Here is a 56519-nt window from a genome sequence, read left to right as displayed (position 1 = left end):
CAAGATCCCCGTTCCGGTCCCGGCCGGCGTGGACGTCACCGTCAGCGGCGCGCTCGTGACCGTGAAGGGCCCCAAAGGCTCTCTCGAGCACACGATCCCCGCCCCCATCAAGGTCGAGCAGTCGGACGGCACCCTCGTGGTGACGCGTCCGGACGACGAGCGTGCCTCGCGCGCCCTGCACGGCCTGACCCGCACCCTGCTCGCGAACCTCGTCACCGGTGTGACCGAGGGCTACGAGAAGAAGCTCGAGATCGTCGGTACCGGTTACCGCGTGACGGCGAAGGGCTCGGACCTCGAGTTCGCGCTCGGCTTCTCGCACCCGGTGGTCGTCAAGGCCCCCGCCGGCATCACGTTCGCGGTCGAGAGCCCCACCAAGTTCTCGGTGAGCGGCATCGACAAGCAGCAGGTCGGCGAGGTCGCAGCGAACATCCGCAAGATCCGCAAGCCCGAGCCGTACAAGGGCAAGGGCGTGCGCTACGCCGGCGAGGTCGTCCGCCGCAAGGTCGGAAAGGCTGGTAAGTGATCATGGCTGTCACGGTCAAGGGCAAGGGCAAGCAGATCGCGCGCACGCGCCGTCACCTGCGCCTGCGCAAGAAGATCTCCGGCACCCCCGCCCGTCCGCGCCTCGTGGTGACGCGCTCGTCGCGTCACATCACGGCCCAGGTCGTCGACGACACCGTGGGGCACACCGTCGCGTCTGCCTCGTCGCTCGAGGCGGACCTGCGTGCGCTCGACGGCGACAAGTCCGCCAAGGCGCGCAAGGTCGGCGAGCTCGTCGCCCAGCGCGCGAAGGCGGCCGGTGTCGAGGCCGTCGTGTTCGACCGCGGCGGGAACAAGTACCACGGCCGGGTCGCGGCGGTGGCAGACGGCGCCCGTGAGGGTGGTCTGTCGCTGTGACGACGTACGCACGGAAGCAGAGGATTTTCTGATGGCTGCAGGGCAGCGCAACACCGGCGCCCCGGGCGCCGCTACCGAGGAGCGCTCGAACGAGCGCTCGAACGACCGGGGTGGCCGCCGCGGCGGCGACCGTCGGGACAACCGTCGTCAGGACGCCGAGAAGAACGCCTTCGTCGAGCGCGTCGTGACCATCAACCGCGTCTCCAAGGTCGTCAAGGGCGGCCGTCGCTTCAGCTTCACCGCGCTCGTCGTGGTGGGCGACGGTGACGGTACCGTCGGCGTCGGCTACGGGAAGGCCAAGGAGGTGCCCGCGGCGATCGCCAAGGGTGTCGAGGAGGCGAAGAAGAGCTTCTTCCGCGTCCCCCGCATCCAGGGCACCATCCCGCACCCCGTCCAGGGTGAGGCCGCGGCCGGCGTCGTGTTCCTCCGTCCGGCCGCTCCGGGTACCGGTGTCATCGCCGGCGGTCCGGTGCGCGCCGTGCTGGAGTGCGCGGGCATCCACGACGTCCTGAGCAAGTCGCTCGGCTCGTCGAACTCGATCAACATCGTGCACGCGACGGTCGCGGCGCTCCGTGGGCTCGAGGAGCCCGCTGCGGTCGCCGCCCGCCGTGGTCTGCCGCTCGAGGACGTGGCCCCGGCCGCGCTCCTGCGCTCGCAGGCCGCTGGTCGCGCCGACGCCGCGGCGAAGGTGGGTGCGTGATGGCTCGTCTCAAGGTGACCCAGACCAAGTCCGCCATCGGCGGCAAGCAGAATCAGCGTGACACGCTGCGGACCCTGGGCCTCAAGCGGATCGGCGACACCGCCGTGAAGGAGGACCGCCCGGAGATCCGCGGCATGGTCAAGACGGTGGCGCACCTCGTCGCCGTCGAGGAGGTCGAGTGATCATGGCCGAGAACAAGAACGACGACGTGACGCCGGAGACGGCCGAGGCGCCGAAGAAGCCGGCCCGCAAGGCCCCGGCGAAGAAGGCCGAGGCTTCGGCCGAGGCGACCCCGCCAAGAAGGCGCCGGCCCGCAAGCCGGCCGCCACGAAGGCGGAGGCCGCTGCTGAGGCGGAGGCGCCCAAGAAGCCCGCCGCCAAGGCGACCAAGGCCGCGGCGAAGCCCGAGCCCGAGGTCGGCGCCGGTGGCACCCTCAAGGTGCACCACCTTCGTCCGGCCCCCGGCGCCAAGACCGCCAAGACCCGCGTGGGTCGTGGTGAGGCGTCGAAGGGCAAGACGGCCGGCCGTGGTACCAAGGGCACGAAGGCCCGCTACCAGGTTCCGGAGCGCTTCGAGGGTGGGCAGATGCCCCTCCACATGCGCCTCCCGAAGCTGCGCGGCTTCAAGAACCCGTTCCGCGTCGAGTACCAGGTCGTGAACCTGGACAAGCTCGCGTCGCTGTACCCCGAGGGTGGCTCGGTCACCGTCGAGGACCTCGTCGCGAAGGGCGCGGTCCGCAAGGGCCAGCTCGTCAAGGTGCTCGGCACCGGCGAGCTCTCGGTGAAGCTCGACGTCGCGGTGGACGCGCTGTCGGGCTCGGCGAAGGACAAGATCCTCGCCGCCGGCGGTTCGGTCTCCGAGGACTGAGAGAATGACGGCCAGGGCCGGCGGTGCGCATGCGCCGTCGGCCCTGGTGTCTCTCCTGACCGGTGATCTGCCGGTCGACGCACCGGGCCCTAGGCTTCCGAGACGGATTGCGGGATCCTGGGCCAGAGCGGCTAAGGTGCCGACGGTGCGACGCACGCCACAGCGTGCCGCGTGACGGCCGACGACCTCGTCGGTCGCTGATGAACCCGCCCACGGCGGACCAGGAGGATAGGTGCTCAGCGCATTCGGCCGGGCTTTCCGGACGCCCGATCTGCGGCGCAAGCTGCTGTTCACGATCGCGATCATGGCGATCTTCCGGCTGGGCTCGTTCATCCCCACCCCGGGGTGAGCTACCCGAACGTCCAGCAGTGCATCGACGAGACGGCGGGCAACAGCGACCTGCTCGGCCTCGTCAACCTGTTCAGCGGCGGGGCGCTCCTCAAGCTGTCGGTGTTCGCGCTCGGGATCATGCCGTACATCACGGCGAGCATCATCGTGCAGCTCCTGCGCGTCGTGATCCCCGGTTCGAGGCCCTGCACAAGGAGGGCCAGTCCGGTACCGCGAAGCTCACGCAGTACACCCGCTACCTCACCATCGCGCTCGCGATCCTGCAGTCGACGACGATCATCACGACCGCGCGCACCGGTGTCCTCTTCCAGGGTTGCTCCCAGTCCGTCATCCCCGACGACTCGGTGGTCAACCTCGCGATCATGGTCATCACGATGACCGCCGGTACCGGCCTGATCATGTGGCTCGGTGAGCTCATCACCGAGCGCGGCGTGGGCAACGGCATGTCCCTGCTGATCTTCACCTCGATCGCCGCGAGCTTCCCGAGCGCGCTGTGGTCGATCGCCGGTGGCAACGGCGGAGTCGGCAAGTTCATCATCGTGATCGCGCTCTGCGTGGTCGTGGTCGGGCTCGTGGTCTTCGTCGAGCAGTCGCAGCGGCGGATCCCGGTGCAGTACGCCAAGCGCATGGTCGGACGGCGCATGTACGGCGGCTCGTCCACCTACATCCCGATCAAGATCAACATGGCGAACGTGATCCCGATCATCTTCGCGTCGTCGCTGCTGGCGATCCCGGGGCTGATCGCGCAGTTCGCCGACCAGTCCGCGGGCTGGGTCCAGTGGGTGACCCAGAACCTGGCGTCGACGAGCGCGCCGCTGCACCTCGTGCTCTACACGGTGCTGATCATCTTCTTCTGCTTCTTCTACACGGCGATCACGTTCAACCCGGACGAGGTCGCGGACAACATGAAGACGTACGGCGGCTTCATCCCCGGCATCCGCGCGGGCCGGCCGACCGCCGAGTACCTCGACTACGTGATCACGCGCATCACCACGGCCGGCTCGCTGTACCTGGCGATCGTGGCGCTGATCCCGACGATCGCGTTCGTGCTGCTGAACGTGACGACGAACATCCCGTTCGGCGGCAGCTCGATCATCATCGTCGTCGGCGTGGGCCTCGAGACCGTCAAGCAGATCGACAGCCAGCTGCAGCAGCGGCACTACGAAGGGTTCCTCCGTTGAGCACACGTCTCGTCATCATGGGTCCGCAGGGCGCGGGCAAGGGCACGCAGGCGGCACGCCTGGCGGAGCACCTCGCCGTCCCTGCCATCTCGACGGGCGACATCTTCCGCGCCAACATCAAGGGCGGCACGGAGCTCGGTGTGCTGGCGCAGTCGTACACGGCCAAGGGCGAGCTCGTGCCCGACTCGGTCACGAACGACATGGTCCGCGACCGGCTCGCCCAGGAGGACGCGGTCGACGGCTTCATCCTCGACGGGTACCCGCGCAACGCGGCCCAGGTGACCGAGCTCGACGCGATCCTCGGTGACGCCGGCGTCGCGCTCGACGGCGTGATCGAGCTCGTGGCGGACCGCGACGAGCTCCTCGCCCGCCTGCGCAAGCGCGCGGAGATCGAGGGCCGCGAGGACGACACCGAGGAGGCGATCGCGCGCCGCCTCGACATCTACGCGGAGCAGACGGCGCCGCTCACCGACGCGTACGCCGAGCGCGGGCTGCTGGTCCGCGTGGACGGCATCGGCGAGATCGACGAGGTCACGCAGCGTCTCGTCGCGGCCCTGGACGGCCGGGTCTCCTGACTCCGCCTCCCGCCCCGGCACGGTCCGGGCGCGGGTGAGCAGGGAGGTGGCGAGCATGTTCGGACGCGACCACATCGAGTACAAGACACCTGACCAGGTGCGGCTGATGCGACGGGCCGGGCTGGTGGTGGCCGACGTCCACGCCGCGGTGCGTGCCGCCGTGGCCGTGGGCGTCACGACGGCCGAGCTGGACGCCGTCGCCGCCGACGTGGTCCGCGCAGCGGGGGCGACGTCGTCGTTCCTGGGCTACGAGGGCTATCCCGCGACCATCTGCGTGTCCGTGAACGACGAGGTCATCCATGGCATCCCGGGGGAGCGCGTGCTGCGCCCGGGTGACGTGGTCTCGGTCGACGCGGGCGCCGTCGTCGGCGGGTGGCACGGTGACGCCGCGTTCTCGGTCGTCCTGCCCGGGCCCGACGGCGCCGCGGCAGACCCTGCGGACGTCGCGCTCGTGGACACGACCGAGCGTGCGATGTGGGCCGGGATCGCGGCCCTGGCCGTGGGAGGCCGGCTCGACGAGGTCGGGGCGGCGGTCGAGGACGTCGCCGAGGGCGCCGAGGGTGGCCCGTACGGGATCGTCGAGGACTACGTCGGGCACGGCATCGGTACGCAGATGCACCAGGACCCGGACGTCCCCAACTACCGGACCCGAGGGCGCGGCCCGCGCGTGCGACCCGGTCTGTGCGTTGCCGTGGAGCCGATGCTGACGCGAGGCGACGCGACGACCCAGCTCTGCGAGGACGAGTGGACGGTCGTCACGGACGACGGGTCCCGGGCCGCGCACTGCGAGCACACCGTGGCCGTCCTGGAAGAAGGCCTGTGGGTGCTGACGGCGCCCGACGGCGGGGCCGCGGGCCTCGCGCCGTTCGGCGTGACCGTCGCCCCGCTCGTCTGATCGCGTGACCCGTCGGGCGTGACGCGGCGCACCTCGGCCGTGTTTCCCTCGTGCTGCGCGATGCCGTAAGATGGATGGCTGGGTGTGGAGACGGCGCGTCCGGTCGAGATGTCAGCAATGACGGTCGACAGGCGTCGGGCCGCGGCCACGGACGTCCGGCTCGAGCCGCGCTTCCGGGGTCCGGCAGGATGCTCCACGCGCAGTCCACACTGGGTCGACGTCCGGCGCGCGTGCCGTGCCGTGACCCGCGTGGGTCCAGTCACACGAGAGTTAGCGGAGGACATGGCGAAGAAGGACGGCGTCATCGAGATCGAAGGCAGCGTGGTCGAAGCGCTGCCGAACGCGATGTTCCGCGTGGAGCTGACCAACGGCCACAAGGTGCTCGCGCACATCTCAGGCAAGATGCGACAGCACTACATCCGGATCCTCCCCGAGGACCGGGTGGTGGTCGAGCTGAGCCCGTACGACCTGTCCCGCGGTCGCATCGTCTACCGCTACAAGTAACCCGTCCGATCGAGGGCGCCGTCGTGACAGGCCCGGGCGCGCCCGGGCCGCGATGCGTACGGCGGCGGAGGAACACGATGAAGGTCAACCCGAGCGTCAAGAAGATCTGCGACAAGTGCAAGGTGATCCGCCGGCACGGAAACGTCATGGTCATCTGCGAGAACCCGCGTCACAAGCAGCGCCAGGGCTGAGCGCCGTGCCTCGCTCGACGAGGCGCGCTCGACCCACCCGGTGAGCGATCCGCTCACGACGTACCACCACGAACCCGTCCGGTCAGCCGGACGAGGGAACCCCGGTCGGAGGCCGGGGCCCGCAGCAGTGACGGCAGCGGGAGGGCGGTGCGGCAGACCTCCGACCGAAGTACAAGGAGCCGTCAGGCACATGGCACGTCTCGTCGGCGTCGACCTCCCGCGCGACAAGCGCCTCGAGGTTGCGCTCACCTACATCTACGGCGTCGGCCGTACCCGCGCCCAGCAGACGCTGGCCGCGACCGGGATCAGCCCGGATCTTCGCGTGAAGGACCTCGGCGACGCCGAGCTCGTCGCGCTCCGTGACTACCTCGAGGGCAACTACAAGCTCGAGGGTGACCTCCGCCGTGAGGTGGCCGCCGACATCCGCCGCAAGGTGGAGATCGGCACCTACCAGGGCTGCGCCACCGTCGTGGCCTTCCCGTCCGCGGTCAGCGCACCAAGACCAACGCGCGTACCCGCAAGGGTCCGAAGCGCACCGTGGCCGGCAAGAAGAAGGCCCGCTAACCAGCAGTCCGTGCCGGACCCGTCCGTCGCGCCGACGTCCACGTCGGCCCGCGCACGTCGACGGTCCGCCGGTCCGAACACCTCACCCCAGGAGAACCTCAGGACATGCCTCCCAAGACCCGCGCCGCCGCCGGCCGCAAGCCGCGCCGCAAGGACAAGAAGAACGTCCCGCTCGGCCAGGCGCACATCAAGAGCACCTTCAACAACACGATCGTCTCGATCACGGACCCGTCGGGCGCCGTGATCGCATGGGCCTCCGGCGGCGACGTCGGCTTCAAGGGCTCGCGCAAGTCGACCCCCTACGCGGCCGGTATGGCCGCCGAGGCCGCGGCCCGCAAGGCTGCCGAGCACGGCGTCAAGAAGGTCGACGTCTTCGTCAAGGGCCCGGGCTCGGGTCGTGAGACGGCGATCCGTTCGCTGCAGTCGGCCGGCCTCGAGGTCGGTTCGATCCAGGGCGTGACGCCGCAGGCGCACAACGGCTGCCGTCCGCCGAAGCGTCGCCGCGTCTGACCTCGCTCGTCGCCGCGGGGCGCTGACGCGCCCCGCGGCACCGCACGTCCGGACGTGGCCGGGCCGGAGCCCTCGGGCTCCGGCTCCCCGCGTCGGGCGTGCATCTGCACCCTCACCGTGATGCGTCATATGGCGGACGCACACCGAAAGGAACCCACCAGTGCTCATCGCACAGCGCCCCACCCTGACCGAAGAGGTCATCTCGGAGCACCGTTCCCGTTTCTCGATCGAGCCGCTCGAGCCCGGCTTCGGCTACACGCTCGGCAACTCGTTGCGTCGCACCCTGCTCTCGTCGATCCCCGGCGCGGCCGTCACCTCGATCCGTATCGAGGGCGTGCTGCACGAGTTCTCGACGATCCCCGGGGTCAAGGAGGACGTCACCGAGATCATCCTCAACATCAAGGGCCTGGTCGTGTCCTCGGACAACGACGAGCCGGTCGTCATGTACCTGCGCAAGCAGGGCGGCGGCGTGGTCACGGCGGCCGACATCGTCCCGCCGGCGGGCATCGAGGTGCACAACCCCGAGCTCCACATCGCGACGCTGAACGACTCCGCCAAGCTCGAGATCGAGCTCACGGTCGAGCGGGGCCGCGGCTACGTGTCGGCCGCGCAGAACAAGGCGTACGACTCGGAGATCGGCCGCATCCCGGTCGACTCGATCTACTCGCCGGTCCTCAAGGTCACGTACAAGGTCGAGGCCACCCGCGTCGAGCAGCGCACCGACTTCGACAAGCTCGTCGTCGACGTCGAGACGAAGCCGGCGATCTCGCCGCGCGACGCCCTCGCTTCGGCCGGCCGGACGCTCACCGAGCTGTTCGGTCTCGCCCGCGAGCTGAACGTCGAGGCCGAGGGCATCGAGATCGGCCCGTCGCCGACGGACGCGGCGCTCGCCGCCGACCTGGCGCTGCCGATCGAGGAGCTCAACCTCTCGATCCGGTCATACAACTGCCTCAAGCGCGAGGGCATCCACTCCGTGGGTGAGCTCGTGGCGCGCAGCGAGGCCGACCTTCTCGACATCCGGAATTTCGGCGCGAAGTCGATCACCGAGGTCACGGAGAAGCTCGCGAAGCTCGGCCTGTCGCTCAAGGACTCGCCGCTGGACTTCGACCCGACCGCCGCGCAGTACTACGGCGACGACGAGTACACGGACGACGAGCAGACCTTCTGACACGTCCACCGAGCAGTCGATGAGTCTGGCCTGCGGCGCCGCGGCGCCGCAGGCCACCATCCCGCACTGAGGACTGGCCGGCCAGGCCTCAGCCCACGAAGGAGCACAACCCAATGCCTACCCCCACCAAGGGCCCGCGGCTCGGCGGTGGCCCGGCTCACGAGCGCCTCATCCTCGCGAACCTCGCGACGAGCCTCTTCGAGCACGGCCGCATCACCACGACGGAGACGAAGGCCAAGCGCCTGCGTCCCCTCGCCGAGCGTCTCATCACCTTCGCGAAGCGTGGCGACCTCGCCGCGCGTCGTCGCGTCCTGACCGTTGTCCGTGACAAGAGCGTCGTGCACACGCTCTTCACGGAGATCGCGCCCACGATGGCGGAGCGCCAGGGCGGCTACACGCGCATCACGAAGGTCGGCAACCGCAAGGGCGACAACGCCCCCATGGCGGTCATCGAGCTCGTCCTCGAGCCCGTGAGCCCCAAGCAGGCCGTCGTCAAGGAGGCCGAGAAGGCCACCACGAAGGCTGCCAAGAAGCCGGCGGCGAAGAAGACCGCCAAGGCTGCCGACGAGAAGCCGGCCGCGGAGGAGACCCCTGCCGCCGAGTCGGCCGAGGAGACCCCGGCCGTCGAGGCCGAGGCCCCCGTCGCCGAGGCTGCGGCCGAGGAGAAGTCCGAGGCCTGAGCCTCCGCTCGTACGCCCGAAGGGGTCCGTTCCGCAGGTGCGGGACGGACCCCTTCGTCGTCCGCTCACGGGAGAGGGAGGGGCGTCCGAGGGCTCAGGAGAGATGGTGCTCGATCAGATGCTCCGCGATCGCCAGCGACGACGTCGCGGCGGGAGACGGCGCGTTCCGCAGCAGCGTCACGGGGCCGACCTGGTCGACGGCGAAGTCGTCGACCAGCGAGCCGTCGCGCGCCCACGCCTGAGCCCGGACCCCTGCGGGCGGGCGCTCGGCCAGGTCCGACGGTCGCAGCTCGGGCACGAACCGGCGCGCCCGCCGGTAGTACAGGGGCTTGAGCAGCGAGCCGCCGATCTCGTCCACGCCCATGCGCCAGTGCTGCCGCGCGAGGGCCCCGGCGCCGGGCCACCGCAGCGAGTCCCACGTGTCCCGCAGCGAGACCTGCGACCAGCCATAGCCCTCGCGGCGCAGGGCCGGGACGGCGTTGGGACCCACGTGGACGGCGTCGTACACGCCCCGGGTGAAGTGCACGCCGAGGAACGGGAAGCGGGGGTCCGGCACGGGGTAGACCATCCCGCGGACGAGCGAGGCGCGGTCGGGCGCGAGCGTCCAGTACTCGCCGCGGAACGGGAGGATGCGCGGTGAGGGGTCGGCGCCCACGAGGCGCGCGACGACGTCCGACTGGAGCCCGGCGCAGACCACGACCCGGTCGAACGTCTCGTCGAGGCCGGGGGTGATCACGCGGACGTGGTCGGCGGGACCCGCCACGGTCAGCCCGGTCACCTCGTGACCGAGCAGGACGCGCCCGCCCGCGGTGCGGACGTCCTGCGCCATCGCCTCGGTCACGGCCGCGTAGTCGACGACCGCCGTGCGCGGCGAGTGCACGGCCGCGACGCCGGTGACGTGCGGCTCGATCTCGCGGAGCGCGGACGCGCCGTCGAGACGGCGCAGGTCGGGAACGCCGTTGGCGCGCGCCCGCCGTTCGATCTCTGCGAGCGCGGGCAGCTCGCTCTCGTCGACGGCGACGACCAGCTTGCCGAGCTCGCGGTAGGGGAGGTCCTTCTCGAGGCAGTAGTCGTGCAGCGCGACGCGCCCCGCGGCGCAGAGCGTCGCCTTGAGCGAGCCGGGCGCATAGTAGAGGCCGGCGTGCACGACCCCCGAGTTGTGACCCGTCTGGTGGCGCGCGAGGCGGTCCTCCTTCTCGAGCACCGTCACGTCGTCCCCGCGCAGGGAGAGCGCGCGGGCGAGCGCGACCCCGACGATGCCGCCGCCGACGACGGCGATGCTCCTGGTCATCGTCCCAGCATCCCGGCCCGAGACCCTCCGCTCAAGCGCCGCGCCGCGCCGTGGTCGATGACGGATGTCATGCGGCCCCCGTGACGTCCGACCCTCCCGCAACGCGCCGCCGGCCGGAAGGCTGGAGCCATGATGAGTGCAGCCGACTCCAGCCTCGCCGTCAACGTGGTCCTCGGGCTCCTCGCCCTCGCCTGGATCCTGTCGCGCCAGGTGCAGAAGCGGCCCGCCAAGCCGTCCTCGCTCCGTGCGCCGGTGATCCTCGCGGCCGTCGGGCTCTACGAGACGGTGTCGTTCCTGCAGGACTCCGCGCCGGCCCAGGGCGTCCCGGTGACGGTTCTGGCGCTGCTCGTGCTGGGCGTCGTGATCGGCGGGGCGCTCGCCGCGTGGCGCGGATCGCAGGTCCGCGTGTGGCGTGACGCGGACGGCACGGTCGTCCGGCAGGGCCCCGCGCTCACCGTGCTGCTGTGGCTCGTGGCGGTCGGCGTGCACCTCGGGCTCGACGTGCTGATCGACCACGTGGACCACGGCCTGTCGGGACTGGGCTCGGCATCGCTGGTCCTGTACCTGGGCGTCGTCCTGGGGGTCCAGAGCCTCGTGGTACAGCGGCGCGCCCAGCTCCTCGCGGCCTGAGCCCGCCCGCCGTCAGCGGGGGAGCGACCAGGCCCGCGCGCCCCCGACGAGCGCCGCCGAGTTGGGCACGACCACCACGTCGTCGCCGAGCCGGTCGAGCACGCCGCGGGTGATCTGGCGGGCGTTGCCGCCGCCGAGGTAGAGGCGGTCCCACCAGAACACCGGCCGCAGCCCCTCGACGACCCGCAGGACGCGCCGCGACCAGAGGGCGTTGCCGAGGCGGCGCCGCTCGGGCTCACCGACGAACTCGTCGTAGGTGGTGCGGGGACGCACGGGGGCGTGCGACCACTCGAGGTGCGGCGCGAGCGACCCGCCGAGGAACAGCGCGGAGCCCAGGCCCGTGCCGAGCGTGAGGACGAGCTCGAGCCCGGACGCGGCGATCACCCCGGCGCCGTGCACCTCGGCGTCGTTGAGCACCAGCGCGGGCAGACCGAGGCGCTCGCCGACGGCCGCCTGCACGTCCATGCTGCGCCAGGCGTCCGCGAGCTCGGCCGAGATCGCGGTGCGCGGGCCGCGCGGGCGGATGTAGTGGGGCGTGTGCACGACGACGCCCCGGCGGATCATGCCCGGCAGCCCCACGGTCACGCGCTGGGCGGGGGCAGGGTGGCGGCGATCTCGGCGATGGTCTCGACGAGCCGCGAGGGCGGCAGCGGGTACGGGGTGGGCACGCGGACGGGCTCGGCGTGCGCCGTGCCGGCGGCGTCGAGGACGGCGGCCTTGATCCCGCTCCCGCCGCAGTCGACGGACAGCGTGATCGTGCCGGCGTCGTCGGGCGCGGGCGGGCGGCGCGTGGTCTGGCCCGGGTCGGGCGTGCGGGGCTCGGGCATGCGAGCACGGTAGGCCCCTCGGGGGCGAGTTGTCAGAACCTGGACCCCGTCGACGGGCGCGAGGTTCTGACAAGTCACGGGGCTCGCGGACAATGGGGCGGTGAGCGACACGCCTGCCCCGACGCCAGAGCAGCCCGGCCTGCGGGTGCGCCTCGACCTCGCGTACGACGGCGCGGGCTTCGCGGGGTGGGCGCGCCAGCCCGGCCTGCGCACGGTCCAGGGCCTGCTCGAGGAGGGCCTCGCGACCGTCCTGCGCGCCGAGGCGAACGGCGAGGCGACGCCGCGCGTCCAGGTCGCCGGGCGGACGGACTCCGGGGTGCACGCGCGGGGCCAGGTCGCGCACGTCGACCTCACGGCCCGGCAGTGGGCGAGCCTCCCGGGCCGGTCGGACCGGGCGCCCGGGGACGCGCTCGTCGCACGCCTGGGCGGCGTCCTCCCGCACGACGTCGTCGTGCGGGCGGCCGCGCCCGCCCCCGCGGGTTTCGACGCGCGGTTCTCCGCGCTGCACCGGAGCTACACCTACCGGGTGGCCGACCGGCCGGACCTGCGCGACCCGCTGCGGCGGGGCTGGGTCCTGTGGACCCGTCGGCCCCTCGACGTCGTGGCGATGGACGCCGCCGCGCGTCCGCTGCTCGGGGTGCGGGACTTCGCCGCCTTCTGCAAGCCCCGGCCCGGCGCGACGACGATCCGCGAGCTCCAGGAGCTGCGGTGGGAGCGGCCGGACGACGGGCCGGACGCGGGGCTCGTCGTCGCGCACGTCCGAGCCGACGCCTTCTGCCACAACATGGTGCGGGCGCTCGTCGGCGCGAGCCTGGCCGTGGGGGAGGGGCGGCGTCCCGTCACGTGGCTCGCGGAGGTCCTGGCTGCGCGCCGACGGGACGCGGCGGGCGGCGTCGTGCCGGCGCACGGCCTGGTGCTCGACGCGGTCGCCTACCCGCCCGACGCCGAGCTCGCGTCACGGGCCGAGCGCATCCGGGCGATGCGCATGGACGAGGACGTCTGGGAGGCCCCGGCGTCCTCCTGAGCCCAGCCCTCAGCCCTCGTCGTCCTCCACGTAGTGGACGGCTGCCTCCTCGGCGCTCGCGCCGGCGCCCGAGATGCCCTCGTCGACGCCGTAGACGTCGTTGTCGCGCCCGCCCGCGGCGTCGTCGTCCTCCGCGAGCCGGCCCGCCCGTCCCTCGTCCACCACGGGCTCCTCGTCCCACTCCTCGGGCTCCTCCTCTGCCAGCCGCTGGTCGAGGCTCTCGCCCTCGCGCTCCTCCTCCTCGGTCTCGCCGAAGTGGTTGGTGCGCGGGCGGTCGAGCGGGTCGTAGCCCTCGTCGAGGGGGTCCGCGAGGCCGCGGTCGATCAGCGTGTCCTCGGGGTCGAGCTGCTCCGTCTCGCTCTCGGACCAGTCGTCGCGGTCGTCCAGGCCCTCGGGCAGGCCGTCGGGGTAGTTCTCGCTCATGCGTCCAGCGTCGCACCCTCCGCCTGCCCGCGCACCGGCGGGCGCGGCGCAGCACAGGCTGCGGGCCTCATGGCCGGGCTGTCCGGTGGCGGGTAGGCTCGGGGCAGGTGCCGGACCGGCCGCTTTGACCCCGCCGCGGGCGCCACGGTACTCTTGACAGTCGTTGTGCTTCCTTGCCCGACCCCCTGTTCGAACCGCTGACGGAAACCGTGCGCCCACTCGCTGGCCCGTCACGTCCGGCTCATGGTCGGAGGCAGGCTTCTGGAGCGCTCAGACGAACACTCGTCGGTCGCAGCTCGCTGCGCCGAAGAAGACCGAACCGAAACGAAGGCTACGACCGTGCGTACGTACACCCCGAAGCCCGGCGACGTCCAGCGCGACTGGTACGTCATCGACGCGACCGACGTCGTCCTGGGCCGTCTGGCCAGCCACGTGGCGACCCTCCTGCGAGGCAAGCACAAGGCCACCTTCGCGCCCCACGTCGACGGCGGTGACTTCGTCATCGTCATCAACGCCGAGAAGGTCGCCCTGACCGGCAACAAGCGCGAGCAGAAGCTGGCGTACCGCCACTCCGGCTACCCGGGCGGCCTGCGCGCCACCCGTTACGCGGACCTGCTCGAGAAGCACCCCGAGCGGGCCGTCGAGAAGGCAGTCAAGGGCATGCTCCCGAAGACCAGCCTCGGCAGCGCGCAGTTCGGCAAGCTGAAGGTCTACGCGGGTTCTGAGCACCCGCACGCCGCTCAGCAGCCGAAGCCGTTCGAGATCACTCAGGTCGCCCAGTGAGCTCGGCTCGCTGACAGACAAGCACAAGGACGCGAGGACACCCACAGTGGCCGAGACCACCGTCGACACCGACACGCTGGACGAGAACGCTCCCAGCACCTACACCACCGAGACTGCCGCCGCCTCCACCGGCCGCGGCCAGTCCCTCACGGCGCCCGGGCAGGCCCTGGGTCGCCGCAAGGAGGCGATCGCCCGCGTTCGCCTCGTCCCCGGCTCCGGCCAGTGGAAGATCAACGGCCGCACCCTCGAGGACTACTTCCCGAACAAGGTGCACCAGCAGCTCGTGAGCTCGCCGTTCACGATCCTCGACATCGAGGGCCGCTTCGACGTCATCGCCCGCATCAGCGGCGGCGGCATCTCCGGCCAGGCCGGTGCGCTTCGCCTCGGCATCGCCCGCGCCCTGAACGCGATCGACGAGGACAGCAACCGCGCCACCCTCAAGAAGGCGGGCTTCCTGACCCGCGACGCCCGCGTCGTGGAGCGCAAGAAGGCCGGTCTCAAGAAGGCCCGCAAGGCGCCGCAGTACTCCAAGCGCTGATCCCAGCGCCGGCCGACGGCCCCGACGGACTCGTTCCGTCGGGGCCGTCGGTGTTTTCGGGGTTTGTCAGGACCGCTGCGGGTCACCGCGAGTCGTACGAGGGAGCAGGATCTAGCACATGGGTCGGTTGTTCGGCACGGACGGGGTGCGAGGCCTCGCCAACAAGGACGTCACGGCGGAGCTCGCCCTCGACCTCGGGGTCGCGGCGGCGCACGTGCTCGGCACCGCCGGGGAGTTCGAGGGACACCGGCCGCGGGCCGTCGTCGGACGGGACCCCCGCGCGTCGGGCGAGTTCCTCTCGGCCGCGGTCGCAGCGGGGCTGTCGAGCGCCGGGGTCGACGTCCTCGACGTCGGGGTCCTCCCGACGCCCGCGCTCGCGTTCCTGACCGACGCCCTGGGCGCCGACCTCGGCTGCATGCTCTCGGCGTCGCACAACCCCATGCCCGACAACGGCATCAAGTTCTTCACGCGGGGTGGCCTCAAGCTCGAGGACAGCGTCGAGGACGCGATCGAGCAGCGGCTCGAGGAGCCCTGGGACCGCCCGACGGGCGCCGACGTGGGCCGCATCCACCGCGACACCGGCCAGGCGGGGAGCCTCTACGTCGAGCATCTCACCAAGTCGATCGACGGGTCGCTCGAGGGCCTGCGGATCGCCGTCGACTGCGCCAACGGCGCCGCGAGCGAGGTCGGCCCGGAGGCGCTGCGCGCGGCCGGGGCGGACGTCGTCGTCATCAACGCGAGCCCCGACGGCCGCAACATCAACGAGAAGTGCGGCTCCACGCACCCCGAGCAGCTCCAGGCGGTCACGGTGGCGTCGGAGGCGGACTTCGGGGTCGCGTTCGACGGTGACGCCGACCGCTGCCTCGCCGTGGACCACACGGGCGCGCTCGTCGACGGCGACAAGATCATGGGCATCCTCGCGCTCGCGCGAGCCGCCGAGGACGCCTCGCGGGGGACACGCTCGTCGTGACCGTCATGAGCAACCTGGGCCTGATCCTCGCCATGCAGCGTGCCGGGATCAGCACCGTGCAGACGGGCGTGGGCGACCGCTACGTGCTCGAGGCGATGCGCGAGGGCGGGTTCTCGCTGGGCGGCGAGCAGTCCGGGCACATCATCGTGTCCGAGTTCGCGACCACGGGCGACGGGATCCTGACCGCGTTCCAGCTCGCCGCGCACGTCAAGCAGAGCGGACGGCGGCTCGTCGACCTCGCGGGCGAGATCGAGAAGCTCCCGCAGGCGCTCGTCAACGTGTCCGGCGTCGACAAGGCGCGCGCGGACGACGACGAGGAGCTCCGTGCCGAGATCGCGCGCGCCGAGGCCGTGCTGGGCGAGACCGGTCGTGTGGTCCTGCGCCCGTCGGGCACCGAGCCGCTCGTCCGCGTGATGGTCGAGGCGGCGACCCAGTCCGAGGCCGACGGCGTCGCGGCGCTCCTCGCCGGCACCGTGAAGGAGCGGCTCGCGCTCTGAGCGCCGGCCCTCGGGGCGTCGCTACGCTGACCGGGTGAGCACTCCCGAACCCCGCACCGCCGACCCGACCCGCACGGACGCCGGACCCTGGTCCGGCGGCGTCGACCACCGGCTGCGCGAGGACGTGCTCCGGCTGCTCGACACCGCGCAGGACGGCGTCCTGCCGATCGTCCAGCTCGGTCACCCCGTGTTGCGCCGCCCCGCCGTCCCCTACACGGGACAGCTCGGCGACGCGCTGCCGCTGCTGCTCGAGGTCATGCGGAGCACCATGGTCGCGGCGCCGGGGGTCGGGCTCGCCGCGCCGCAGATCGGGCTCGGGCTGCGGATCGCCGTCCTGCACGATCCCGGGTTCCCCGCCGGGTACGAGGAGGCGGCGGCCGAGCGCGAGCGCGCCCCGCTCCCGCACCGCACCCTCGTCAACCCGCGCTACGAGGGCGTGCCGACTCCCGGAGCGGTGCGCGACGACGGCTCCCGCCTCGGGGTCGAGCGGCGGTCGTTCGCCGAGGGCTGCCTCTCGTTCGAGGGATACCAGGGCGTGGTCGCACGGCTCCGGTCGGTCCGGCTCGTGGCGCAGGACGAGCGCGGCGCGGACGTCGACGAGATCGTCACTGGCTGGTCGGCCCGGATCGTCCAGCACGAGACCGACCACCTCGACGGCGTCGTCTACGTCGACCGGGTGGAGACGCGCTCGCTCATGACCAACGACAACGCCGCCCGCCTGTGGGGCGGGGTGCCGACCGGGCAGGTCGGCGAGCTGCTGGGCTTCCACGTCGAGTAGCGCGTCGGCCCTCGGGACGACGCCGTGCGGAACCCCTGTCCGACCCGGGTCGGGTCAGGGTCCGCCCCCGGGGTGATTCGGGGGCTTTCCCCATGCCGAGGCACCCTCCGCATCCCTACGCTGAGGGGGACGGGTCGCGCTCGCGGCTTTGTCGAGGGGACGACGAAGAGGGGAACCTGATGGGCGAGCTGCTCCAGCACCTGCAGGACGGGATCCTGGCGGCCTCAGGCCTCTGGTGGATCTACCCCGCGGTCGTGCTGTTCTGCCTCGTCGACGGGTTCTTCCCGCCGGTGCCGTCCGAGTCGGTCGTCATCGCGCTGGCCGTCGCGGCCACCACGGGCCACGACCCGAACCTCTGGCTCCTGCTGGCCGCGGCCGTCGTCGGGGCCTGGAGCGGCGACCAGGTCGCCTACCAGCTCGGCCGGTGGGTCGGGACGGACCGAGTCCGGCTCCTGCGCGGGCCACGCGGCCGGCGCGCCGTGGCGTGGGCGCGCTACGCGCTCGAGCGACGCGGCGCGACCTTCATCCTGGCCGCCCGGTACGTGCCCGTGGGCCGCGTGGCGGTCAACATGAGCGCCGGGGCGCTGCGCTACCCCCGTCGACGCTTCATGGCCGTCTCCGGCCTGGCCGCCGTGTTCTGGGGTGCGTGCTCCGTCCTCGTCGGGCTGGCGTCCGCCGCGTGGCTCGGGGAACGGCCGCTCCTCGCGATGGCCGCGGGCGTCGTCGTCGGGCTCGTGCTCGGGCTCGGCATCGACCGGGTCGTCACCGTCGTGTGGGCGCGTCGCGCCGCCCGGGCCGCCGTGTCCGAGGTCGCGGCCGACGGGGCCACGGCAGCGCCGGTCGGCGCGGTGGCCAACGGTGGCACACTCGTCCGGTGACCTTCGAACGCACCGGTTCCCGCCACGACCTGGCCGCCCGCCGCGCACGCGTGGCGCGCGTCGCACGACTCGCCCCGAGCGTCGTCCGCGTGACGTTCGCCGGGGACGAGCTCGCCGACCTGCCCGCCGAGGGGCCAGAGGACCACGTCAAGGTGTTCTTCCCCGACCCGGCGACGGGCGAGCTGCACGCCCCGCGCATGGTCGACGGCGCCCTGCAGCGTCCGACGTCGGGGGTGAGCATCTCCCGGGACTACACCCCGCGGGCGGTGCGTGCGACCGCGGACGGCACCGAGCTCGACCTCGAACTCGTCCTCCACGGCGTCGACGACGGCGCGCCCGCCGGTCCCGCGTCGTCCTGGGCGGCGTCGGCCGCGGAAGGCGACGAGCTCGTCGTCGCGGGGCCGCGCGGGTCCCGCGGCGTGCCCGCCGGCATCGACCGGCTCGTGCTCGTCGCCGACGAGACGGCGATGCCGGCCGCGGCCCGGTGGATCGAGCAGGTACCCGAGGGGGTCGGGGTCACCGTCATCCTCGACCTCGCGGACGAGGAGGCCGACGCGTACGTCGACGCGCCCGCCCCCGACGGCGGCCCGAGCCCGTTCGCGCGTGTGTCCGTCGAGCGGCTCTACCGGATCGACGGGCCCGGCCAGGTCGAGGAGGCGGTGCGCTCGCTCGATATCGACGCCACGACGTACGTCTGGGCGGCCGGCGAGGCGACGACCCTCGTTCCCGTGCGCCGCTACCTGCGCAGCGAGCTCGGTCTCGTCCACGACCAGGTCAAGGTCGACGGCTACTGGAAGCGTGGCGTCACCAACCGCGACCACCACGAGCCCCTCGACCCGACCGACCCGGACTGATCCCGCGCCGTTGGCCCCTGGGGGCCCCTTCGCGAAGTGGGCCCCAGGAGGGGTACTTCGTCGCGGTCAGAGCTTGCGGAGACGCACGCGCTGGACGGCGTGGTCCTGGCCCTTGGTGAGGACCAGCGTCGCGCGCCCGCGCGTCGGCAGGATGTTCTGCTCGAGGTTCGGGGCGTTGATCGAGTCCCAGATCTCCCGCGCGCGTTCGACGGCCTGCTCGTCGGTGAGCGACGCGTACCGGTGGAAGAACGACTCGGGCTTCGCGAACGCGGTCCGGCGCAGGGCGAGGAAGCGGTCGACGTACCACTGGCGGATGTTCCGCGTCCGGGCGTCGACGTAGATGGTGAAGTCGAAGAAGTCGCTCACGGCCGTCGCGGAGTCGTCCGCCATGCCCGACGGGATGGGGCGGGCGGGCTGCAGGACGTTCAACCCCTCGACGATGAGGACGTCGGGGCGACGGACGACCTTCTCCTGCCCGCGCACGATGTCGTACGTCAGGTGGTCGTAGACGGGCACCGTGACCTCGTCCCAGCCGGCCTTGACGCGCGACAGGAAGCGGAGGAGCCGGCGCCGGTCGTACGACTCGGGGAAGCCCTTGCGCTCCATGAGGCCACGGCGCTGCAGCTCGGCGTTCGGGTAGAGGAAGCCGTCGGTCGTGACGAGCTCCACGTGCGGCGTCTCGGGCCAGCGGGCCAGCATCTCCCGGAGCACGCGGGCCGTCGTCGACTTGCCGACCGCGACGGACCCGGCGATCCCGATCACGAAGGGCGTGCCCCCGGAGTCCTCGCGCAGGAAGGTGCTCGTGGCCTCGTGGAGCTGCGCCGTCGCCGCGATGTGCAGGTTGAGCAGCCGGGAGAGGGGTCGGTAGACGGCGTCCACCTCGGCCAGGTCGATCGGGTCCCCGAGCCCGCGCAGCCGCTCGACGTCCGCGTCGGTCAGCGGAAGAGGGGTGGACTCGGACAGCCGCGCCCAGGCCGCACGATCGAGGTCCACGTAGGGGAGGCGCTCCGCAGCGGGTCGGCCAGGGGTGCCGAGCGGGGCCCGGGGAGTCCAGCGTGTCGTCGAGGGGGTCGGTCACCCGCACGATTGTGCCAGTGCGGAGGCGGCGGTCCGCGCGGTCGTGCCCACCCTCGGGGGCCCGGGACCCGCGGAATTGCAGGGCCCATAACGAATTTCTGCCTTGTTACGCTCGGCGTCATGTGCGGAATCGTGGGCTACGTCGGCGCTGCCGACGCGCCGTCGCAGCGTCCTCTGGAGGTCGTCCTCGAGGGCCTGCGCCGGCTCGAGTACCGGGGCTACGACTCGGCGGGCGTGGCCCTCGTCGCGCCCGGCGCCGAGCGGGTCGCGAGCCGGAAGAAGGCGGGCAAGCTCGCGAACCTCGTCGAGGCGATCAGCCTCGACCCGCTCCCCGACGCGACCGCGGCGATCGGCCACACGCGCTGGGCCACCCACGGCGGCCCCACCGACGTCAACGCCCACCCGCACCTCGCCGACGACGGCCGCCTCGCCGTCATCCACAACGGCATCGTCGAGAACTTCGCGACCCTGCGCGACGAGCTCCTCGCCGACGGCGTCCAGTTCCTGTCCGAGACCGACACCGAGGTCGCCGGCCACCTCCTCGCCAAGGCGTACCGCGAGACCGGCGACCTCGCCGCCGCGATCCGCGACACCGCGCGCCGGCTCGAGGGCACGTTCACGCTGCTCGCCGTCCACGCGGACCAGCCGTCCACCGTCGTGGGCGCGCGGCACGACTCGCCGCTCGTCGTCGGGCTCGGCCAGGGCGAGAACTTCCTCGGGTCCGACGTCGCCGCGTTCGTCTCCCACACGCGCGAGGCGCTCGAGCTCGGCCAGGACGAGGTCGTCACCATCACGCCCGACGCGGTCGTCGTCACCGACTTCGCGGGGCGCGTCGTCGAGCCGAAGCGCTACACGGTCGACTGGGACGCGTCGTCGGCGGAGAAGGGCGGCTTCCGCACCTACATGGACAAGGAGATCCACGACCAGCCGCAGGCGGTCGCGGAGACCCTCCTCGGCCGCACCGACGCCGCCGGCCGTCTGCAGCTCGACGAGCTCCGCATCGACGAGTCCGTGCTCCGCGCGGTCGACAAGATCGTCGTCGTCGCGTGCGGCACCGCGGCCTACGCCGGGCACGTCGCCAAGTACGCCGTCGAGCACTGGTGCCGCATCCCCGTCGAGGTCGAGCTCGCGCACGAGTTCCGCTACCGCGACCCGGTGGTCAACGAGAAGACGCTCGTCGTCGCGATCACGCAGTCCGGCGAGACCATGGACACGCTCATGGCCGTCCGGCACGCGCAGGAGCAGGGCGCCAAGGTCCTGTCGATCGTGAACACCCACGGCTCGACCATCCCGCGCGAGTCCGACGCCGTGCTCTACACGCACGCCGGCCCCGAGATCGCGGTCGCCTCGACCAAGGCGTTCCTCGCGCAGATCACCGCCACCTACCTGCTCGGGCTCTACCTCGCCCAGGTCCGCGGCAACAAGTTCCCCGACGAGATCGCCGAGGAGCTCGCCGACCTGCGCGCCATGCCCGGCAAGATCCAGACGGTCCTCGACCGCGGCGACCACGTCCGCGTCATCGCGCGCTGGATGAACTCCGACTCGGTCCTGTTCCTCGGCCGGCACGTCGGGTACCCCGTCGCGCTCGAGGGCGCGCTGAAGCTCAAGGAGCTCGCGTACATCCACGCCGAGGGCTTCGCGGCCGGCGAGCTCAAGCACGGGCCCATCGCGCTCGTCGAGCCCGGGCAGCCCGTGTTCGTCATCGTGCCGTCCCCGCGCGGCCGCGACTCGCTGCACTCCAAGGTCATCTCCAACATCCAGGAGATCCGCGCCCGCGGCGCCCGGACCCTCGTGATCGCCGAGGACGGCGACGAGGACGTCAAGCCGTACGCCGACGAGGTGTTCTGGGTCCCCGAGGCGCCGACGCTCCTGTCCCCGCTGCTGAGCGTCGTGCCGCTGCAGATCTTCGCGTGCGAGCTCGCGACGGCGCGTGGACTGGACGTCGACCAGCCGCGGAACCTCGCGAAGTCCGTCACCGTCGAGTAGGCCGGATGGGCGCGGGGCCGCAGCACCCGCCGGGGGTGTCGCGGATACTCGAGGGATGGAGCTGCGGGAGCTGAGCGACGAGCTCGAGGTCATCTCACGCGTGTACGCACGCCGGTACGGGGTCGAGCGGACCGACGACTGGCTCGTGCTCAAGCTGCACGAGGAGGTCGGCGAGCTCACGCAGGCCTACCTCGAGCGCAGCGGGCGCTCCCGGGACCGTGGTGCCGCGCCCGACGACGTCGACGCGGCCTTCCGTGCCGAGCTCGCCGACGTGCTCGCCCAGCTCCTGCTCGTGGCGCGCCGGTTCGACGTCGACCTCGACACCGAGATCGAGCGCAAGTGGTTCCGCTGGCGGCACCTGATCGAGCCCGAGGACCGGCTCGAGGCCTGACTGCCCCGCACCCGCCCCTCCCGCGCACCCCCGCCCCGCACCCGCTCTCACGCCGACCACGCGATCCACGTCCGGCAGGTGGGGATGGGTTAGTCGGCGTCCCCGAGACGCACCGGGCCCAGGACGCCGTCACGCGGGACGAACGTCGACGCCGCCACGCGGTGCGGCCCGCGGAGCGCGGACCACAGCTCGTCGAGGAGCGTGATCGCCCCGCCCGCGCGCGTCACGACGTCCCGGTGACGTCGCGAGGCGACGGGGAACGGCTCGGCGTCGGACACGTCGGGCTCGTAGGTCGTCAGCACGACGCCCTCGCAGGGACCCAGGTCCCCGAGCGTCGTCACGGTCACGTCGGTGCCCGACCGCAGGCCCTCGGCGTGCCGCGCGGCGCCGAGCCACGCGTGCCCCGTGGCACGCTCGACGACCGCTGTGATCCGGGGCGTGAAGATCGGCGGGTCGGGCTCGTACTCGAGTCCGTCGAGGGCGAGCCGCGGGTCCGTTCCGGTGGCGAGGCGCTTCGCGACGGTCTCGACGTGGTCGCCGTTCCCGAAGACCGTCCACGTGTCGTCGCTGACCGCCGCGGTGTAGTGGCGCAGCGGGTCCCGCGCGGTGAGGGAACTACCGGCCGCACGACCCGACCCCGGACCGGGGAAGGCTGGGGCCACGACGAGAGCGCCGTCGTCGGGCACGAGGACCCGTTCGCGCGAGCGTCGCGAACGGCCGGTCAGCGCGACCCCGCCGAGGAGCTCGCCGACCGGCGTGCGCGCCAGCACGACGACGCGGCCGGGGTAGGTACCGGGAACCAGGACGTCGGACATACGGGGCACGGTCACCCCGACACAATAGGCTCGAACCATGATCATCGGGGTCGGGATCGACGTCGTGGACGTCGCGCGCTTCATGGCGACGCTCGAACGCACGCCCGCGCTGCGGGAGCGCCTGTTCACGGAGGCCGAGCGGGACCTGCCGCCGGCATCGATCGCGGCCCGGTTCGCGGCCAAGGAAGCCATCGCGAAGGCGCTCGGCGCACCGGGCGGGATGCGGTGGCACGACGCGACCGTCCACCGCGTCGAGGGCGGCGCGCCCGTCGTCGAGATCCGCGGGACCGTCCAGGCCCGCGCGGACGAGCTCGGCATCGTGACCTTCCACCTGTCGATCTCGCACGACGCCGGGATCGCGTCGGCGATGGTCGTGGCGGAGGGCTGACACAGCGCGGCCCCGCCGCCGTGTCCGGGGGCGGGGCCGCGTCGTCGAAGGGTCAGGCCTGGAAGGCGGGGATGACCTCGCGCTCGAACAGCTCGACACCCGTGGTGTCGTACGCGATGCCCGGGAAGTACCCGATCGTGTACGCGAGGCCCGCGTCCCGGAACTCGCCGATCCGCTCGACGATCTGCTCCGGCGTCCCGACCATCGGCCCGTTGCGGAGGCCCTCCATCTCGCCGTCGGCCTTCACGTCCGAGACGGTCTTGCGCAGGTGGGAGTCGATCCAGGCGAGCTGGTCCTGGACCTCCTTCTCGGTGGGCGCGATGACGACGTTGAAGTTGCCCGAGCGCGTGATCTCGCCGAAGTCCCGGCCCAGGTCGGCACAGTGGCCGGCGAGCACCTCGGACTTGTGCCGGAACGTCTCGAGGTCGCCCGCGAAGTTCGTGTACTGCGCGTACTCGGCGGCGATCCGCAGGGTGCGCTTCTCGCCGCCGCCCGCGATCCACAGCGGGATGCTCGGGCCGGCGGCCTCGCCGGCCGCGTGCTGGAGCGGCTGCGGGTAGTTGCGGGCACCCGAGACCTGGTAGACGGAGCCGTCGAGCGTGGCCTCACCGGTGCGCCACATCTGCGCCATGATGTCGACGCCCTCGGCGAGCGCGTCGAGGCGGAGCCCGGCGCGCGGGAAGCCGTAGCCGTACGCCCGCCACTCGTGCTCGTACCAGCCGGCACCGATGCCCATCTCGATGCGGCCGCCCGACACGTGGTCGACGGTCGTCGCGAACTTCGCGAGGTAAGCGGGGTTGCGGTACGCCATGCACGTGCACATCTGGCCGAGGCGCACGCGCTCGGTCGACGCCGCGAACGCGGCCATGAGCGACCACGCCTCGTGCGTCGCCTCGTGGGTGGGCTCGGGGACCGTGTGGAAGTGGTCGTAGACCCAGATGGACTCCCAGGCGTGCTGGGCGCCCGGGAGGCCCTCGCCGGCGAAGACGGTGTCGGCGCGGCGGGCGAGGGAGTGCATGACCTCCCAGTGCTTCGCAGGCTCGATGCCCGTGAGGTCCTGGCGCCAGCCCTGGGGGATGAAGAGTCCGAATCGCATGGCACGACCGTACCCCGGTCGAATCGGTTCGTGCCCTGCCGGACCGCGGGGAGCCCGGACGGCAGGGCGGCGCGCGGCGTCGCATGATGACGGGGTGATCGAAGCCCACACCGCCGCCGTCGTGCGCGCCGCTGAGCAGCCCCTCCTCGACGCGGGCGTGCCCCTGATGGAGCGGGCGGCGTTCGCGCTGTCGCGGACGGTCCTGCGCGAGCTCGAGTCTCGCCGCGGGCGCGTCGTCGGGGCGCGCGTCGTCCTCCTCGTGGGGTCGGGGAACAACGGCGGGGACGCGCTGTTCGCGGGCGCGTACCTGCGGCGTCGCGGGGTCGCGGTGACCGCGTACGGCACGGGTTCCCGGGTGCACGACGGCGGCCGCGACGCCCTGCTGCGTGCCGGCGGGCGGTTCGTGGACCTCTCGGGCGACGGTGCGTCCGCCGAGGAGGGGCCGCGCCCGGGCCGGCGCTCGACCGGGCGGCGGCCGACGCGGCGGCGAGCGACGCGGTGCTCGACGCGCTCCTCGGCACCGGGTCGCGCGGCGCCCTGCGCGGGGCGGGAGCGGACGTCGTCGGGCGGCTGGACGACGCGCTCGCGGGCGCTGCGCGGCGTCCGCTCGTCGTGGCCGTCGACGTGCCGAGCGGCATCGGTGTCGACGACGGCACGGTCCCGGGACCGGCCCTGCGCGCCGACGTCACCGTGACGTTCGGCGCGGCGAAGCGCGGGCTCCTGCTCCCGCCCGCGGCGGACCTCGCGGGTCGCGTGGAGGTCGTCGACATCGGCCTCGGGCTCGGCGCCACCCGGGCCCGTCGGCCCGGCGCCGGCTGGGCGCTGTGCCGCCTCGAGCCCGACGACGTCGCGGAGCTCTGGCCCGTTCCCGGCGCCGCGTCCCAGAAGTACAGCCGGGGGTGCTCGGCCTCGTCGCGGGGACGTCCGAGTTCCCCGGGGCGGCGGTGCTCGCGGCGACCGCGGCCGTGCGCGCCGGCGTCGGGATGGTGCGCTACGTCGGGCCGGACGCGGTGGCGCACGCGGTGGTCGGGGCGCGGCCCGAGGTCGTCCCGGCGCGCGGGCGGGTGCAGGCGTGGGCGGTCGGACCGGGCCTGCCCGCGGCGGCGCCCGACGCCGACGCCCCGGTCGAGCCCGACGTCCTCGCCCAGCACCACGAGGTCCGGGTGGCCCTCGCGGCCGCGACCGCCGACGAGGGGCGCGTGCCCGTCGTCGTGGACGCGGGCGCCCTGTCGCTCCTGCCCGCCCGGGTGCCGCCGACCGTCGTGCTGACCCCGCACGCGGGCGAGCTCGCGACGCTGCTGCGCTCGCGGGGGCAGCAGGTCGAGCGAGCCGTGGTCGAGGCGGCGCCGCTCGAGCACGCGCGCCTCGCGCACGACCTGACCGGCGCGACGGTCCTGCTCAAGGGCGGGGTGACGGTCGTCGTCGGGGCGAGCGGCGCCCTGTACGCGCAGGCGGAGGCGCCGGCGTGGCTCGCGACCGCCGGCGCGGGCGACGTGCTCACCGGGCTGCTCGGGACCCTGCTCGCCGCCCGCGCGGACGAGGTGCTGCGCGCCCCGTCGCTCGCGGCGGCGCTCGCTGCGGCGGCCGCGAGCGTGCACGGGCTCGCGGCCCACGCCGCCAACCCCGGCGGACCGGTGAACGCGCTCGCGGTCGCCGACGCGGTCCCGGGCGTCGTCGCCGGCCTCCTGCGTGGGGTGTAGCGGCACCAGTCACCACAACTGGGCACCACCTCACCGTCGATGGGCGATTCCTCCCGCGCGTTGCCGTGCGACGCGCCGGTCGGCGCGCTCGATGTGGTGGTCGATGCCGCTACGCCCGCGACGCCCGACGCGGGCGCTACGGTGGAGCGTGCCCCGCCGCAGGACCCCGCCGCCTCTCCCGGTGCGCGCCGGCCTCAACCCGACCCGGCTCCGACTGCCCGCCCCGGCCCCGGCCTCGGGCGCGGACGGCGCCCCGACGGTCCTCGCGTACCTCGTCGGCCGGTTCCCCGACGACGAGCCCCGCCTGAGCGAGAAGGTCGCCGCGCGGGAGGTCCTGCTCGACGACGGCACCCCGGTCGACGAGGCGACGCCGTACCGCCCGCACGACACCGTGTGGCTCTACCGCGACCCGCCCGCCGAGCCGGCGCTGCCGTTCCGCGCGGAGGTGCTGCACCGCGACGAGAACCTGCTGGTCGTCGACAAGCCGCACTTCCTGGCGACGCTCCCGCGCGGGGCATACGTCGCGCGTTCGCTGCTCGTCCAGCTCCGACGCGAGCTCGACCTGCCCGAGCTGTCGCCGATCCACCGCCTCGACCGGGTCACCGCGGGCGTCGTCGTGTTCACGGTGCGCCGCGAGGTGCGGGGCGCGTACCAGCAGCTCCTCGACACGCGCGGCCTCGAGAAGGAGTACCTCGCGGTCGCGCCCGTGCGGCCGGACCTCGAGCTGCCCGTCGTGGTCCGCAGCCGGATCGTGAAGGAGCGCGGCGTGCTGCGCGCCGCGGAGGTGCCGGGCGAGGCGAACGCCGAGAGCCGTGTCTCGCTCGTCGCGACCCGTCCGTGGCCCGAGACCCTGCCGCGCCCGCCGGGGGTCCCGGACGCGGCGGACCTCGGCCTCTACCGCCTCGAGCCGCGCACGGGCCGCACGCACCAGCTGCGGCTCCACCTGGCCCGGCTCGGCGTGCCGATCCTCGGCGACCCGTTCTACCCGGTCCTGCGCGACGTCCCCGAGGACGACTGGTCCGACCCCCTCCAGCTCCTCGCGCGGTCGGTCGCGTTCACCGACCCGTTCACGTGCGAGCGTCGTCGCTTCACCTCCCGGCGCCGGCTCGACGCATGGTCCGGCGCCGCCTGGCCCGTCGGCGCGGAGTGCGAGGATGGGACACCGTGAGCACCTATCCCGCCCGGGCGGTCGTCGACCTCGCCGCGATCCGCCACAACGTGCGGACCCTGGGCGAACGCGCGCCGGGGGCGGCGGTCATGGCCGTCGTGAAGGCCGACGCGTACGGGCACGGACTCGTCCCGTCGGCCCGCGCCGCGCTCGCGGGCGGCGCCACGTGGCTGGGCGTGGCGCAGGCGACCGAGGCCCTCGCGCTCCGGGCGGCCGGGGTCGGACCCGACGACGCGCGGGTCCTCACCTGGCTGCACGTCCCCGGCGTGGACTTCGCCGCGCTGCTCGAGGCGGACGTCGACGTGTCGGTCGCCGCACCCTGGGCCGTGGACGACGTGGTCGCCGCGGCCCGCGCCACCGGCCGGACCGCACGCGTGCATCTCAAGGTCGACACCGGCCTCGGCCGCAACGGCGTCATGGCCGAGGACGTCGACTCCGTCCTGCCCGCGCTGCTCAAGGCCGAGGCGGAGGGGACCGTGAGGCTCGTGGGCCTCTGGTCGCACCTGGCGCTGGCGGACGAGCCCGACCACCCGAGCGTGCGTGCCCAGCGGGTCGTCTTCGACGACGTGCTCGAGCACGCCGAGCGCGCCGGCGCCCGGCTCGAGGTGCGGCACCTCGCGAACTCGGCCGCCACCCTGACCGCGCCCGAGCTGCACTACGACCTCGTGCGCCCCGGCCTGGCCGTGTACGGGATGTCGCCGGTGCCGCAGCTCGCGTCCCCGGGCGACCTCGGCCTCGTCCCCGCGATGACGCTCGAGGCCGACCTCGCGACCGTGAAGCGGGTCCGGGCCGGCCAGGGTGTGTCCTACGCGCACCTGTACACGACGACGCAGGACACCGCGCTCGGCATCGTCCCGCTCGGCTACGCGGACGGGATCCCGCGCCACGCGTCGGGCGGCAGCGCCGGTCCCGGCGGCCCGGTGCTCGTCGGGCCCGACGACGCGGCCCGGGTCGTGCGGATCGCGGGGCGCGTGTGCATGGACCAGGTCGTGCTCGACCTCGGCCCCGACACGACCGAGCGGGCGGGCGACACGGTGCGCCTGTTCGGCGTCGACGAGCCGCTGCTGGGCGGAGGCACGGCGCCGACGGCGCAGGACTGGGCCGACGCCGCAGACACGATCAGCTACGAGATCACCACGCGCCTGGGGTCCCGGATCCCGCGCGTCCACGTCGACACGGAGGACCGAGTGTCCCGGGCGGAGAACGCATGAGCCGCAGCTACACCCTCGACCTGCCCGACGTCGACGCGACCCGTGCCTTCGGCCGGGCGCTCGCGGCCGTGCTCCGCGCGGGCGACCTCGTCGTCCTGACCGGGGACCTCGGGGCGGGGAAGACCACGCTCACGCAGGGGATCGGCAGCGGCCTGGGGGTGCGCGGGCAGGTGGCGTCGCCGACGTTCATCATCGCCCGCGAGCACCCGCCCGTGACCCCCGGCCCGGGCCTCGTCCACGTCGACGCGTACCGGCTGGGCTCGCTCGACGAGGTCGACGCGCTCGACCTCGACTCGAGCCTCGACGACGTCGTGACCGTCGTCGAGTGGGGTGAGGGCTCGTCGAGCAGCTCGCCGACGACCGCCTCGAGGTGCGCCTCGAGCGCCCGCACGGCGGCTTCACGGGCGCCGCCGACGACGCGGGCGCCGAGGTCGGCGTCCGGCACGCGACCGTCACGGCCGTGGGGGAGCGCTGGGCCGACGCCTCGCTGCCCGGGGAGCCGGTCGCGCCCTGACCCGGGAGCGGGCGGCAGCACCTACGCTGGTGTCGTGGCAGTTCTTGCAGTCGACACGTCAGCGGCCGTCGCCGTCGCCCTGGTCGGGGAAGGCGGCGAGCGGCTCGCGTCGCACGTCGTCGACGAGCAGCGGCGGCACGCCGAGCTCCTCGCCCCGCTGGTCTCCGAGGTCCTGCACGAGGCGCAGGTCCACCGGAGCGAGCTGACCGCCGTCGTCGCGGGCACCGGTCCGGCGCCGTTCACCGGCCTCCGGGTGGGTCTCGTGACGGCGCGCACGCTCGCGCTCTCGCTAGGCGTCCCCGTCTGGGGCGTCTGCAGCCTCGACGCGCTCGCCGCCCAGGCCGTCGGCGACCTCGGGCTCGAGCCTGACGACGAGGTTCTCGTCGCCGCCGACGCCCGCCGCCGCGAGGTCTACTGGGCCCGCTACCGGGTCGTCGCGCACGAGGGCCCGCACGGCGTGCCCGTCGTCGAGACCGTCGCCGGCCCGGACGTGGCGCGCGCCGTCGACGTCGTGGCTGCCGGGCACGCGGACGGCGCCGTCGTCGTCGGGCGGGGTGTTGCCCTGTACCCGGAGCTGGGGGAGGCCGCCTCGGCGGCCGCGACCGACCCGGAGGCCTCGGGCGACGCCCCCGACGTGCCCGACCCGGTCGTGCTCGCACGACTCGCCCTGGCCAGGCACGCCGCGGGCGAGGAGCTGCCCACGACGCCGCTGTACCTGCGTCGTCCGGACGCCCAGGTCCCGGGCACGCCGAAGCGCGCGAGCGCTTGAGGGAGGCCACGATGGTGGACACCGAGATCGACACGGGAGCGACGCCGACCGCCGACCCGGGCGTCGTGGGGACGCGGATCCGGCCCCTGCGGGCGTCCGACCTGCGCCGGGTCGTCCAGCTCGAGGTCGAGCTGTTCGGGCCCAGCGCGTGGAGCTACGGGATGTTCGCGCAGGAGCTCGCGGCCCTCGGCCGCCGGTACGTGGCCGCGGAGCCGGTGCGGATCGACGCGGCGGGCCCGCAGCCGCTCGTGGGGTATGCGGGACTGTGGTTCGACGGGGACGTCGTGCAGGTGATGACCATCGGCGTCGACGAGCGCTACCAGCACCACGGGATCGGCTCGAAGCTCCTCGAGGCGCTGATCGTGCGGGCGCGCGAGCTGCGCGCGGAGGCGGTGCTGCTCGAGGTGCGGGTCGACAACGCGCCGGCGCTCAACCTGTACGCGAAGTACGGCTTCGAGCAGCTCGGGATCCGCAAGCGCTACTACCAGCCCGAGGACGTCGACGCGTACACGATGCGCCTGGAGCTCCGAGCGACCCCGAACGGCCGTGAGTGCGGAGCCTTTGTGCGACACGCCGGGCGTGTCGCACAAAGGCTCCGCACTCACGGGAAGGTGCGCCGGGCTGCGGCTCAGATGACCTCGGCGACGGTGTCGAAGTCGAGGCGGGCCTGGCGCGGCCGGTGCGCGTCCTCGGCGGCGGGCACGCCGGCCGTGATCACGAGGAGGGACTTCCAGCCGTTCTCGGCGAAGAGGTCGGCGTCGAGGGCAGCAGCGTCGAACCCGGCCTTGGGCCCGACGGCCAGGCCGGCCGCTCGCAGCCCGACGATGAGATAGCCGACCTGGATGAGGGCCGACGTGCGGGCCATGCCCTCGCGCGCGTCGCCCATGGCCTCGAACTGCTCCTCGGCGCCCTCGCGGAACGGCGCGAGCGTCTTGAAGTGCCGGTGGAAGGCCGGGTCTGCCGCGGCGACGATCGTCACCGGAGCATTCAGGATGCCGTCGCGGTTGCCCTCGGCCATGTGCGCGGCGAGGCGCTGCTTGCCCTCGTCGGTCCGCACGACGAGCAGGCGCATGGGGAGGAGTTCATCATGGTCGGCGCCCAGCGGACGAGGTCCCAGGCGGCGCGGATCTGCTCGTCCGTGACGGGCTCGTCGGCGTAGCCGTAGGTGGTGTGGGCCTCGCGGAACAGGAGGTCGGCGGTGGCGTCGTCGATGGCGAGGGCGCTCTCGAGCGCCTCGAGCTCGCGGTCGAGGTCGTCGGTCTTGGTGTCGATGCTCATGACCGGCACAACAGTTGCGGAGACAAGTATTCATCCCTGGGCGATCGTGACGTCTGCCACACGGCAATGACCGATCCCGGCCGGACCACCACTAGCCTGGGGACATGCCTGACCAGTCCGGAGCCCCGCTCGTCCTCGGTATCGAGACGTCCTGCGACGAGACGGGCGTCGCGCTCGTCCGCGGCGACCAGCTCCTCGTCGACGCGGTCGCCAGCTCGATGGACGAGCACGCTCGCTTCGGCGGGATCATCCCGGAGGTGGCCAGCCGCGCGCACCTCGAGGCCATGATCCCGACGATCGAGCGCGCGCTCGACACCGCCGGGGTCGGGCTGTCCGAGGTCGACGCGATCGCCGTGACCGCGGGCCCGGGGCTCGTCGGCCCGCTCACCATCGGAGCGTCGGCCGCGAAGGCGCTCGCGCTCGGGCTCGGGAAGCCGCTCTACGGCGTCAACCACGTGGTCGGCCACGCCGCCGTCGACGTGCTCGTCGACGGGCCGTTCCCCGAGCGGTTCATGGCACTCGTCGTCTCGGGCGGGCACAGCTCGCTCCTGCTGGTCGACGACATCGCCACGAAGGTCACCGAGCTCGGCTCGACCCTCGACGACGCCGCCGGCGAAGCCTTCGACAAGGTCGGCCGCCTGCTCGGCCTGCCCTACCCGGGCGGCCCCCACATCGACCGCCTCGCGCGCGAGGGGAACCCTGACGCCATCCGCTTCCCGCGGGGTCTCACGGCCGCCAAGGACCAGGAGAAGCACGCGTACGACTTCTCCTTCTCCGGCCTCAAGACCGCGGTCGCGCGCTGGGTCGAGACCAAGCGCGACGCCGGCGAGGAGATCCCCTGCCCGACGTCGCAGCCTCCTTCGCCGCGGCCGTCGCCGACGTCCTCACGGCCAAGACGATCGCCGCGTGCCACCGCCACGGTGTCGAGACGCTCGTCGTCGGCGGCGGGTTCTCCGCGAACTCGCAGCTCCGCGACATGGCGGCGGAGCGGTGCGCCGCCGAGGGCATCACGCTGCGCATCCCGCCGGTCCGCTACTGCACCGACAACGGCGCCATGATCGCCGCGCTCGGGTCTGCCGTCGTCGCTGCGGGCGTGGCGCCGTCGAACCTGGACATCGGCGTCGACTCGTCGATGCCGCTCACGACCGTCACCGTCTGAGCCTTCGCCGCCCGGCGCACTCAGAGCGGCCGGCCGGCCCGCATCTCCGCGACGAGCGACGCGACCACGGCGTCCAGCTCGCCGCCCGCACGCCTCGCGACCGCGCGCTGGCGCTGGTACGACGCGCCCTTGCGGAGGATGGTCCGCACCCCGTCGAGGTCCTCGGAGCACCCGAGCCCCTCGGCCACGGGCTCGAGCTCGGTCAGCAGACGCGCGACCGCGTCGGTCACGAGCTCCTCGTTGCCGTACGCGTCGAGGATGATGATGGCGTCCATGCCGTAGCGGGCCGACCGCCACTTGTTCTCCTGCACGAACCAGGGCGGCAGGGTCGGGAGCTCGACGCCGTCGTCGAGCATGCGGGAGAACCTCTCGACGAGGCAGTGCGTGAGCGCGGCGAGCGCACGCAGCTCGCTGATGTTCGTGACGCCGTCGAGGATCCGCGACTCGAGGGTGCCGTTGCGGGGGAGGGGCGCAGGTCCCAGCGCACCTCGTCGAAGCCGTCGATCACGCCCGTGTGCTCGAGGTCGGACGCGTAGCGCTCGAGCTCCTCCCACTCCTGGAACTGGAACGGGAGGCCCGCCGTCGGGAGCTGCTGGAACATCAGCGCGCGGTTCGACGCGTAGTTGGTGTCCCGTCCGCCCCAGAACGGCGACGACGCCGACAGCGACTGCAGGTGCGCGAAGCACGTCAGCATCGCCCGGAGGATGGGGAGGACCTTGCGGCGGTCCTCGATGCCGACGTGCACGTGCACGCCGTAGATGAGCATCTGCCGGCCCCACCACTGGGTCCGGTCGATGAGCGTGTTGTAGCGAGCCTTGTCGGTGACCTTCTGGTGCGACCACTGCGCGAACGGGTGGGTGCCCGCGCACATGAGCTCGACGCGCAGCGGGTCGGTGACGGCGCGGATCTCCTCGACCGCGCGCTCCAGGTCGGCCGCCGCGTCGGGGACGTCGCGCCCGACGCCGGACACGACCTCGACCGTGTTGAGCAGCAGCTCCTGCACGATGTGCGGATGGGCGTCGCGGCCCTCGGGCCGGACGGCGTCGAGCACCGTCTGGGCGACCTGGCGCAGGTCGCCGGAGTCCTTGTCCACGAGGGCGAGCTCCCACTCGATGCCGACCGTGGACCGCTCCGACTGCGCGAACGGCAGATGCATGCGCTTACTCTTCCACGGCGCGGACGTCACGCGCGGGTAACGGGCTCCACGACGAGGACGCTCTGTCGGCCGCCGACGCGGGTCAGGACGAGGGTCGCCTCCGCGCTCCCCGGCGTGTTCTTCAGACCCAGGTCGCGGCGCAGCTGTTCGGGGGTCACGGCGGTACCCCGTTTCTTGATGGTGACCCGCCCGACGCCGTTCTCCCGCAGGTAGGTCTTGAGGCGCTTCAGGCCGAACGGCATCACGTCAAGCACGCGGTACGCCGTGGCGACCGGCACCCCCGCGCCCGACGACGCAGGCTCCGGTTCGGCGTCCGACGTCACGTAGGCGATGGTCGGGTCGAGCAGGCGTCCGCTCAGCCCGGCGGCGACCTGGGCGACGAGGCCCGCCCGGATGACGGCGCCGTCGGGCTCGTAGAGGTACGCGCCGACGGGGCCGACGTCGGGCACGGGCTCGTCCTGGCCGGGCGCGGGGCCGCGGAGCTCGCGTGCGGCGACGCGGCCGTCGGCGGTCGAGCGCAGCACGAGGGCGGTGCGTCCGGGCCCGTCGGGTGCGAGCGGGCCGAACCAGAGCGCGGCCTCGACGACGTCCCCGTCGACCGAGACCCACTGGGTCTCCGCGTCGTCGGGCAGGCCGGCGTGCGCGATGCCGGGGCCGACCTTGATGCCCAGCGCGGGCACGACGTCGCGCAGCGCCCAGACGGCGTCGAGCGGGGGAGCGTAGGCGGACGGGTCGAGGACGCGCGTGCCCGTGCGCGTCCGGCGCATGGGGTCGGCGTAGACGCCGTCGACGCCCTCGGTGGGCAGGTCGAGGGCGAGGCCGTCGGCGCAGCGCACCTCCGCCTCGGGGAACGCGCGGAGGTTGTGTGAGGCGAGGGCCGCGGTCGCGGGGTCGACGTCGGTCGCGAGGACGCGCAGGCCCACGCCCGCGAACGTGAGCGCGTCGGCGCCGAGCCCGCAGGTCAGATCGGCCACGCGGGTGACGCCGGCCGCGAGGTAGCGCTGCGCGTGCCGGGCGGCGACGACGAGGCGCGTGGCCTGCTCGAGACCTTCGGGAGTGAAGAGCATGCCGTCCGCGAACGGGCCGAGCTTGGCGCGCGCCTTGTCGCGCAGACGGGTCTGCGTGAGCGCGGCCGCCGCGAGCGCCGGGTCGATCCCGCGCTCCCGGAGGCCGGCCGACAGGGCGAGCGCCTGCGCCTCGTCGTACGGCGGGAGGGCCTCGAGCAGGGCGCGCCCAGCCGGTGCGGTGAGCAGGTCGACGGTCTCGAGGTCCACGCGTCGATCCTCGCAGACGTGGCGGGTGCGACGTCGGCCCGTCGCTCCCAGGTAGCGCTGATAACGTTCACAGCGCCGGAGACACGTCCGGTACTCAGCGAAAGTCGCCCTCGCTGGCAGTCGGGCCCCGGGCCCCGCCCCTGGTGCCGTCGCCCTCCTCTGAGCCCTTTCTCGAGGAGCCGTATGCCCCCGCTGTCGTCCCGTCCTGCCCTGCCCACGTCCGCGTCGGCCGTCGTCTACTGCGAGGGCCAGTTCGGCGAGCAGGACGGCAAGACCGCCAACGGTCTCGTCCGCCACTCCGAGAAGTACGCGATCGTCGCCGTGATCGACAGCCGGCAGGCGGGCGCCGACGCAGGGGCCTTCCTCGACGGCGTACCCAACGGGATCCCGGTCGTCGCGAGCCTCGCCGACGCGATCGCGCACGCCGGGTACGTGCCCGACCACCTGGTCTGCGGTGTCGCACCCGCCGACGGGCTGCTGTCGTCGGCCCAGCGGGTCGTCCTGCTCGACGGCATCGCCCGAGGCATGCACATCGTCAACGGCCTCCACGAGTTCCTCGGGGACGACGCGGAGTTCGTCTCCGCGGCCCTGCTCGCCGGGGTCACGATCACCGACGTGCGGCGCCCGAAGGAGACGAAGGACCTGCACCTGTTCTCGGGCCGGGTCTTCGACGTCACGTGCCCGCGGATCGCGGTCCTCGGGACCGACGGCGCGATCGGCAAGCGCACGACCGCCACGCTGCTCGTGCAGGCGCTGGTGGCCCGCGGGATCAAGGCGGTCCTCGTCGGCACCGGGCAGACCACGCTCATCCAGGGCGGGAAGTACGGCGTCGCGCTCGACGCGCTCGTGCCGCAGTTCTGCTCGGGAGAGGTCGAGGACCGCGTCGTCGCCGCGTTCGAGGGCGAGGACCCCGACGTCATCGTCGTCGAGGGCCAGGGCGCGCTGAGCCACCCCGCCTACCTGACGTCGGCGCACATCCTGCGGGGAGCCGGCCCGCAGGCGTCGTCGTCCAGCACGCGCCGAGGCGCGAGTTCCTGGGCGACTTCCCGATGGTCGCGATGCCGACGGTGCAGAGCGAGATCGCCCTGATCGAGGCGTTCGCCGACACCCGGGTCATCGGGGTCACGCTCAACCACGAGCACATGGACGACGCGGAGGTCGGGGCCGCGATCGACGAGCTCGAGCTCGATCTCGGCCTGCCCGTCACGGACCCCTTGACGAGGCCGCTCGACCGGCTCGTCGACATGGTGCTGCTCGCGTTCCCGGCGCTCTCGCGATCCGTGGAGGCCGCCGCGGAGGCGGGCGCGCTCGTCGCGGAGCAGCCGCTCGCGCCGAGCGGACGGTGAGCGCTCCGCGCCTCGAGGTCGAGCTGGGCGCGGTCGCGCACAACACCCGGACGCTGGTCGACCGGCTCGCGTCGCGCGGCGTCCGCGTGGTCGGGGTGACGAAGGCCGCGCTCGGCCGGCCCGACGTCGCCGCGGCGATGCTGGCCGGGGGAGCGGTCGGGCTGGGCGACTCGCGCGTCGAGAACCTGGCACGACTGCGGGCGGCCGACCCCGGGCAGGTCCCGCCCGACGTGCCCCTCACGCTGATCCGCTCGCCCATGCCGAGCCAGGCGGACGACGTCGTGTGCCTCGCGACCACGAGCCTCGTGACCGAGCGCCGGACGCTCGACGCCCTCGCGGCCGCCGCGGAGCGTCGGGGCGTGCGGCACGACGTGGTGCTGATGGTCGAGCTCGGCGACCTGCGCGAGGGCGTCCCCGCCGAGGACCTGGTCGACCTGGCGCGGTCGGTCGGGCGTCGACCCGGGGTGCGGCTCGCCGGGATCGGGACCAACCTCGCCTGCCAGAGCGGCGTCGTGCCGGGCCCGCGCGCGATGGGTGAGCTGTCGCGCCTCGCCGAGCAGGTGGAGGCTGCCTGCCGCCGTCCGTTGACCGTGGTCTCGGGCGGGAACTCGGCTTCGCTGGGCTGGGTGCTCGGAGCCGACGACGTGGGGCGGGTCGACGAGCTGCGGCTCGGCGAGTCGCTCCTCCTCGGCACGGACCCCTTGACGCGCCGGCCGGTCGAGGACCTCCGGACGGATGCGTTCGTCCTGGTCGCCGAGGTCATCGAGGTCCAGGTCAAGCCGGCGCAGCCGTGGGGGAGATCGCCCAGGCGGCCTACGGGGACGCCCCGGCGCGGCGGGGGCACGGCACGGTCCGCCAGGCGCTCGTGGCCCTGGGGCGCCAGGACGTGGACCCCGACGGGATCACGCCGCCGGAGGGCGCCACCGTGCTCGGCGCCAGCGGGGACCATCTGGTGCTCGACGTCGGGGACCTCGCCATCGCGGTCGGGGACGAGCTGCGGTTCGGGCTGGGGTACGGCGCGCTGGTGCGCGCCGCGACGTCGCCGTTCGTCGGCTGGGCGCCCGTCGCCGCCCGTACGGCCGCACGAGCGGCCGGTGGTTGGCACTCGCCTTGACCGAGTGCTAACGCCCACCTAGATTGGGACCCGAGGTCAGCGGCACCCGCGAGGGCGCCGCGGGCCGCGTGCTCTCGCTTGCCGGCACCCGCGACGACGGCCTGCGTGCGCACGAACCCATCGTCATCAGGTAGTTCTCAGCGAAAGGGAGGGCCCGCTGTGTCGGTCCCCATCAAGCCGCTCGAGGACCGGATCGTCGTGAAGGCCGTCGAGGCCGAGACCACGACGGCGTCCGGTCTGGTCATCCCCGACACCGCGAAGGAGAAGCCCCAGGAGGGCGAGGTCCTCGCGGTGGGTCCGGGTCGCATCGACGACAACGGCAACCGTGTCCCGCTCGATGTCGCCGTCGGCGACAAGGTCCTGTACAGCAAGTACGGCGGCACCGAGGTGAAGTACGCGGGCGAGGAGTACCTCGTGCTCTCCGCGCGCGACGTCCTCGCGGTCGTCGTCGGCTGATACCGGCCGTCTCGCGGCCTCACGGCCGAGCGCACGAGGCCCCGCACCCTCACGGGTGCGGGGCCTCGTGCTTCTTCCCTGCGGTTCCCCTGCCTGCGGACGACGCGCCCCTCAGCCGACCCGGCTGAGCGCCTGGCGGTCGCGCTCGGCAAGGATCGTCGTGCGCTCGTCCTCCGTGAGGCCCCCCAGACCCCGTACGGTTCGCGCACACGCAGCGCGTGCTCGCGGCACAGCTCCATGACCGGGCAGCTCGCGCAGACCGCCTTCGCGGCCTCGTCGCGCCTGCGCCTGTTCGATCCCCGCTCGCCCTCCGGGTGGAAGAACACCTCGTCGCCGGTCTGGCGGCAGGCCCCTTGGTACTGCCATTCCCACAGGTCCATCACCGGGCCGGGAAGGCGGGAGATCTCGGTCATGTCGTCGTCCTTTCGCGTGGCGAACGATGCGGACGTGGCCCCCTGGGATCCACGCTGCGTTACTGCTCCACCTGCTCGGGGGCCCGGACTCCTCGTGTTCGGCCCGGCCTCGTCGTCGGTGTTCACACAACCTAGCAATCGCTTCACAGATTGTTCAAGTCCCCTCCGCAACGTTCTTGGCGCGCTTGTTCCTCGGCGAAATGGCGCGGTGCTGGCGCGCTCTTGGCGCGGTTCGCCGGTGGCGGGGACGCCGGACCCTGAGCACAATCGAGGGGTGACAGGCGGCAGCACGAGCAGGCCCACGAGCGTCCCGGGTCCGGGACACGACGACGGCGACACAGAAAGCCAGACGACGGGCGGTGCCCGGGCGTCCGGCTACACGGTGGCCAGCGTGGCTCGTCGGCTCGGCGTCGCCGCTGCGACCCTCCGGACCTGGGACCGGCGCTACGGCCTCGGCCCGTCCTCGCACGTCGCGGGTGCGCACCGCCGGTACACCGGTGAGGACGTCGACCGGCTGCTGCTCATGCGCGAGCTGACCCTCGACGGCGTCGCCCCCGCCGAGGCCGCACGCACCGCGCTGGCTGCGGGCCAGGACGAGCTGCGCCGTCGGGCGCTCGCCGCGGAGGACCTGCACGACGACCCCGAGGTCGTCACGTCGGGCCAGGCGCCGGCAGCGGTCCGACCGGTGCTGCGTGCCATCGCGGGCGGCCGGGACACCGGCGCCGGCCGGGACGTGAGCCCCGCCGTCGACCCGCACGCGCTCGTGACCGAGATCGTGGACGCCGCGATCGCCTACGACGAGTCGCGCTGCGACGAGCTCCTGCGGATCGCGCCGGGCGGCGACCCGGCCGCCTGGTGGGCCGACGTCGTCGAGCCGGCACGGCAACGGCTCCTCGCACGCGTCGTCCTGGCGGGGCCGGGAGAGGCACCCGAGGTCCTGCTCAACAACGCGACCCTGCACGCGCTGCGCGTCTTCCAGGCCGAGCACGGCGACGAGGTGACCGAGCGCTCCGGGCCGCCCGTGTCCCACCCGTCCCGGCTCGGCCGCATCGTGCTCGTGTTCTCGGCGATCGGGGAGCCGGTCCCGGTCGTGGCGCACGCGCTCGCGGCGGCGCTCGTCGCGCACGGCGTGACCGCGCGCGTCGTCACCGGTCCCGCCGGCGCCCATCGCTCGATCGAGCTCGTCACGATGGTCCAGCCGGTCGCCGTCGTCACGGTCTCGGGGCTCACCCAGCCGCCGTGGCACCTCGTCGAGGCCATCCACGAGGCGCACCCGTCGCTCCCGATCTTCGTCGGGCTCGGGCGCGAGCAGGACGAGACCGCCGTCCCGCTCGCCCACCAGGTGCACCGGGCGCGCAGCTTCCCCGGCCTGCTCCACGAGGTGCTGGCCGTCGCGGAGGGCTGAGAGCGCCGCGTGTGAGACGCGTCGCACCGCGCGCCATCGGTCCCGTACGTCCGGACGGCCGGGAATGGATCTCGCCCGCAGACCGTAGACTCTTGACATGACGGACGTGCCTGCCCCCTACGCCTCGACGCCCGGCCAGCCGCTCCCCGCCGACCCGCCGAACCCCTTCTCGCGCATCGGTCTGACCTACGACGACGTCCTGCTCCTGCCCGGAGAGACCGACGTCGTGCCCAGCGAGGTCGACACGACGACGCGGCTCACCCGGGAGATCTCTCTCGCGATCCCGCTGGTCAGTGCGGCCATGGACACCGTCACCGAGTCACGCATGGCCATCGCCATGGCGCGGCAGGGCGGCATCGGCGTGCTCCACCGCAACCTGTCGATCGCCGACCAGGCGCACCAGGTCGACGTCGTGAAGCGGTCCGAGTCGGGCATGGTGACGGACCCCGTCACCGTCGGCCCGGACGCGACGCTCGCCGAGCTCGACGCGCTCTGCGGCCAGTACCGCGTCTCCGGCCTGCCCGTCGTCGACGGCGAGGGCGTGCTCCTCGGGATCATCACGAACCGCGACCTGCGGTTCGTCGCTAGCGCCGACTACGAGACCCGCCGCGTGCGCGAGGTCATGACGCCCATGCCGCTCGTCACCGCGCCGGTCGGCATCGCGCGCGACGAAGCCGCTGCGATCCTCGCGAAGCACAAGATCGAGAAGCTCCCGCTGGTCGACGGGGGCGGCCGCCTCGGCGGTCTGATCACCGTCAAGGACTTCGTCAAGACCGAGCAGTACCCGAACGCCACGAAGGACGGCGAGGGCCGCCTGCGCGTCGGTGCAGCCATCGGCTACTTCGGGGACGCGTGGGAGCGCGCGACGACGCTCGTCGAGGCCGGCGTCGACGTCCTCGTCGCGGACACCGCGCACGGCCACGTGCGCCTCCTGCTCGACATGGTGCGCCGCCTCAAGTCCGATCCCGCGACCCGCCACGTCCAGGTCATCGGCGGCAACGTCGCGACGCGCGAGGGCTCGCAGGCCTTCGTGGACGCCGGCGCGGACGCGATCAAGGTCGGGGTCGGTCCGGGCTCCATCTGCACCACCCGCATCGTCACGGGCGTCGGGGCGCCCCAGATCACCGCGGTGTGGGAGGCCTCGCTCGCGGCACGCGCCGCCGGGGTCCCGGTCATCGCGGACGGCGGCCTCCAGTACTCGGGCGAGATCGCGAAGGCGATCGTCGCCGGCGCCGAGACCGTCATGCTGGGCTCGCTCCTCGCGGGCTGCGACGAGGCGCCGGGCGACCTCATCTTCGTCAACGGCAAGCAGTTCAAGGCCTACCGGGGCATGGGCTCGCTCGGGGCCATGAGCTCGCGCGGCAAGAAGTCGTACTCCAAGGACCGCTACTTCCAGGCCGAGGTCACGAGCGACGACAAGCTCGTGCCCGAGGGCATCGAGGGCCGCGTCGCGTACCGGGCCCCCTCTCGGCGGTCTCCCACCAGCTCGTCGGCGGGCTGCGCCAGTCGATGTTCTACGTCGGGGCGCGAACCGTGCCCGAGCTGCAGCAGCGCGGCCAGTTCATCCGGATCACGCAGGCGAGCCTCAAGGAGTCGCACCCGCACGACATCCAGATGACCGTCGAGGCGCCCAACTACCAGGGCGGCTGACGCGTCCGCGGCGCCGTCGGGCCGCCCGCCACCAGGCCGTCGGGGTCACCGGACCCCGGCGGCCTGCGTGCGTCCGGGGCGTCTCAGGGGCGGCCGGTCGGCGGAGCGGTGCTGCTGCTCGCGGCCTCCCGGGCACGCCACCGCTCGAGCTCCGCGGTCCAGGCGCGGTGCTGGTCGACCTGGTACGCGTGCAGGGTCGCGAGGTCTATCGCCGCGAGCTGCGGGAACGCGGCGACCATGGCCGCGAGCAGGTCGAGCGTCGCGACGACGTCGGCATCCGCGGCGTGCAGGCCGGCGGCCTCGGGGCCGTCGAGGTCCAGGACACCGTAGGCGGCGCACAGCGCGCCGAGCGTTCGCCCGCCCCGGCGGAGCGGGACGAGCGCGCGGTCGAGGACGAGCGGGTCGACGACCGCCGGGACCGGGCCGCCGAGGCGTTCGGGCAGGGTGCGCAGCCCGTGCCGCGACAGCTCCGCGTCCAGGAGGACGAGGTCGAAGCCCGCGTTGAACGCGACCACGGGCACGCCTTCGGCGAGGGCCTCGTGCAGCACCGCGGCGATCTCCTCGAGCGCCTCGCGCGGCGGCCGTCCGTAGGTACGCGCCTGCTCGGTCGAGATGCGGTGGATCGCGGCGGCGCCGTCGGGGATCTCGATGCCGGGGTCAACCAGCCAGGTGCGTACGGTCGTCTCGACGTCCGGCGTGCGGTGGACGAGCGCCGCCGACACGATCCGGTCGGCGGCAGGGTCGACTCCCGTCGTCTCGGTGTCGAAGCCGAGGAGCGGTGCTGTCGTCCACATGGCCGTGCTCATGCGGTCAGGATCGCACCCGCCGCCCACAGCGCGGCGGTGGCCGGAACGGCGAGGGACCGGCCCCTAGACTGGACCGGTGAGCAACGAGATCGAGATCGGCCGTGGCAAGCGCGGACGCCGTGCCTACTCCTTCGACGACGTCGCCGTGGTCCCCTCCCGGCGGACGCGCGACCCCGAGGACGTCTCGGTCGGCTGGCAGATCGACGCCTACCACTTCGACCTGCCGATCATGGCCGCCCCCATGGACTCGGTGATGAGCCCCGAGACCGCGGTCGCGCTCGGCAACGCGGGCGGCCTCGGCGTCCTCGACCTCGAGGGCCTGTGGACCCGGTACGAGGACCCGCGCCCGCTGCTCGAGGAGATCGCGACCCTGCCGGCGGAGCAGGCGACGAGCCGCATGCAGGAGATCTACTCGGCCCCGATCCTCCCGGACCTCGTGACGCAGCGGCTCAAGGAGATCCGGGCCGCCGGCGTCACGGTCGCGGGCGCTCTGTCGCCCCAGCGCACGCAGGAGCTCTCCCAGACCGTGGTCGACGCGGGCGTCGACCTGTTCGTCATCCGCGGCACGACCGTCTCCGCGGAGCACGTGTCGTCCAACGCCGAGCCGCTCAACCTCAAGCGGTTCATCTACGAGCTCGACGTGCCCGTGATCGTGGGTGGCGCGTCCACCTACACCGCGGCGCTGCACCTCATGCGCACGGGCGCGGCGGGCGTGCTCGTGGGCTTCGGTGGCGGTGCCGCCCACACGACCCGCGTCTCGCTCGGCATCCACGCCCCGATGGCGACCGCGGTCGCGGACGTGGCGGCCGCACGCCGGGACTACCTCGACGAGTCGGGCGGCCGCTACGTGCACGTCATCGCGGACGGCGGCGTCGGGCACTCGGGCGACCTGGTCAAGGCGGTCGCGTGCGGGGCGGACGCCGTGATGCTCGGCGCCGCGCTGGCCCGCGCGCAGGAGGCGCCGGGCGCCGGCTGGCACTGGGGCTCGGAGGCGCACCACCCGCAGCTCCCGCGCGGCGAGCGGGTGCGCGTCGGCACGGCCGGGACGCTCGAGGAGATCCTGTTCGGCCCGGGCCGCCAGGCGGACGGCACACTCAACCTCGTGGGCGCGCTGCGCCGTGCGATGGCGACGACGGGCTACTCGGACCTCAAGGAGTTCCAGCGCGTCGAGGTCGTCGTCTCGCCCTACCAGCCGCGCTGACCGGAGGCCGTCATGCCCCCCACGCCCGCCGGCTCGGGCCCGTCCGGGACGCGTGACGGCGTCGGGCTGCGGCTGCCCACGCCTGTCCTGCGCCTCGCCGAGGCCACCGACGACGACGTCGCGCCCCTCGTCGCGCTGTGGACCGCGTGCGGCCTCACCCGCCCGTGGAACGACCCCGAGCGGGACATCGAGGACGCTCGCTCGACCGCGACGTCGACCGTGCTCGTGGGGCACGTGGACGTGGCGGGCGCGGAGGTCGTGGTGAGCAGCGCCGTGGCCGGCTACGACGGGCACCGGGGCTGGCTGTACTACGTCGCCGTGGACCCCGCGTGGCAGGGGCGCGGGTTCGGCCGCGAGACCGTCGTCGCGGCCGAGGCGTGGCTCGCGGCGCAGGGCGCGCCCAAGGTCCAGCTCATGGTGCGGCACACGAACGTGGCCGCCGTCGGGTTCTACCAGGCGCTCGGCTACACGGACCAGGAGACCACCGTCCTGGGTCGTCGCTTCCCCGTCGCACAGGGCGGCCCGGACGTCGGCTGAGTGCCGCGGGCACCTAGGACTCGCGGTACCGGACGCGTAGCCTGGGCGCATGGCAGACAGCACGGACGACGTCAGCGTCGACGGCCTCCTCGACCCCGACAGCCCCACCGCGACGTACGCCCTCGAGCCCGACGTCGTCGCGCCTCTTCTGGGCCGTCTCGCGAGCTCGCGCGGGGCGGGCGAGCACCGGACCGTCGCCCCGTTCACGGGGGCGCCTCTCGTCGCGGTGCCGCTCTCGTCCGAGCAAGACGTCGCCGACGCGGTCGGGCGCGCACGCGAGGCGCAGCTCGCGTGGGCCGAGGTCCCGGTCGCGGCGCGTGAGAAGGTCCTGCTGCGGCTGCACGACGTCGTCCTCGACCGGCAGTCCGAGGTCCTGGACCTGCTCCAGCTCGAGAACGGCAAGTCGCGGACGAGCGCGTTCGACGAGGTCATGGACGTCGCGCAGGTCGCACGGCACTACGGGGTGCGGGCGCACCGCTACCTCAGGACGCGGCGCGTGCCCGGCATGATCCCCGGGCTCACGAGCACGCGGATCCTGCGCCACCCGGTGGGCGTCGTCGGTGTCATCGCCCCGTGGAACTACCCGCTCACGCTGACGCTCTCGGACATCATTCCCGCGCTGGTCGCGGGCAATGCGGCGGTGGTCAAGCCCGACCTGCAGACCCCGCTGACCATGCTCTGGGCCGCCGAGGCGCTCGAGGACGCCGGGCTGCCGGCTGGCGTCGTGCAGGTCGTCTACGGCGGGCCGGAGGTGGGCCGCGCGCTCACGGCATCGGTCGACCACATCGTCTTCACCGGCTCGACGGCGGTCGGCCGGACGGTCGCCGCGCAGGCGGGCGAGCGCCTCATCGGCGCCACGCTCGAGCTCGGCGGCAAGAACCCGCTGTACGTCGCGGCGGACGCCGACGTCGCGTCGGCGGCGAGCGGCGTCGTGCGGGCCTGCTTCGCGAACACGGGCCAGCTGTGCATGTCGATCGAACGGCTGATCCTGCACGAGGACGTCGCGGACGAGTTTCTCGACGAGTTCGTGCCGTTGGTGCGCGACCTCACGATGGGACCGGGGCTCGACTACCGGCACCAGGTCGGGTCGCTCACGTCGCAGGCGCAGCTCGACCGCGTCGTCGCGCACGTCGACGACGCCATCGCGCGCGGCGCGACCGTCCTCGCCGGGGGCGTGCACCGAGCCGATCTCGGCCCGTACTTCTACGCCCCGACGGTCCTCGACGGCGTGCCCGACGACGCGGTGTGCGCGCGCGAGGAGACGTTCGGTCCGGTGGTGTCGGTCCGGCGGGTGGCGTCGGACGATGGGGCGGTCGACGCCATGAACGACACCGAGTTCGGCCTGAACGCGAGCATCTGGACGGGCGACACGGCGCACGGGCGCCGGCTCGCGGCCCGGGTGCAGGCGGGGTCGGTCAACGTGAACGACGGCTACGCGGCCGCGTGGGGCTCGGTCTCGGCGCCGCTCGGCGGGTTCAAGGCGTCCGGGCTCGGCCGCAGGCACGGGCGCGAGGGCATCGAGGCCGTGACCGAGGTGCAGACCGTCGCGGTCGAGCGGGGCGTCGCGCGGGGCCTGAGCTTCGACACGCTGTACGAGCGGCCGGGCGAGCAGTGGACGGGCCTGATGACCCGGGCGTTCCGGGCGATGAAGGCCACGCGCCTGCCGTAGCCGCGGCGCGGTGGCCGGGGACCGTGCCGGGCGATACGATCTGGTCTAGACCACTCTGTCGCTGAGGATCGAGGAACCATGTCGCACGTGACCAGCGCCGCCCCCGACAACGCCGACACTCCCACGACCGTGCTCCACGGTGTCGGGGTCGGCAGGGCCGGGGTGGTGGGCCCGGTCGTCCAGGTCGCCGGTGCGCCCGCGGCGCCCGCCGACGAGCCCGGCACCGCGCCCGACCAGGTCGAGGCGGTGCAGGAGCGCGTCACCGCCGCGTTCGACGCCGTCGCGGCGGGGCTGCGGGCGCAGGCGGACGCAGCGTCGGGCGCGGCCGTGGACGTGCTCGGAGCGACCGCCCAGATGGCCGACGACAAGGCGCTGCGCAAGCAGACCGCCGCCGGCGTCGCGGCCGGGTCCGGCCCGGTGACCGCCCTCGACGCCGCGGTGAACGGGTTCGTGACGATGTTCGAGCAGGCCGGCGGCTACCTCGCCGAGCGCGTGACGGACCTGCGTTCGGTGCGCGACCGGGTCGCCGCTCGCATCCTGGGCGTCCCGGAGCCCGGCGTCCCCGCGCTCACCCGGCCGTCCGTCGTCGTCGGCAAGGACCTCGCGCCCGCCGACACCGCGACGCTCGACGTGAGCCACGTGCTCGCGATCGTCACCGAGCTCGGCGGCCCCACGTCGCACACCGCGATCATCGCCGGGCAGCTCGGGATCCCGTGCCTCGTGCGGGTCGCCGGGGCCACCGGGCTCCCGGACGGAGCGGTCGTCGCGGTCGACGCCGCGGCCGGCACCGTCGAGGTCGACCCGGCGCCCCAGGTCGCGGAGGCCTTCGCGCAGCGCGCGGAGGTGGCGGCGCGCCTCGCGGAGGACCACGCGCCCGGTGTCACCGCCGACGGCCACCGCATCCTCCTGCTCGCCAACATCGGCACCGCCGAGGATGCGGAGCGGGCCGCCGCCCAGGCCGTCGAGGGCTCGGGCCTGTTCCGCACCGAGGTCCTGTTCCTCGACCGCGAGACCGCGCCCACGCGCGAGGAGCAGGCCACGACCTACGCACGCGCGCTCCGTGCGTTCGGCGACCGCAAGGTCGTCGTCCGCACGCTCGACGCGGGGGCCGACAAGCCGCTCAAGTTCGCGACGCAGCCGGACGAGGAGAACCCCGCGCTCGGGGTCCGCGGCTACCGGCTCGTGCGCACCGTGCCCGAGGTCGTGACCACCCAGCTCAAGGCACTCGGCGACGCACGCCGCGAGACCGGCCTCGAGCCGTGGGTCATGGCGCCCATGATCGCGACGCCCGGCGAGGCGCGGGACTTCGCCGCCTCGGCCCGTGCGCAGGGCCTCACGAAGGTCGGCGTCATGGTCGAGATCCCGGCCGCCGCGCTGCGCGCCGACGCGATTCTGCGCGAGGTCGACTTCGTGTCCATCGGGTCCAACGACCTCGCCCAGTACACGATGGCCACCGACCGGCTGCGCGGCGAGCTCGCCGACCTCATCGACCTGTGGCAGCCCGCCGTGCTCGACCTCGTCGCCGCGACCGCAGCCGCCGGGCAGCGGGCGGGCAAGGACGTCGGGGTCTGCGGTGAGTCCGCGTCCGACCCGCTCATGGCCGTCGTCCTGACCGGCCTCGGGATCACGAGCCTGTCCATGGCGCCCGTCGCCGTGCCCGCCGTGCGCTACGCGGTCAAGGCGCACACGCTCGAGCAGGCGCGCGCCGTCGGGCAGGCGGCCCTCGCCGCCGACGACGCTCCCGGCGCCCGTGCGGCCGCGCTCGCCGCACTGGCCCCGGGCGTCGCGGACGCGCTCGGTCTCTGACGGGCCGGCCTGGCGGGCGTCAGCCGCGGTCGAGCGCCACGAGGAGCAGGCCGCCGATCATCGCCAGGTTCTTGTGGAACTGGACGCGCTGCGCCTTGCGGGCGGCGGGGTCGTCGACCTTCCAGAAGGCGTGACCGGCGACCGTGGTCGGCACCAGCGAGCCCACGAGGACCACGGCGGACGTGCGCGGGAGGATCCCGAGCGCCAGCAAGGTGCCCGCGGAGGCCATGACCGCGCCGTTGGTGCGGACCAGCACGGTGTCGTCGTCGGGCAGGGGGACGATGCGGCGGATCGCCTCCAGCGTCGGACCGGCCGCGGTGACACGGCCCCCGGGCTCGCGGGCCGCGTCCGCCCCGAGCAGGGCGTACGTGGACCCGGTCAGGACACGGGCGAGCAGCCGGACAGGCTTCATGGTGGGCTTCCTCTCAGGACGCGAGGCCGTCCACGACCTCGATGCACTGGCGCGCGATCGCGAGCTCCTCGTTGGTCGGCACGACCATGACGAGCGTGCTCGTCCACGCCGGGGAGATGATGCGCGGCTCGGACGACGACGGCGCCGCGTTGCGCTCGGGGTCGACGGCCAGCCCGAGCGGCTCGAGGCCGTCGAGCACCTCGGCGCGCACGGCGGCGTCGTTCTCCCCGACGCCCGCGGTGAACGCCAGCACGTCGACCCGGCCGAGCACCGCGTGGTACGCCCCGATGTACTTGCGCAGCCGGTGCTCGTAGACGTCGAGCGCGAGCCTCGCGGCCCTCGCCGCCTCGGCGTCGTCGCCGTCCGCCAGCTCCCGGACGGCACGGAAGTCGTTCTCGCCCGCGAGACCCTTGACGCCCGACCGCTTGTTGAACAGGTCGTCGATCTCGTCGATGCTCATGCCCGCGTTGCGGGACAGGTGGAACACCACGGCGGGGTCGATGTCGCCCGTCCGGGTCCCCATCACGAGACCCTCCAGCGGCGTCAGGCCCATCGACGTCTCGACCGGTACGCCCCCGCGACGGCCGACGCCGACGCGCCGTTGCCCAGGTGCAGGACGATCTGGTTGAGGTCCTGGACCCGGCGCCCGAGCACGCGCGCGACCTTCCCGGCGACGTACTGGTGGCTCGTGCCGTGGAAGCCGTAGCGCCGCACCCCGTACTCCTCGGCGACGCCGCGGTCGAGCGCGTACGTGTACGCGTGCTCGGGGAGGGACTGGAAGAACGCCGTGTCGAAGACGGCGACGTGCGGCACGTCGGGCATCAGCTCGCGCGCCACCTCGATGCCCGTCGCGTTCGCCGGGTTGTGCAGCGGCGCGAGCGGGGACAGGTCGCGGATCTGACGGACCACGTCGTCGTCGATCAGGACCGGCTTGGAGAACACCGAGCCGCCGTGGACCACGCGGTGCCCGACGGCGTGCACCCCGGCCTTCTCGAGGTCCGGGCCGAGCTCCGCGAACAGCCCGAGCGCGACCCGCAGCGCCTCGCCGTGGTCGGCGACCTTCGCCTCGCGCTTCGTCGTGTTGCCGCCGAAGACGTGCTTCACCGGGCTCGACGACTCGCCGATCCGCTCGACGATCCCCGACGCGATCGCCTCCCCGCCCACCGGGTTCACGAGCTGGTACTTGAGCGAGCTGGAGCCCGAGTTCAGCACCAGCACGGACCCGTGCGCGCCGTACGCGGAGTACGGGTTGGGGCGTTCGGACTCGGGCAGGATGCTCATGCTTCTCCTTCTCCGGCGGACCCGGCCGAGGCTGCGGTCCCGGCCTGGGCCTGGATCGCGGTGATCGCGACCGTGTTGACGATGTCGTGGACGAGCGCCCCGCGCGACAGGTCGTTGACGGGCTTCGCGAGCCCCTGGAGCACCGGCCCGATCGCGACCGCACCCGCCGAGCGCTGCACGGCCTTGTACGTGTTGTTGCCCGTGTTGAGGTCCGGGAAGACGAACACCGTCGCCTTGCCTGCCACGTCGGAGCCCGGCATCTTCGACGCCGCCACCGAGGCGTCCACGGCGGCGTCGTACTGGATCGGGCCGGCCACCGACAGGTCGGCGCGGCGCTCGCGGACGAGCGCGGTCGCGTCCCGGACCTTCTCGACGTCGGCGCCGTAGCCGGACTCGCCGGTCGAGTAGGACAGCATCGCGATCCGCGGCGGGACACCGAACTGGGCGGCGGTGGCCGCGGACGAGATGGCGATGTCGGCGAGCTGCGTGGACGTCGGGTCGGGGATGACCGCGCAGTCGCCGTAGACGAGCACCCGGTCCTCGAGGCACATGAGGAACACCGACGACACGACCGAGACGCCGGGCGCCGTCTTGATGATCTCGAACGACGGCTTGATCGTGTGGGCGGTCGTGTGGGCCGCGCCCGACACCATGCCGTCCGCGAGGCCGAGGTGGACCATCATCGTCCCGAAGTACGAGACGTCCGTAACGATCTCCCGTGCGCGCTCGACGGTCATGCCCTTGTGCGCGCGCAGCTGCGTGTACTCCTCGGCGAACCGCTCGACGAGCCCCGGGTCGTGCGGGGACAGGACGTGCGCGCCGTCGAGCCGCAGGCCCAGCTCGGCGGCGCGGGCCCGGACCGCCGACTCGTCCCCGAGGATCGTCAGCTCGGCGACGTCGCGCTGCAGCAGGGTCGACGCCGCGCGCAGGATGCGGTCGTCGTCGCCCTCGGGCAGCACCACGTGCTTGCGGTCCGCGCGAGCACGGGCGAGGAGCTCGTACTCGAACATGAGCGGTGTCACGACGTCCGACGGCGGCACGTCCAGGGCGGCCGCGAGGCCGCCGTGCGCGGCGCTCGCCGTCGCGCGGTCGAACAGGGCGAGAGCCGTGTCGACCTTGCTGGGGGCGTCGAGGCTGACCCGGCCCCGGGTGCGCGACGCGCGGCTCGCCGTCTCGATCGTGTCGAGGTGCGTCGTGAGGATCGGGAGGCTCGGCGCGAGGTCGTCGAGCAGGCGCGCGATCGACTCCGGGGCTCGAGGCCGCCCGTGAGGACCATGGCGGCGAGCGACGGGTACGACGGCGCGGAGTGCGCCGCGAGCAGACCGATGAGTACCTCCGAGCGGTCGCCCGCGGTGACGACGACCGCCCCGTCGGTCAGGTGCCCCAGCATGTGCTCGAGCGTCATCGCCCCGACGAGCACGCCCATCGCCTCGCGTGCGAGGAGCTCGTCGTCGCCCAGCAGCAGCGTGCCCTCGACGGCCTCACGCAGCCCCTCGACGGTCGGCGCGGACAGCGACGGCTCCTCGGGGATCGTCCACACCGGCAGCGGGGACGTCGGGGCGCCCGGCACGTCCAGGCCGCCCAGCGCCTCGCCGACCGCGTCGAGGTCGTCCGGACGGCACCGGTTCGCGACGACGCCGAACGGCCGCGCGTGGAACGCCCGCAGCTCGGCGAGGCTCACCTCGGCGAGCTGGCGGACGTCGTCGGGCGTGCGACCGAAACCCGAGATCACGAGGAGGACGGGCGACCCGAGGTTCGCCGCGACCCGCGCGTTGAAGGACAGCTCGGTGGGCCCGGCGACGTCGGTGTAGTCGCTGCCCAGGACCAGCACGGCGTCGCACGCGAGAGCCACGTCGTGGAACTTCGCGACGATCTGGGAGAGCGAGGCGTCGGGGTCGTCGTGGACCTCGTCGTAGGTGACCCCGACGCACTGCTCGTAGCCGAGGTCGACGCTGTCCCGCGCGAGCAGCAGCTCGAGCACGTAGTCGCGGCCCGCGCGCGGGTTCGCCTCGGCGCTGCGTGCGACGGGGCGGAACACGCCCACCCGCGGGAACCGGCGCTGGAGCAGCTCCAGGACGCCCAGCGCGACGGTCGACTTGCCGGTCTCCCCTCGGGGGAGGTGATGTAGACGCTGCGGGTGGACTCGCTCACGGACTCATTCCATCGCATCGCCGCACGGGCTGCAGTGTCGCGGGCCACGCGGCGGTCGGTCTCCGGAGTCGGGTGCATCACGTCGGACACCGATGTGCAGAACTGTCCAGTATGAGGGCGCAAGATTGTCTAGTTTGAACTCGCATATCTGTCTAGTATGGAGTTGCTCATCTGGTCGGTATGCAGGAAGCGAGCGAGATGACGTATCGAGGACGAGTGATCGACGGCGAGCTGGCGACGCTGGTGCAGGCGGTTCCCGCCGTCTCTCTCGTCGGGCCCAAGGCGATCGGGAAGACGGAGTCGGCGCGCCGGCTGGCCGCCTCCGTGCTCGACCTGGCCGACGTCGACGAACGGGTCGTCGTCCAGGCGTCGCGCAAGGAGGCTCTCGCCCGAGCGAAGCCACCCGTGCTCATCGACGAATGGCAGCACGACCCCGACATCTGGGAGGCGATGCGTCGTGCTGTCGACGCCGACCCGTCCCCGGGTCGCTTCCTCCTCACCGGCAGCGCCAACCCGCGCGACGTACGCGTGCACTCGGGTGCCGGCAGAGTCGTCCGTCTGCGGATGCGACCCATGAGCCTGGCGGAGAGGGGTTCCGCCGAACCTACCGTGAGCCTCGCCGGGCTGTGGAAGCAGCGGGGCGAGGTCGGCGGGACCTCGTCCCTCGTGCTCGCCGACTACGTCACCGAGATCCTCGGCTCGGGTCTCCCCGCTATCCGTCTCGGTCCGGAGCGCGCCCGCACGCCGCTCCTGAAGGGCTACGTGGAGAGCGTCCTCGAGCACGACGTCCCCGAGCTCGGATTCGTCCCCAAGCGCCCGGCGTCGCTGGCGCAGTGGCTCCGCGCCTACGCGGCCGCCAGCTCGACGACGGCCACGTACGAGTCGATCGCCGGCGCGGTTCCGGACGACCAGCGAGCGACCCGCACGACGATCGGGGCGTACCGCGACGTCCTCGAGCATCTCTGGCTGCTCGACCCCGTCCCCGCGTTCGCGCTGAGCAGGAACAGGCTCGGCACGCTGGGACAGATGCCGAAGCACCAGCTCGCCGACCCGGCGCTCGTCGGCGCCCTGCTCGACATCGGCCCCGACACCCTCCTCGACAGCTCAGCGGGACGCGAGTTCGCAGGGCTGCGCGATGGTCCGCTCGTGGGGAACCTGTTCGAGTCGTTGGCGACGTTGTGCGTGCGGGTCTACGCACAGCCGCTCGGGCTGTCGGTCTCGCACGTCCGGACAGCCCGCGGCGAGCGCGAGATCGATCTCGTCGTGCACGCCCCGGACGGTCGGACGCTCGCGATCGAGGTCAAGCTCGCAGCGACGCCGGACGACCGGGACGTCCGGCACCTGCACTGGCTCGGAGAACGTCTGGGGGACGACCTCGTGGACAAGGTCGTCCTCACGACGGGTCGCCAGGCCTACCGTCGACCGGACGGGGTCGCCGTCGTCCCGCTCGCGCTCCTCGGCCCCTGACCGGACTCGAGCAAGCGGGCCCGGCGTCGAGCAAGCAGGGAGGTCCGCTTGCTCGACACCGGGCCCGCTTGCTCGACGTCGGGGAGTGCTGGCTACTCGTTGTCCCCGCCCGTCCCGATGGTCGCGTCGACCTGGGTCGTGTCGGCGAGGTCCTGCGCGTCGGGCCACACCCAGTCCCTCACCTCCGGCAGGTCGTCGCCGTGCTCACGCGTGTACTGGCGGGCCTCGAGGCGCTTGTCCTGCATCTCCTGCCGCAGCCCGGCGTACCGGGACGCGAGCCCGGGCACGCGGTCGATGACGTCGATGACCAGGTGGAACCGGTCGAGGTCGTTGAGCATGACCATGTCGAACGGCGTCGTCGTGGTGCCCTCCTCCTTGTACCCGCGCACGTGGAGGTTCGCGTGCCCCGTGCGGCGGTACGTGAGGCGGTGGATGAGCCACGGGTAGCCGTGGTAGGCGAAGATGACCGGCTTGTCGCGGGTGAAGAGCGTGTCGAAGTCCTTGTCGGACAGCCCGTGCGGGTGCTCCTTCTCGTCCTGGAGCCGCATGAGGTCGACGACGTTCACGACGCGTACCCGCAGGTCCGGGATCCGGTGCCGCAGGATCTCGGCCGCGGCGAGCACCTCGAGGGTCGGGACGTCGCCCGCGCACCCCAGGACGACGTCGGGCTCCTGGCCCTCGGTCTCCGTGCCCGCCCAGTCCCAGATCCCGAGCCCACGCGTGCAGTGCGCGACGGCCTGCTCCATGGACAGGAACTGGGGCGCCGGCTGCTTGCCCGCCACCACGACGTTGACGTACTGCCGACTGCGCAGGCAGTGGTCATACGTCGACAGGAGGGTGTTGGCGTCCGGCGGCAGGTACACCCGCACGACCTCGGCCTTCTTGTTCACGACGTGGTCGATGAAGCCGGGGTCCTGGTGGCTGAAGCCGTTGTGGTCCTGGCGCCACACGTGGCTCGACAGCAGGTAGTTGAGGCTCGCGATCGGCCGCCGCCACGGGATGTGGTTGGTGACCTTGAGCCACTTGGCGTGCTGGTTGAACATCGAGTCGATGATGTGGATGAACGCCTCGTAGCTGGTGAACAGGCCGTGCCGCCCCGTGAGCAGGTAGCCCTCGAGCCAGCCCTGGCACTGGTGCTCGGAGAGCTGCTCCATGACCCGCCCGACGCGCACGAGGTGCTCGTCGACCTCGGGGAGAAGTACTCGGCGTTCCACTGCTTGCCGGTCACGTCGTAGACGGCCTGCAGCCGGTTCGACGCGGTCTCGTCGGGGCCGAAGATCCGGAAATTGTCCGGGTTGCGACGGATCACCTCGGTGAGGAACTCGCCGAGGACGCGAGGGGCCTCCACGACGCCCGACCCCGGCTTCGGCACGTCGACCGCGAAGTCGCGGAAGTCGGGCAGCCGCAGGTCGCGGAGCAGGACCCCGCCGTTCGCGTGCGGGTTCGCGCTCATCCGCAGGTCGCCCGCCGGGGCGAGCTCGCGGATGTCGCCGTCGATCGCGCCGTCGTCGTCGAAGAGCTCCTCCGCCCGGTACGACTTCAGCCAGTCCTCGAGGACCTGGAGGTGCTCCGGCGTGTCCCGCGCGTTGGCGAGCGGCACCTGATGGGCGCGCCACGAGCCGACCGTCTTCTTGCCGTCGATGTACGCGGGGCCCGTCCACCCCTTGGGGGTGCGGAAGACGATCATCGGCCAGGCCGGGCGGGGAGGTCCTCGCCCTGCTCGGCGGCCGCCGCCTTGATCGCGGCGATCTCGTCGAGGACCTCGTCGAGCGTCGCGGCGAACCTGCGGTGGATGCTGTCGAAGCTCTCGTCCGTGCCGTCGGCGACCTCGAACCAGTGGACCTTGTGCCCGTACCCCGTCAGGAGCGAGGTGAGCTCGTCCTGGCCGATCCGGTCCAGGATCGTGGGGTTCGCGATCTTGTAGCCGTTGAGGTGCAGGATCGGCAGGACGACGCCGTCGTGCGACGGGTTGACGAGCTTGTTGGAGTGCCAGCTCGTCGCGAGCGGGCCGGTCTCGGCCTCGCCGTCGCCGACGACCGCCGCGACGAGCAGATCCGGGTTGTCGAACGCCGCGCCGTACGCGTGCGAGAGCGCGTACCCGAGCTCGCCGCCCTCGTGGATCGAGCCGGGCGTCTCGGGCGCGACGTGCGAGGGGATGCCGCCGGGGAACGAGAACTGGCGGAACAGCTTGCGCAGGCCCTCCTCGTCCTCGGTGATGTCGGAGTACAGCTCGGAGTACGTGCCGTCGAGGTAGGTGTTCGCGACCAGGCCGGGGCCGCCATGGCCCGGGCCCGCGACGTAGATCGTCGACTGCTGGCGCTCCGCGATCGCCCGGTTGAGGTGCGCGTAGAGGAAGTTCAGGCCCGGCGTCGTCCCCCAGTGGCCCAGCAGGCGAGGCTTGACGTCGTCGCGCGTGAGCGGGCGCCGCAGGAGTGGGTTGTCCAGCAGGTAGATCTGGCCGACCGACATGTAGTTGGCGGCACGCCACCACCGGTCGATCCGGGCGACGGTCTCGTCGCTCACTGCGTTGTCCGGAAGGGCGGTCCAGGAGGACATCGATCACACACTCCTCAGAGCTGAGCTGATGGTCCCTTCATTCCATCGCAGGAGGTCCCTCGTCGCGCGCCGGGCGGAGGTGACGAACCCGACGGACCCCGGGGGCGCTGGTGGCGGGGTCCCGGGCACCGGGCTCCCAGGCAGCCCCGTTACCGTGGACCCGTGGTTTCCCCGGCCCCCCGACGACGCCGACCTCCTTCGGCCCGAGCGCGCCGTCGCCCGTGCCCGCGCGCCCGGGGAAGCCGCCGCGCGTCCAGGGGCCGTTGACGTGGGGGCAGGTCGTGCGCCGGCCCCGCATGATCGGCCTCCTCGCCGTCCTCCTCGCGTTCGCCGCCCTGTGCGGGAGCCTCGGCGCGTGGCAGCTCGACCGTGCGTACGCGCGCGGCGACGCCGCCCAGCAGAAGGAGCTCGACGCGAAGCTCGCGGCCGAGGAGGCGCGTGGACCGGACGGGCTCGGCACGGTCCTCGCACCGCAGACGACGTTCACCGGCAAGCTCGTCGGCGACCTGGTCTGGGTCGAGGGCGCCTACGAGCCGGACGGTCAGGTCCTCGTGCCCGGCCGCGCGCTCGACGGCCGCACGGGCTACCTCGTGCTCGCCCCGCTCCGGGTGTCCGACGACGGCACGTCCGGCGCGTCGTGGAAGTCCCTGTCGGGTGGCGCGCCCGTGGTGCCGGTGGTCCGTGGCTGGGTGGCGACGCCCGAGCAAGCGACCGCTGCGCCGTCGGGCACGGTGCGCGTGAACGGGTACCTGCAGGCCTCGGAGGCCACGGACGGCACGGGGCACACGCTGCCCGACGGGCAGGTCGACTCGGTGTCGTCGGCGCAGCTCGCCAACCGGTGGGGCGGTCCCATCTACAGCGGGTACGTGGTGCTGCGCGACTCGGACCCCGCCGCCGACCCGGCGATCGCCGTGCTCCCGCGGCCGCGGGTGGAGGGCTCGGGCGACGTGAACCTGCAGAGCCTCTCGTACGCGTTCCAGTGGTGGCTCTTCGCGGTGTTCGCGGTGTTCGTGTGGTGGAGGATCGTCCGCGACCAGCGCGACCACGAGAACGCCGCCCTCGCGGGGACGACGGCCGCACCGGACGACGCGCCGCCGCCCGGGCGTACGCCGCAGGTCCGCCGGGGCGACGACGGCATCGCGGGGCTCCCGGCCCGGCACTGACGCCGCGAACCTGGGTCCCCGGGGCCGCTGTCAGCGAGATGTCAGCAGCGGCAGGGTCGTGTCAGCGCCGTGTCAACCGACGGGACGAACATCGTCTGCATGACCACGACCGCACCTACGCCGCGACCGACCGTGTCGCGCACCTACTCGTCGCTCCGCGCCGCCTGGATCCCGATGGCGGCCCTCTGCCTGGCCTTCTTCGTCGAGATGGTCGACAACACGCTCATGTCGATCGCCCTCCCGACGATCGGCCGCGACCTCGGCAGCAGCACCACGGCGCTGCAGTGGGTCAGCGGCGCCTACTCGCTCACGTTCGGCGGGCTGCTCCTCACGGCCGGCTCGATCGCCGACCGGTTCGGCCGGCGCCGCGTGCTGCTCGTCGGGCTCGCGGCGTTCGGGATCATCAGCCTCGGTGCCGCCCTCGTGTCGACGAGCGGCGAGCTCATCACCCTGCGCGCCCTGCTGGGCCTGGCGGCCGCGGCGATGGCGCCCGTGACGAACTCGCTGGTGTTCCGCCTGTTCGACGACAAG

The 56519-nt window shown here is 73.1% G+C and carries 46 protein-coding genes and 15 pseudogenes (2 of these 61 only partly in view); 46 read left to right on the top strand and 15 right to left on the bottom strand.

Annotation, left to right across the window (positions count from 1 at the left end):
• The 14 genes and pseudogenes from rplF to rplQ form a co-directional block, all read left to right on the top strand.
• A protein-coding gene (rplF, locus tag QQK45_RS02295; protein ID WP_036953272.1) for a 50S ribosomal protein L6 crosses the window boundary here: on the top strand, positions 1–523 show its 3' portion. It extends 14 nt beyond the left edge of the window; the window shows 523 of its 537 coding nt (coding positions 15–537); its start codon lies beyond the left edge, outside the window; its stop codon occupies positions 521–523.
• 2 nt (positions 524–525) lie between these two features.
• Complete coding sequence (gene rplR / locus QQK45_RS02290; RefSeq protein WP_284291853.1) at positions 526–897, top strand: 50S ribosomal protein L18; 372 nt, start codon at positions 526–528, stop codon at positions 895–897.
• Positions 898–928: 31 nt separating this feature from the next.
• Positions 929–1597, top strand: a complete 669-nt coding sequence (gene rpsE / locus QQK45_RS02285) for a 30S ribosomal protein S5 (protein WP_284291852.1) — start codon at positions 929–931, stop codon at positions 1595–1597.
• Positions 1597–1779 carry a 50S ribosomal protein L30 gene (rpmD, locus tag QQK45_RS02280; RefSeq protein WP_036953266.1) on the top strand — a complete coding sequence of 61 codons (183 nt, stop codon included), beginning with the start codon at positions 1597–1599 and terminating at the stop codon, positions 1777–1779. The genes rpsE and rpmD overlap by 1 nt, the downstream gene beginning before the upstream one ends.
• A gap of 256 nt (positions 1780–2035) precedes the next feature.
• Positions 2036–2464, top strand: a complete 429-nt coding sequence (gene rplO / locus QQK45_RS02275; protein WP_284291851.1) for a 50S ribosomal protein L15 — start codon at positions 2036–2038, stop codon at positions 2462–2464.
• A 232-nt stretch (positions 2465–2696) separates the two neighbouring features.
• Positions 2697–3993, top strand: a pseudogene (gene secY / locus QQK45_RS02270) (preprotein translocase subunit SecY).
• Positions 3990–4568, top strand: a complete 579-nt coding sequence (locus QQK45_RS02265) for an adenylate kinase (RefSeq protein WP_284291850.1) — start codon at positions 3990–3992, stop codon at positions 4566–4568. Before secY ends, QQK45_RS02265 begins: the two are co-directional and overlap by 4 nt.
• A 55-nt stretch (positions 4569–4623) precedes the next feature.
• Positions 4624–5463, top strand: a complete 840-nt coding sequence (map, locus tag QQK45_RS02260) for a type I methionyl aminopeptidase (RefSeq protein WP_284291849.1) — start codon at positions 4624–4626, stop codon at positions 5461–5463.
• Positions 5464–5745: 282 nt separating this feature from the next.
• Positions 5746–5967 (top strand): translation initiation factor IF-1, encoded by a 222-nt coding sequence (gene infA / locus QQK45_RS02255; RefSeq protein ID WP_013770189.1) that lies wholly within the window; start codon positions 5746–5748, stop codon positions 5965–5967.
• A gap of 77 nt (positions 5968–6044) precedes the next feature.
• Positions 6045–6158 carry a 50S ribosomal protein L36 gene (gene rpmJ / locus QQK45_RS02250; RefSeq protein ID WP_007540807.1) on the top strand — a complete coding sequence of 38 codons (114 nt, stop codon included), beginning with the start codon at positions 6045–6047 and terminating at the stop codon, positions 6156–6158.
• Between the two features lie 190 nt (positions 6159–6348).
• Positions 6349–6722: pseudogene (gene rpsM, locus QQK45_RS02245) on the top strand (30S ribosomal protein S13).
• Positions 6723–6827: 105 nt separating this feature from the next.
• A complete protein-coding gene (gene rpsK, locus QQK45_RS02240; RefSeq protein ID WP_284291846.1) occupies positions 6828–7232 on the top strand; it encodes a 30S ribosomal protein S11 in 405 nt (134 codons plus the stop codon).
• 160 nt (positions 7233–7392) lie between these two features.
• Positions 7393–8400, top strand: coding sequence for a DNA-directed RNA polymerase subunit alpha (locus QQK45_RS02235; RefSeq protein ID WP_036953249.1), 1008 nt, complete (start codon positions 7393–7395; stop codon positions 8398–8400).
• A 113-nt stretch (positions 8401–8513) separates the two neighbouring features.
• Positions 8514–9080, top strand: a complete 567-nt coding sequence (rplQ, locus tag QQK45_RS02230) for a 50S ribosomal protein L17 (RefSeq protein ID WP_284291845.1) — start codon at positions 8514–8516, stop codon at positions 9078–9080.
• A gap of 94 nt (positions 9081–9174) precedes the next feature.
• Here the strand turns inward: rplQ and lhgO are convergent, their stop codons facing one another.
• Entirely contained in the window at positions 9175–10371 is a 1197-nt protein-coding gene (gene lhgO / locus QQK45_RS02225) for an L-2-hydroxyglutarate oxidase (RefSeq protein WP_284291844.1), read from the bottom strand.
• Positions 10372–10500: 129 nt separating this feature from the next.
• Between lhgO and QQK45_RS02220 the strand changes: the two genes are divergently transcribed.
• Complete coding sequence (locus QQK45_RS02220) at positions 10501–11001, top strand: hypothetical protein (protein WP_284291842.1); 501 nt, start codon at positions 10501–10503, stop codon at positions 10999–11001.
• Between the two features lie 12 nt (positions 11002–11013).
• Here the strand turns inward: QQK45_RS02220 and QQK45_RS02215 are convergent.
• Positions 11014–11756 (bottom strand): annotated as a pseudogene (locus QQK45_RS02215) (ROK family protein).
• Between the two features lie 172 nt (positions 11757–11928).
• Here QQK45_RS02215 and truA point away from each other — a divergent pair.
• The gene (gene truA, locus QQK45_RS02210; RefSeq protein ID WP_284291840.1) at positions 11929–12852 is read left to right on the top strand and encodes a tRNA pseudouridine(38-40) synthase TruA; all 924 of its coding nucleotides are present in this window, start codon (positions 11929–11931) and stop codon (positions 12850–12852) included.
• A gap of 9 nt (positions 12853–12861) precedes the next feature.
• Here truA and QQK45_RS02205 read toward each other — a convergent pair whose 3' ends face one another.
• Positions 12862–13275, bottom strand: coding sequence for a DUF5709 domain-containing protein (locus tag QQK45_RS02205; protein WP_284291837.1), 414 nt, complete (start codon positions 13273–13275; stop codon positions 12862–12864).
• A gap of 339 nt (positions 13276–13614) precedes the next feature.
• Between QQK45_RS02205 and rplM the strand changes: the two genes are divergently transcribed.
• From rplM to QQK45_RS02175, 6 genes and pseudogenes are all read left to right on the top strand, one after another.
• Positions 13615–14058 (top strand): 50S ribosomal protein L13, encoded by a 444-nt coding sequence (rplM, locus tag QQK45_RS02200; protein ID WP_036953241.1) that lies wholly within the window; start codon positions 13615–13617, stop codon positions 14056–14058.
• A gap of 46 nt (positions 14059–14104) precedes the next feature.
• Positions 14105–14596, top strand: coding sequence for a 30S ribosomal protein S9 (rpsI, locus tag QQK45_RS02195; RefSeq protein WP_284291832.1), 492 nt, complete (start codon positions 14105–14107; stop codon positions 14594–14596).
• A gap of 118 nt (positions 14597–14714) precedes the next feature.
• Positions 14715–16063 (top strand): annotated as a pseudogene (glmM, locus tag QQK45_RS02190) (phosphoglucosamine mutase).
• A 34-nt stretch (positions 16064–16097) separates the two neighbouring features.
• Positions 16098–16841 carry a peptide deformylase gene (locus QQK45_RS02185; protein ID WP_284291830.1) on the top strand — a complete coding sequence of 248 codons (744 nt, stop codon included), beginning with the start codon at positions 16098–16100 and terminating at the stop codon, positions 16839–16841.
• A gap of 179 nt (positions 16842–17020) precedes the next feature.
• The gene (locus tag QQK45_RS02180; RefSeq protein WP_284291828.1) at positions 17021–17719 is read left to right on the top strand and encodes a DedA family protein; all 699 of its coding nucleotides are present in this window, start codon (positions 17021–17023) and stop codon (positions 17717–17719) included.
• Positions 17716–18573, top strand: a complete 858-nt coding sequence (locus QQK45_RS02175) for a siderophore-interacting protein (RefSeq protein ID WP_284291827.1) — start codon at positions 17716–17718, stop codon at positions 18571–18573. The genes QQK45_RS02180 and QQK45_RS02175 overlap by 4 nt, the downstream gene beginning before the upstream one ends.
• 66 nt (positions 18574–18639) lie before the next feature.
• On the opposite strand, the gene coaA is transcribed toward QQK45_RS02175, so the two are convergent.
• Positions 18640–19566 (bottom strand): type I pantothenate kinase, encoded by a 927-nt coding sequence (coaA, locus tag QQK45_RS02170; RefSeq protein ID WP_284291825.1) that lies wholly within the window; start codon positions 19564–19566, stop codon positions 18640–18642.
• A gap of 204 nt (positions 19567–19770) precedes the next feature.
• Between coaA and glmS the strand changes: the two genes are divergently transcribed.
• A complete protein-coding gene (gene glmS, locus QQK45_RS02165) occupies positions 19771–21636 on the top strand; it encodes a glutamine--fructose-6-phosphate transaminase (isomerizing) (protein WP_284291823.1) in 1866 nt (621 codons plus the stop codon).
• Between the two features lie 55 nt (positions 21637–21691).
• On the top strand, positions 21692–22027 hold the full coding sequence (locus tag QQK45_RS02160) for a nucleoside triphosphate pyrophosphohydrolase family protein (RefSeq protein ID WP_284291822.1): 336 nt from the start codon (positions 21692–21694) through the stop codon (positions 22025–22027).
• 89 nt (positions 22028–22116) lie between these two features.
• On the opposite strand, the gene QQK45_RS02155 is transcribed toward QQK45_RS02160, so the two are convergent.
• Entirely contained in the window at positions 22117–22857 is a 741-nt protein-coding gene (locus tag QQK45_RS02155; protein WP_284291820.1) for an IMP cyclohydrolase, read from the bottom strand.
• Positions 22858–22879: 22 nt separating this feature from the next.
• On the opposite strand from QQK45_RS02155, the gene QQK45_RS02150 reads away from it, so the two are divergent.
• Positions 22880–23230, top strand: coding sequence for a holo-ACP synthase (locus QQK45_RS02150; RefSeq protein WP_284291818.1), 351 nt, complete (start codon positions 22880–22882; stop codon positions 23228–23230).
• A gap of 52 nt (positions 23231–23282) precedes the next feature.
• Here the strand turns inward: QQK45_RS02150 and QQK45_RS02145 are convergent, their stop codons facing one another.
• The gene (locus QQK45_RS02145) at positions 23283–24326 is read right to left on the bottom strand and encodes a TIGR03560 family F420-dependent LLM class oxidoreductase (protein WP_284291816.1); all 1044 of its coding nucleotides are present in this window, start codon (positions 24324–24326) and stop codon (positions 23283–23285) included.
• Here QQK45_RS02145 and QQK45_RS21770 point away from each other — a divergent pair.
• The 8 genes and pseudogenes from QQK45_RS21770 to rimI form a co-directional block, all read left to right on the top strand.
• Positions 24247–24609 (top strand): annotated as a pseudogene (locus QQK45_RS21770) (hypothetical protein); the annotation flags it as partial. The gene QQK45_RS02145 and the pseudogene QQK45_RS21770 overlap by 80 nt on opposite strands.
• A gap of 215 nt (positions 24610–24824) precedes the next feature.
• Positions 24825–24983: pseudogene (locus QQK45_RS21765) on the top strand (NAD(P)H-hydrate epimerase); the annotation flags it as partial.
• 242 nt (positions 24984–25225) lie between these two features.
• Complete coding sequence (locus QQK45_RS21760) at positions 25226–26026, top strand: ADP-dependent NAD(P)H-hydrate dehydratase (protein WP_348525123.1); 801 nt, start codon at positions 25226–25228, stop codon at positions 26024–26026.
• Positions 26027–26207: 181 nt separating this feature from the next.
• Positions 26208–27194, top strand: a complete 987-nt coding sequence (locus tag QQK45_RS02135; protein ID WP_284291814.1) for a pseudouridine synthase — start codon at positions 26208–26210, stop codon at positions 27192–27194.
• Positions 27140–28405: an alanine racemase gene (alr, locus tag QQK45_RS02130; protein WP_431310212.1), complete on the top strand. Its 1266-nt coding sequence runs from the start codon at positions 27140–27142 to the stop codon at positions 28403–28405. The genes QQK45_RS02135 and alr overlap by 55 nt, the downstream gene beginning before the upstream one ends.
• Positions 28402–28919 (top strand): annotated as a pseudogene (tsaE, locus tag QQK45_RS02125) (tRNA (adenosine(37)-N6)-threonylcarbamoyltransferase complex ATPase subunit type 1 TsaE). The gene alr and the pseudogene tsaE overlap by 4 nt, the downstream one beginning before the upstream one ends.
• A gap of 34 nt (positions 28920–28953) precedes the next feature.
• On the top strand, positions 28954–29688 hold the full coding sequence (gene tsaB / locus QQK45_RS02120; protein WP_284291810.1) for a tRNA (adenosine(37)-N6)-threonylcarbamoyltransferase complex dimerization subunit type 1 TsaB: 735 nt from the start codon (positions 28954–28956) through the stop codon (positions 29686–29688).
• Positions 29689–29699: 11 nt separating this feature from the next.
• Complete coding sequence (gene rimI / locus QQK45_RS21755) at positions 29700–30521, top strand: ribosomal protein S18-alanine N-acetyltransferase (protein WP_348525122.1); 822 nt, start codon at positions 29700–29702, stop codon at positions 30519–30521.
• 154 nt (positions 30522–30675) lie between these two features.
• Here rimI and QQK45_RS02110 read toward each other — a convergent pair whose 3' ends face one another.
• Positions 30676–30966, bottom strand: a complete 291-nt coding sequence (locus QQK45_RS02110) for a nitroreductase family protein (protein ID WP_284291808.1) — start codon at positions 30964–30966, stop codon at positions 30676–30678.
• Between the two features lie 104 nt (positions 30967–31070).
• On the opposite strand from QQK45_RS02110, the pseudogene tsaD reads away from it, so the two are divergent.
• Positions 31071–32125: pseudogene (tsaD, locus tag QQK45_RS02105) on the top strand (tRNA (adenosine(37)-N6)-threonylcarbamoyltransferase complex transferase subunit TsaD).
• A 20-nt stretch (positions 32126–32145) separates the two neighbouring features.
• Here tsaD and QQK45_RS02100 read toward each other — a convergent pair.
• Positions 32146–33281, bottom strand: a pseudogene (locus QQK45_RS02100) (glutamate--cysteine ligase).
• A 26-nt stretch (positions 33282–33307) separates the two neighbouring features.
• Complete coding sequence (locus QQK45_RS02095) at positions 33308–34555, bottom strand: class I SAM-dependent methyltransferase (protein ID WP_284291806.1); 1248 nt, start codon at positions 34553–34555, stop codon at positions 33308–33310.
• Positions 34556–34738: 183 nt separating this feature from the next.
• Between QQK45_RS02095 and QQK45_RS02090 the strand changes: the two are divergent.
• The 3 genes and pseudogenes from QQK45_RS02090 to groES all read left to right on the top strand — a co-directional run bounded on the left by QQK45_RS02090 (position 34739) and on the right by groES (position 37471).
• Positions 34739–35901, top strand: a pseudogene (locus QQK45_RS02090) (N-acetyltransferase DgcN family protein).
• On the top strand, positions 35898–37037 hold the full coding sequence (locus QQK45_RS02080) for an alanine racemase (RefSeq protein WP_284291802.1): 1140 nt from the start codon (positions 35898–35900) through the stop codon (positions 37035–37037). The pseudogene QQK45_RS02090 and the gene QQK45_RS02080 overlap by 4 nt, the downstream one beginning before the upstream one ends.
• 137 nt (positions 37038–37174) lie before the next feature.
• The gene (gene groES / locus QQK45_RS02075; protein WP_036953208.1) at positions 37175–37471 is read left to right on the top strand and encodes a co-chaperone GroES; all 297 of its coding nucleotides are present in this window, start codon (positions 37175–37177) and stop codon (positions 37469–37471) included.
• 111 nt (positions 37472–37582) lie between these two features.
• On the opposite strand, the pseudogene QQK45_RS02070 reads toward groES, so the two are convergent.
• Positions 37583–37884: pseudogene (locus QQK45_RS02070) on the bottom strand (WhiB family transcriptional regulator).
• Between the two features lie 382 nt (positions 37885–38266).
• On the opposite strand from QQK45_RS02070, the gene QQK45_RS02065 reads away from it, so the two are divergent.
• The gene (locus QQK45_RS02065; RefSeq protein WP_284294911.1) at positions 38267–39289 is read left to right on the top strand and encodes a MerR family transcriptional regulator; all 1023 of its coding nucleotides are present in this window, start codon (positions 38267–38269) and stop codon (positions 39287–39289) included.
• A 106-nt stretch (positions 39290–39395) separates the two neighbouring features.
• Positions 39396–40939 (top strand): annotated as a pseudogene (gene guaB, locus QQK45_RS02060) (IMP dehydrogenase).
• An 83-nt stretch (positions 40940–41022) separates the two neighbouring features.
• Here guaB and QQK45_RS02050 read toward each other — a convergent pair.
• Positions 41023–41745: an exonuclease domain-containing protein gene (locus QQK45_RS02050; protein WP_284291796.1), complete on the bottom strand. Its 723-nt coding sequence runs from the start codon at positions 41743–41745 to the stop codon at positions 41023–41025.
• A 76-nt stretch (positions 41746–41821) separates the two neighbouring features.
• On the opposite strand from QQK45_RS02050, the gene QQK45_RS02045 reads away from it, so the two are divergent.
• From QQK45_RS02045 to ptsP, 4 genes are all read left to right on the top strand, one after another.
• Positions 41822–42946 (top strand): GuaB3 family IMP dehydrogenase-related protein, encoded by a 1125-nt coding sequence (locus tag QQK45_RS02045; RefSeq protein WP_284291794.1) that lies wholly within the window; start codon positions 41822–41824, stop codon positions 42944–42946.
• A 12-nt stretch (positions 42947–42958) separates the two neighbouring features.
• Positions 42959–43483 carry a GNAT family acetyltransferase gene (locus tag QQK45_RS02040; protein WP_284291792.1) on the top strand — a complete coding sequence of 175 codons (525 nt, stop codon included), beginning with the start codon at positions 42959–42961 and terminating at the stop codon, positions 43481–43483.
• A 49-nt stretch (positions 43484–43532) separates the two neighbouring features.
• On the top strand, positions 43533–45152 hold the full coding sequence (locus tag QQK45_RS02035) for a succinic semialdehyde dehydrogenase (protein ID WP_284291790.1): 1620 nt from the start codon (positions 43533–43535) through the stop codon (positions 45150–45152).
• 78 nt (positions 45153–45230) lie between these two features.
• The gene (gene ptsP, locus QQK45_RS02030) at positions 45231–46958 is read left to right on the top strand and encodes a phosphoenolpyruvate--protein phosphotransferase (protein WP_284291788.1); all 1728 of its coding nucleotides are present in this window, start codon (positions 45231–45233) and stop codon (positions 46956–46958) included.
• A gap of 19 nt (positions 46959–46977) precedes the next feature.
• On the opposite strand, the gene QQK45_RS02025 is transcribed toward ptsP, so the two are convergent.
• The 3 genes and pseudogenes from QQK45_RS02025 to pta form a co-directional block, all read right to left on the bottom strand.
• Positions 46978–47370, bottom strand: coding sequence for a DoxX family protein (locus tag QQK45_RS02025; protein ID WP_284291786.1), 393 nt, complete (start codon positions 47368–47370; stop codon positions 46978–46980).
• Between the two features lie 13 nt (positions 47371–47383).
• Positions 47384–48651, bottom strand: a pseudogene (locus QQK45_RS02020) (acetate kinase).
• Positions 48648–50820 (bottom strand): annotated as a pseudogene (gene pta, locus QQK45_RS02015) (phosphate acetyltransferase). The pseudogenes QQK45_RS02020 and pta overlap by 4 nt, the downstream one beginning before the upstream one ends.
• Before the next feature lie 180 nt (positions 50821–51000).
• On the opposite strand from pta, the gene QQK45_RS02010 reads away from it, so the two are divergent.
• Complete coding sequence (locus tag QQK45_RS02010) at positions 51001–52269, top strand: ATP-binding protein (protein WP_284291784.1); 1269 nt, start codon at positions 51001–51003, stop codon at positions 52267–52269.
• 92 nt (positions 52270–52361) lie between these two features.
• On the opposite strand, the pseudogene QQK45_RS02005 reads toward QQK45_RS02010, so the two are convergent.
• A pseudogene (locus QQK45_RS02005) lies at positions 52362–54825 on the bottom strand (phosphoketolase family protein).
• A 221-nt stretch (positions 54826–55046) separates the two neighbouring features.
• Between QQK45_RS02005 and QQK45_RS02000 the strand changes: the two are divergent.
• Both QQK45_RS02000 and QQK45_RS01995 read left to right on the top strand, forming a co-directional pair.
• Complete coding sequence (locus QQK45_RS02000) at positions 55047–55988, top strand: SURF1 family protein (RefSeq protein WP_284291782.1); 942 nt, start codon at positions 55047–55049, stop codon at positions 55986–55988.
• 99 nt (positions 55989–56087) lie between these two features.
• On the top strand, positions 56088–56519 hold the 5' portion of the coding sequence (locus QQK45_RS01995) for an MFS transporter (RefSeq protein ID WP_284291780.1). The gene runs 1077 nt beyond the window's last position; only the first 432 of its 1509 coding nucleotides appear in the window; the start codon lies at positions 56088–56090; its stop codon lies beyond the right edge, outside the window.

This window comes from Luteimicrobium album (assembly GCF_030161555.1).
GTDB classification, from domain to species: domain Bacteria; phylum Actinomycetota; class Actinomycetes; order Actinomycetales; family Cellulomonadaceae; genus Luteimicrobium; species Luteimicrobium album.
Note: the sequence above shows the minus strand (reverse complement) of the source record. Positions and strands in the feature narration are given on the sequence as shown.

Excerpts from the sequence above, each read along its gene's own strand:
- QQK45_RS02145 (WP_284291816.1), bottom strand. The coding sequence starts at position 24,326 with ATGCGATTCGGACTCTTCATCCCCCAGGGCTGGCGCCAGGACCTCACG.
- rpmJ (WP_007540807.1), top strand. The coding sequence starts at position 6,045 with ATGAAGGTCAACCCGAGCGTCAAGAAGATCTGCGACAAGTGCAAGGTG.
- rplQ (WP_284291845.1), top strand. The coding sequence starts at position 8,514 with ATGCCTACCCCCACCAAGGGCCCGCGGCTCGGCGGTGGCCCGGCTCAC.
- QQK45_RS02035 (WP_284291790.1), top strand. The coding sequence starts at position 43,533 with ATGGCAGACAGCACGGACGACGTCAGCGTCGACGGCCTCCTCGACCCC.
- QQK45_RS02150 (WP_284291818.1), top strand. The coding sequence starts at position 22,880 with ATGATCATCGGGGTCGGGATCGACGTCGTGGACGTCGCGCGCTTCATG.
- QQK45_RS02205 (WP_284291837.1), bottom strand. The coding sequence starts at position 13,275 with ATGAGCGAGAACTACCCCGACGGCCTGCCCGAGGGCCTGGACGACCGC.
- QQK45_RS02040 (WP_284291792.1), top strand. The coding sequence starts at position 42,959 with ATGCCCCCCACGCCCGCCGGCTCGGGCCCGTCCGGGACGCGTGACGGC.
- QQK45_RS02050 (WP_284291796.1), bottom strand. The coding sequence starts at position 41,745 with ATGAGCACGGCCATGTGGACGACAGCACCGCTCCTCGGCTTCGACACC.
- rplR (WP_284291853.1), top strand. The coding sequence starts at position 526 with ATGGCTGTCACGGTCAAGGGCAAGGGCAAGCAGATCGCGCGCACGCGC.
- map (WP_284291849.1), top strand. The coding sequence starts at position 4,624 with ATGTTCGGACGCGACCACATCGAGTACAAGACACCTGACCAGGTGCGG.
- QQK45_RS02110 (WP_284291808.1), bottom strand. The coding sequence starts at position 30,966 with ATGAGCATCGACACCAAGACCGACGACCTCGACCGCGAGCTCGAGGCG.
- rpsK (WP_284291846.1), top strand. The coding sequence starts at position 6,828 with ATGCCTCCCAAGACCCGCGCCGCCGCCGGCCGCAAGCCGCGCCGCAAG.
- QQK45_RS02220 (WP_284291842.1), top strand. The coding sequence starts at position 10,501 with ATGATGAGTGCAGCCGACTCCAGCCTCGCCGTCAACGTGGTCCTCGGG.
- rpmD (WP_036953266.1), top strand. The coding sequence starts at position 1,597 with ATGGCTCGTCTCAAGGTGACCCAGACCAAGTCCGCCATCGGCGGCAAG.
- alr (WP_431310212.1), top strand. The coding sequence starts at position 27,140 with ATGGTCCGGCGCCGCCTGGCCCGTCGGCGCGGAGTGCGAGGATGGGAC.
- QQK45_RS02160 (WP_284291822.1), top strand. The coding sequence starts at position 21,692 with ATGGAGCTGCGGGAGCTGAGCGACGAGCTCGAGGTCATCTCACGCGTG.
- infA (WP_013770189.1), top strand. The coding sequence starts at position 5,746 with ATGGCGAAGAAGGACGGCGTCATCGAGATCGAAGGCAGCGTGGTCGAA.
- QQK45_RS02025 (WP_284291786.1), bottom strand. The coding sequence starts at position 47,370 with ATGAAGCCTGTCCGGCTGCTCGCCCGTGTCCTGACCGGGTCCACGTAC.
- lhgO (WP_284291844.1), bottom strand. The coding sequence starts at position 10,371 with ATGACCAGGAGCATCGCCGTCGTCGGCGGCGGCATCGTCGGGGTCGCG.
- glmS (WP_284291823.1), top strand. The coding sequence starts at position 19,771 with ATGTGCGGAATCGTGGGCTACGTCGGCGCTGCCGACGCGCCGTCGCAG.
- ptsP (WP_284291788.1), top strand. The coding sequence starts at position 45,231 with ATGTCGCACGTGACCAGCGCCGCCCCCGACAACGCCGACACTCCCACG.
- rimI (WP_348525122.1), top strand. The coding sequence starts at position 29,700 with ATGGTGGACACCGAGATCGACACGGGAGCGACGCCGACCGCCGACCCG.
- QQK45_RS02010 (WP_284291784.1), top strand. The coding sequence starts at position 51,001 with ATGACGTATCGAGGACGAGTGATCGACGGCGAGCTGGCGACGCTGGTG.
- rpsE (WP_284291852.1), top strand. The coding sequence starts at position 929 with ATGGCTGCAGGGCAGCGCAACACCGGCGCCCCGGGCGCCGCTACCGAG.
- QQK45_RS02180 (WP_284291828.1), top strand. The coding sequence starts at position 17,021 with ATGGGCGAGCTGCTCCAGCACCTGCAGGACGGGATCCTGGCGGCCTCA.